Origin of the sequence: Mycobacteroides sp. PCS013, assembly GCF_049532645.1 — a bacterium.
Lineage (GTDB): Bacteria > Actinomycetota > Actinomycetes > Mycobacteriales > Mycobacteriaceae > Mycobacterium > Mycobacterium gwanakae.
Genome location: NZ_CP150131.1, coordinates 228,419 through 284,896 on the forward strand (window position 1 = coordinate 228,419; position 56,478 = coordinate 284,896).

General features: G+C 64.8%; 57 protein-coding genes and 1 tRNA gene (2 of these 58 only partly in view). 31 read left to right on the plus strand and 27 right to left on the minus strand.

The window, feature by feature from the left end; translation table 11 throughout:
• Both RHO23_RS01120 and RHO23_RS01125 read right to left on the minus strand, forming a co-directional pair.
• Positions 1-124 carry the beginning of a hypothetical protein gene (locus tag RHO23_RS01120; RefSeq protein ID WP_064407948.1) on the minus strand. It extends 716 nt beyond the left edge of the window, so 124 of the gene's 840 nt are visible here — the first part of the coding sequence; it begins with the start codon at positions 122-124; its stop codon lies off the left edge, out of view.
• A 43-nt stretch (positions 125-167) separates the two neighbouring features.
• Positions 168-458, minus strand: a complete 291-nt coding sequence (locus tag RHO23_RS01125; protein ID WP_057963757.1) for a chorismate mutase — start codon at positions 456-458, stop codon at positions 168-170.
• 361 nt (positions 459-819) lie between these two features.
• On the opposite strand from RHO23_RS01125, the gene pcrA reads away from it, so the two are divergent.
• Positions 820-3,174, plus strand: coding sequence for a DNA helicase PcrA (gene pcrA, locus RHO23_RS01130; protein WP_196327683.1), 2,355 nt, complete (start codon positions 820-822; stop codon positions 3,172-3,174).
• A 57-nt stretch (positions 3,175-3,231) separates the two neighbouring features.
• Here pcrA and RHO23_RS01135 read toward each other — a convergent pair whose 3' ends face one another.
• A complete protein-coding gene (locus tag RHO23_RS01135) occupies positions 3,232-4,278 on the minus strand; it encodes a M23 family metallopeptidase (protein WP_057963759.1) in 1,047 nt (348 codons plus the stop codon).
• A 422-nt stretch (positions 4,279-4,700) separates the two neighbouring features.
• Here RHO23_RS01135 and sucC point away from each other — a divergent pair, with 422 nt between their 5' ends.
• The 3 genes from sucC to RHO23_RS01150 all read left to right on the plus strand — a co-directional run bounded on the left by sucC (position 4,701) and on the right by RHO23_RS01150 (position 7,675).
• Entirely contained in the window at positions 4,701-5,864 is a 1,164-nt protein-coding gene (gene sucC, locus RHO23_RS01140) for an ADP-forming succinate--CoA ligase subunit beta (protein ID WP_030094507.1), read from the plus strand.
• Between the two features lie 14 nt (positions 5,865-5,878).
• Complete coding sequence (gene sucD, locus RHO23_RS01145; protein ID WP_030094508.1) at positions 5,879-6,781, plus strand: succinate--CoA ligase subunit alpha; 903 nt, start codon at positions 5,879-5,881, stop codon at positions 6,779-6,781.
• A gap of 291 nt (positions 6,782-7,072) precedes the next feature.
• A complete protein-coding gene (locus RHO23_RS01150) occupies positions 7,073-7,675 on the plus strand; it encodes a hypothetical protein (RefSeq protein ID WP_064407949.1) in 603 nt (200 codons plus the stop codon).
• On the opposite strand, the gene RHO23_RS01155 is transcribed toward RHO23_RS01150, so the two are convergent.
• Positions 7,672-8,520: an LLM class F420-dependent oxidoreductase gene (locus RHO23_RS01155; RefSeq protein ID WP_064407950.1), complete on the minus strand. Its 849-nt coding sequence runs from the start codon at positions 8,518-8,520 to the stop codon at positions 7,672-7,674. The two genes, RHO23_RS01150 and RHO23_RS01155, sit on opposite strands and share 4 nt — an antisense overlap.
• 119 nt (positions 8,521-8,639) lie before the next feature.
• On the opposite strand from RHO23_RS01155, the gene sfnG reads away from it, so the two are divergent.
• From sfnG to RHO23_RS01190, 7 genes are all read left to right on the plus strand, one after another.
• Entirely contained in the window at positions 8,640-9,761 is a 1,122-nt protein-coding gene (gene sfnG, locus RHO23_RS01160; RefSeq protein ID WP_057963762.1) for a dimethylsulfone monooxygenase SfnG, read from the plus strand.
• Positions 9,762-9,876: 115 nt separating this feature from the next.
• Complete coding sequence (locus RHO23_RS01165) at positions 9,877-10,890, plus strand: DUF5336 domain-containing protein (RefSeq protein WP_064407951.1); 1,014 nt, start codon at positions 9,877-9,879, stop codon at positions 10,888-10,890.
• Between the two features lie 27 nt (positions 10,891-10,917).
• Positions 10,918-12,249, plus strand: a complete 1,332-nt coding sequence (locus RHO23_RS01170; protein ID WP_423488569.1) for a DUF6350 family protein — start codon at positions 10,918-10,920, stop codon at positions 12,247-12,249.
• Positions 12,246-12,944: a phosphoribosylglycinamide formyltransferase gene (gene purN / locus RHO23_RS01175; protein WP_423488570.1), complete on the plus strand. Its 699-nt coding sequence runs from the start codon at positions 12,246-12,248 to the stop codon at positions 12,942-12,944. The genes RHO23_RS01170 and purN overlap by 4 nt, the downstream gene beginning before the upstream one ends.
• A complete protein-coding gene (gene purH, locus RHO23_RS01180; protein ID WP_423488571.1) occupies positions 12,941-14,494 on the plus strand; it encodes a bifunctional phosphoribosylaminoimidazolecarboxamide formyltransferase/IMP cyclohydrolase in 1,554 nt (517 codons plus the stop codon). The genes purN and purH overlap by 4 nt, the downstream gene beginning before the upstream one ends.
• Before the next feature lie 22 nt (positions 14,495-14,516).
• Positions 14,517-16,364 (plus strand): ABC transporter ATP-binding protein/permease, encoded by a 1,848-nt coding sequence (locus RHO23_RS01185; RefSeq protein ID WP_423488572.1) that lies wholly within the window; start codon positions 14,517-14,519, stop codon positions 16,362-16,364.
• 309 nt (positions 16,365-16,673) lie between these two features.
• Positions 16,674-17,909, plus strand: a complete 1,236-nt coding sequence (locus RHO23_RS01190; protein ID WP_070942791.1) for a hypothetical protein — start codon at positions 16,674-16,676, stop codon at positions 17,907-17,909.
• Here the strand turns inward: RHO23_RS01190 and RHO23_RS01195 are convergent.
• From RHO23_RS01195 to RHO23_RS01225, 7 genes are all read right to left on the minus strand, one after another.
• On the minus strand, positions 17,863-18,465 hold the full coding sequence (locus RHO23_RS01195; protein WP_030094518.1) for a DUF1707 SHOCT-like domain-containing protein: 603 nt from the start codon (positions 18,463-18,465) through the stop codon (positions 17,863-17,865). The genes RHO23_RS01190 and RHO23_RS01195 overlap by 47 nt on opposite strands.
• A gap of 86 nt (positions 18,466-18,551) precedes the next feature.
• The gene (locus tag RHO23_RS01200) at positions 18,552-19,337 is read right to left on the minus strand and encodes an enoyl-CoA hydratase family protein (RefSeq protein WP_030094519.1); all 786 of its coding nucleotides are present in this window, start codon (positions 19,335-19,337) and stop codon (positions 18,552-18,554) included.
• Positions 19,338-19,350: 13 nt separating this feature from the next.
• Positions 19,351-20,520, minus strand: a complete 1,170-nt coding sequence (locus RHO23_RS01205) for an acyl-CoA dehydrogenase family protein (RefSeq protein ID WP_070942790.1) — start codon at positions 20,518-20,520, stop codon at positions 19,351-19,353.
• On the minus strand, positions 20,517-22,526 hold the full coding sequence (locus RHO23_RS01210) for an acetyl/propionyl/methylcrotonyl-CoA carboxylase subunit alpha (RefSeq protein WP_070942789.1): 2,010 nt from the start codon (positions 22,524-22,526) through the stop codon (positions 20,517-20,519). Before RHO23_RS01210 ends, RHO23_RS01205 begins: the two co-directional genes overlap by 4 nt.
• A gap of 13 nt (positions 22,527-22,539) precedes the next feature.
• Entirely contained in the window at positions 22,540-24,135 is a 1,596-nt protein-coding gene (locus tag RHO23_RS01215; protein WP_070942788.1) for an acyl-CoA carboxylase subunit beta, read from the minus strand.
• Complete coding sequence (locus tag RHO23_RS01220; RefSeq protein WP_070942787.1) at positions 24,132-25,280, minus strand: acyl-CoA dehydrogenase family protein; 1,149 nt, start codon at positions 25,278-25,280, stop codon at positions 24,132-24,134. Before RHO23_RS01220 ends, RHO23_RS01215 begins: the two co-directional genes overlap by 4 nt.
• Entirely contained in the window at positions 25,280-26,998 is a 1,719-nt protein-coding gene (locus tag RHO23_RS01225) for an acyclic terpene utilization AtuA family protein (RefSeq protein ID WP_044104193.1), read from the minus strand. The genes RHO23_RS01220 and RHO23_RS01225 overlap by 1 nt, the downstream gene beginning before the upstream one ends.
• A 313-nt stretch (positions 26,999-27,311) precedes the next feature.
• On the opposite strand from RHO23_RS01225, the gene rpmF reads away from it, so the two are divergent.
• From rpmF to RHO23_RS01265, 8 genes are all read left to right on the plus strand, one after another.
• On the plus strand, positions 27,312-27,485 hold the full coding sequence (rpmF, locus tag RHO23_RS01230; RefSeq protein WP_005063395.1) for a 50S ribosomal protein L32: 174 nt from the start codon (positions 27,312-27,314) through the stop codon (positions 27,483-27,485).
• Between the two features lie 67 nt (positions 27,486-27,552).
• Positions 27,553-28,239 carry a response regulator transcription factor gene (locus tag RHO23_RS01235; RefSeq protein WP_030094525.1) on the plus strand — a complete coding sequence of 229 codons (687 nt, stop codon included), beginning with the start codon at positions 27,553-27,555 and terminating at the stop codon, positions 28,237-28,239.
• Between the two features lie 20 nt (positions 28,240-28,259).
• On the plus strand, positions 28,260-29,795 hold the full coding sequence (locus tag RHO23_RS01240; protein ID WP_030094526.1) for a HAMP domain-containing sensor histidine kinase: 1,536 nt from the start codon (positions 28,260-28,262) through the stop codon (positions 29,793-29,795).
• Positions 29,796-29,836: 41 nt separating this feature from the next.
• Positions 29,837-31,138 carry a S1C family serine protease gene (locus RHO23_RS01245; RefSeq protein ID WP_030094527.1) on the plus strand — a complete coding sequence of 434 codons (1,302 nt, stop codon included), beginning with the start codon at positions 29,837-29,839 and terminating at the stop codon, positions 31,136-31,138.
• Positions 31,135-31,671 (plus strand): MogA/MoaB family molybdenum cofactor biosynthesis protein, encoded by a 537-nt coding sequence (locus RHO23_RS01250; protein WP_070943063.1) that lies wholly within the window; start codon positions 31,135-31,137, stop codon positions 31,669-31,671. Before RHO23_RS01245 ends, RHO23_RS01250 begins: the two co-directional genes overlap by 4 nt.
• Before the next feature lie 4 nt (positions 31,672-31,675).
• Positions 31,676-31,879: a hypothetical protein gene (locus RHO23_RS01255; protein ID WP_081343488.1), complete on the plus strand. Its 204-nt coding sequence runs from the start codon at positions 31,676-31,678 to the stop codon at positions 31,877-31,879.
• 369 nt (positions 31,880-32,248) lie between these two features.
• Positions 32,249-32,854 carry an MspA family porin gene (locus RHO23_RS01260; RefSeq protein ID WP_371258715.1) on the plus strand — a complete coding sequence of 202 codons (606 nt, stop codon included), beginning with the start codon at positions 32,249-32,251 and terminating at the stop codon, positions 32,852-32,854.
• Positions 32,855-33,411: 557 nt separating this feature from the next.
• Positions 33,412-34,041, plus strand: a complete 630-nt coding sequence (locus RHO23_RS01265; RefSeq protein ID WP_064410165.1) for an MspA family porin — start codon at positions 33,412-33,414, stop codon at positions 34,039-34,041.
• Positions 34,042-34,067: 26 nt separating this feature from the next.
• Here RHO23_RS01265 and mscL read toward each other — a convergent pair whose 3' ends face one another.
• The 4 genes from mscL to RHO23_RS01285 form a co-directional block, all read right to left on the minus strand.
• Positions 34,068-34,463, minus strand: coding sequence for a large-conductance mechanosensitive channel protein MscL (gene mscL / locus RHO23_RS01270; protein WP_423488573.1), 396 nt, complete (start codon positions 34,461-34,463; stop codon positions 34,068-34,070).
• Positions 34,464-34,472: 9 nt separating this feature from the next.
• Positions 34,473-35,147 carry an SAF domain-containing protein gene (locus tag RHO23_RS01275; RefSeq protein ID WP_423488574.1) on the minus strand — a complete coding sequence of 225 codons (675 nt, stop codon included), beginning with the start codon at positions 35,145-35,147 and terminating at the stop codon, positions 34,473-34,475.
• Positions 35,148-35,211: 64 nt separating this feature from the next.
• Positions 35,212-35,538: an FmdB family zinc ribbon protein gene (locus tag RHO23_RS01280; protein WP_423488575.1), complete on the minus strand. Its 327-nt coding sequence runs from the start codon at positions 35,536-35,538 to the stop codon at positions 35,212-35,214.
• A gap of 90 nt (positions 35,539-35,628) precedes the next feature.
• Positions 35,629-36,153, minus strand: a complete 525-nt coding sequence (locus RHO23_RS01285) for a 5-formyltetrahydrofolate cyclo-ligase (protein WP_423488576.1) — start codon at positions 36,151-36,153, stop codon at positions 35,629-35,631.
• 134 nt (positions 36,154-36,287) lie between these two features.
• On the opposite strand from RHO23_RS01285, the gene RHO23_RS01290 reads away from it, so the two are divergent.
• The 3 genes from RHO23_RS01290 to RHO23_RS01300 are packed head-to-tail and all read left to right on the plus strand — an operon-like array spanning position 36,288 to position 39,195.
• Positions 36,288-37,217, plus strand: coding sequence for a UTP--glucose-1-phosphate uridylyltransferase (locus RHO23_RS01290; protein ID WP_030094535.1), 930 nt, complete (start codon positions 36,288-36,290; stop codon positions 37,215-37,217).
• A gap of 23 nt (positions 37,218-37,240) precedes the next feature.
• The gene (gene glp, locus RHO23_RS01295; RefSeq protein WP_030094536.1) at positions 37,241-38,545 is read left to right on the plus strand and encodes a gephyrin-like molybdotransferase Glp; all 1,305 of its coding nucleotides are present in this window, start codon (positions 37,241-37,243) and stop codon (positions 38,543-38,545) included.
• Complete coding sequence (locus tag RHO23_RS01300) at positions 38,542-39,195, plus strand: GNAT family N-acetyltransferase (RefSeq protein ID WP_044104202.1); 654 nt, start codon at positions 38,542-38,544, stop codon at positions 39,193-39,195. Before glp ends, RHO23_RS01300 begins: the two co-directional genes overlap by 4 nt.
• Positions 39,196-39,219: 24 nt before the next feature.
• Here RHO23_RS01300 and RHO23_RS01305 read toward each other — a convergent pair whose 3' ends face one another.
• Positions 39,220-40,113, minus strand: a complete 894-nt coding sequence (locus RHO23_RS01305; RefSeq protein WP_423488577.1) for a DUF559 domain-containing protein — start codon at positions 40,111-40,113, stop codon at positions 39,220-39,222.
• A 272-nt stretch (positions 40,114-40,385) separates the two neighbouring features.
• Here RHO23_RS01305 and glpR point away from each other — a divergent pair, with 272 nt between their 5' ends.
• Positions 40,386-41,387 (plus strand): gephyrin-like molybdotransferase receptor GlpR, encoded by a 1,002-nt coding sequence (gene glpR, locus RHO23_RS01310; protein ID WP_423488578.1) that lies wholly within the window; start codon positions 40,386-40,388, stop codon positions 41,385-41,387.
• Between the two features lie 84 nt (positions 41,388-41,471).
• Positions 41,472-41,547 (plus strand) — tRNA-Ala (locus RHO23_RS01315).
• 30 nt (positions 41,548-41,577) lie between these two features.
• On the opposite strand, the gene RHO23_RS01320 is transcribed toward RHO23_RS01315, so the two are convergent.
• Genes RHO23_RS01320 through RHO23_RS01330 form a run of 3 tightly spaced genes read right to left on the minus strand, consistent with a single transcriptional unit; the run spans position 41,578 to position 42,906 of the window.
• A complete protein-coding gene (locus RHO23_RS01320; protein ID WP_030094540.1) occupies positions 41,578-41,802 on the minus strand; it encodes a hypothetical protein in 225 nt (74 codons plus the stop codon).
• A 56-nt stretch (positions 41,803-41,858) separates the two neighbouring features.
• Entirely contained in the window at positions 41,859-42,134 is a 276-nt protein-coding gene (locus RHO23_RS01325) for a hypothetical protein (protein ID WP_030094541.1), read from the minus strand.
• A gap of 16 nt (positions 42,135-42,150) precedes the next feature.
• Entirely contained in the window at positions 42,151-42,906 is a 756-nt protein-coding gene (locus RHO23_RS01330) for an AraC family transcriptional regulator (RefSeq protein ID WP_423488579.1), read from the minus strand.
• An 88-nt stretch (positions 42,907-42,994) separates the two neighbouring features.
• Here RHO23_RS01330 and RHO23_RS01335 point away from each other — a divergent pair, with 88 nt between their 5' ends.
• The 4 genes from RHO23_RS01335 (at position 42,995) to RHO23_RS01350 (ending at position 46,263) form a co-directional block, all read left to right on the plus strand.
• A complete protein-coding gene (locus tag RHO23_RS01335) occupies positions 42,995-43,804 on the plus strand; it encodes a sulfite exporter TauE/SafE family protein (protein ID WP_423489143.1) in 810 nt (269 codons plus the stop codon).
• A gap of 51 nt (positions 43,805-43,855) precedes the next feature.
• Positions 43,856-44,488, plus strand: coding sequence for a sensor domain-containing protein (locus RHO23_RS01340; protein WP_101312637.1), 633 nt, complete (start codon positions 43,856-43,858; stop codon positions 44,486-44,488).
• Positions 44,489-44,517: 29 nt separating this feature from the next.
• On the plus strand, positions 44,518-45,279 hold the full coding sequence (locus RHO23_RS01345; RefSeq protein ID WP_064407965.1) for a DUF1295 domain-containing protein: 762 nt from the start codon (positions 44,518-44,520) through the stop codon (positions 45,277-45,279).
• Positions 45,280-45,369: 90 nt separating this feature from the next.
• Positions 45,370-46,263 (plus strand): metal-dependent hydrolase, encoded by an 894-nt coding sequence (locus RHO23_RS01350; RefSeq protein WP_064410168.1) that lies wholly within the window; start codon positions 45,370-45,372, stop codon positions 46,261-46,263.
• 53 nt (positions 46,264-46,316) lie between these two features.
• On the opposite strand, the gene RHO23_RS01355 is transcribed toward RHO23_RS01350, so the two are convergent.
• On the minus strand, positions 46,317-46,628 hold the full coding sequence (locus tag RHO23_RS01355; protein WP_057963775.1) for a hypothetical protein: 312 nt from the start codon (positions 46,626-46,628) through the stop codon (positions 46,317-46,319).
• Positions 46,629-46,897: 269 nt separating this feature from the next.
• Entirely contained in the window at positions 46,898-47,212 is a 315-nt protein-coding gene (locus RHO23_RS01360; RefSeq protein WP_057963776.1) for a hypothetical protein, read from the minus strand.
• Between the two features lie 96 nt (positions 47,213-47,308).
• Between RHO23_RS01360 and RHO23_RS01365 the strand changes: the two genes are divergently transcribed.
• Complete coding sequence (locus RHO23_RS01365; protein ID WP_064407966.1) at positions 47,309-47,995, plus strand: DUF5642 family protein; 687 nt, start codon at positions 47,309-47,311, stop codon at positions 47,993-47,995.
• Here RHO23_RS01365 and RHO23_RS01370 read toward each other — a convergent pair.
• Entirely contained in the window at positions 47,992-48,603 is a 612-nt protein-coding gene (locus tag RHO23_RS01370; protein WP_030094550.1) for an alpha-ketoglutarate-dependent dioxygenase AlkB family protein, read from the minus strand. The genes RHO23_RS01365 and RHO23_RS01370 overlap by 4 nt on opposite strands.
• 53 nt (positions 48,604-48,656) lie before the next feature.
• Here RHO23_RS01370 and arcA point away from each other — a divergent pair, with 53 nt between their 5' ends.
• On the plus strand, positions 48,657-49,871 hold the full coding sequence (gene arcA, locus RHO23_RS01375) for an arginine deiminase (protein WP_101312640.1): 1,215 nt from the start codon (positions 48,657-48,659) through the stop codon (positions 49,869-49,871).
• A gap of 13 nt (positions 49,872-49,884) precedes the next feature.
• On the opposite strand, the gene RHO23_RS01380 is transcribed toward arcA, so the two are convergent.
• Positions 49,885-51,438: a dolichyl-phosphate-mannose--protein mannosyltransferase gene (locus RHO23_RS01380; RefSeq protein WP_423488580.1), complete on the minus strand. Its 1,554-nt coding sequence runs from the start codon at positions 51,436-51,438 to the stop codon at positions 49,885-49,887.
• Between the two features lie 86 nt (positions 51,439-51,524).
• On the opposite strand from RHO23_RS01380, the gene rsmI reads away from it, so the two are divergent.
• Positions 51,525-52,358 (plus strand): 16S rRNA (cytidine(1402)-2'-O)-methyltransferase, encoded by an 834-nt coding sequence (gene rsmI / locus RHO23_RS01385; RefSeq protein ID WP_057963779.1) that lies wholly within the window; start codon positions 51,525-51,527, stop codon positions 52,356-52,358.
• Here rsmI and RHO23_RS01390 read toward each other — a convergent pair.
• The 4 genes in view from RHO23_RS01390 to RHO23_RS01405 are tightly spaced (at most 41 nt apart) and all read right to left on the minus strand, a layout consistent with a single transcriptional unit that may run on beyond the window.
• Positions 52,342-53,607 carry an aminodeoxychorismate synthase component I gene (locus RHO23_RS01390; protein ID WP_423488581.1) on the minus strand — a complete coding sequence of 422 codons (1,266 nt, stop codon included), beginning with the start codon at positions 53,605-53,607 and terminating at the stop codon, positions 52,342-52,344. The genes rsmI and RHO23_RS01390 overlap by 17 nt on opposite strands.
• Positions 53,608-53,611: 4 nt before the next feature.
• Entirely contained in the window at positions 53,612-54,430 is an 819-nt protein-coding gene (locus RHO23_RS01395) for a GNAT family N-acetyltransferase (RefSeq protein ID WP_064407969.1), read from the minus strand.
• Positions 54,431-54,471: 41 nt separating this feature from the next.
• Positions 54,472-55,377, minus strand: coding sequence for an RNA polymerase sigma-70 factor (locus RHO23_RS01400; RefSeq protein ID WP_030094556.1), 906 nt, complete (start codon positions 55,375-55,377; stop codon positions 54,472-54,474).
• 2 nt (positions 55,378-55,379) lie between these two features.
• Positions 55,380-56,478 carry the 3' portion of an NAD(P)/FAD-dependent oxidoreductase gene (locus RHO23_RS01405; RefSeq protein WP_423488582.1) on the minus strand. It continues 59 nt past the right edge of the window, so the window shows 1,099 of its 1,158 coding nt (coding positions 60-1,158); its start codon lies beyond the right edge, outside the window — the gene reads right to left on this strand; its stop codon occupies positions 55,380-55,382.

Consider the following 56,478-nt stretch of genomic DNA (forward strand, 5'->3'; position numbering starts at 1 on the left):
CCAGCTCATAGTCCACCGGCTCACGGTCTGCATCCCCGGTCGTGCCGTCCTCTGGGATGGGCTTGTCCGCGGCGACGTCGTCCGCGGCATCAGGCTTGCCCGCACCCTTGTCTTGGTCGCTCAACGGATCCCTCCCTCATCGCCGATCCCCGCCGGGATGCGCCGGATCAGTGTCCCAATCTGCCGCGACCCAGACGCAGCAGCAGCATGGCCAGAGTATGGCCTTCCTGGCCCAGTTCGCTGAAGCGCTCAAGAACCTTCATCTCGCGGCTGTGCACAAGGCGCGGGCCACCCGACGCCATCCGGGCCTTGCCGATTTCGCGGGAGACCTCGGTGCGGCGCTTGATCGCGGCGAGGATCTCCGCGTCGAGCCGGTCGATCTCCTTGCGCAGCTCATCGATGTCCGGCACGGACTCGGCAGCGTTGTTGGCGGCGTTCTCGGTCATTTGAGTAGTCATTCTGTCTCACACTTTCTCTTGGAGCGGTTCGATCCGCAATGCCGCCCCGGAATCCGGCCTCACAAGAGAGGAGCCCCGTAGTCCGGTAGCGGACTGCGGGGCTCGTGAATCGGCTAGACCACGGGCACCGGAGTCCGGTACCCGTAAAAAAATCGCTCGTGGTGGTCAAGCACATCAAAGAGTGTAGCTGACATGCGACGAACGCCGATGCGAAGAGCATCAGGCCAAGATTGTCCCTCGTCAGCGGTAAGTTAGATCGGTCATGGCTACACCTGATTCTCTTCGCTCCAGCGGTTCATCGGCCCTTCCCGAGCCCGCGCTCTTCGACATGCCCAGCGACTCGAGCTCGCACAGCGACGCCTTGCTCGACGGCCTGAACCCGCAGCAGCGGGCCGCCGTCGCACACCAGGGGTCGCCGCTGCTGATCGTCGCCGGCGCCGGGTCCGGGAAGACCGCGGTGTTGACCCGTCGCATCGCTTACCTCCTGGCCGAGCGCGACGTGAGCCCAGGTCAGATCCTGGCCATCACCTTCACCAACAAGGCCGCCGCCGAGATGCGCGAGCGCGTGGCGAACCTCGTGGGCCGACGTGCCAACTCCATGTGGGTCTCGACCTTCCACTCCAGTTGCGTGCGCATCCTGCGGAACCAGGCTTCTCTGCTGCCCGGACTGAACTCCAACTTCTCGATCTACGACTCCGATGACTCCCGGCGACTGCTGCAGATGATCGGGCGCGATATGAGCCTGGACATCAAGCGCTACTCACCACGGCTGCTGGCCACCGCCATCTCCAACCTGAAGAACGAGCTCATCTCACCGGAGCAGGCGGTGGCCAACCTCAGCATCGACGACGATGCCGGTGAGCTGCGCCGAATCGTCGCCGACGTGTACGGCGAATATCAGCGGCGCCTGCGTGCGGCCAATGCCCTGGACTTCGACGACCTCATCGGTGAAACCGTGGCCGTGCTGCAGCAGTTCCCGCAGATCGCGCAGTTCTACCGCCGCAAGTTCCGGCACATCCTGGTTGACGAGTACCAGGACACCAACCATGCCCAGTACGTGTTGGTCCGCGAACTAGTGGGTGCTCACGTGGACCGCACGGTTGATCCGGACAGCCCGGAACCGGCGGAGCTGTGCGTGGTGGGCGACGCCGACCAGTCCATCTACGCGTTCCGCGGTGCCACGATTCGCAACATCGAGGAATTCGAGCGCGACTACCCCAACGCGAAAACCATTCTGCTGGAACAGAACTATCGATCCACGCAGAACATATTGAGTGCCGCCAACGCTGTTATCGCCAAGAACACCAACCGCAGAGAGAAGCGGTTGTGGACTGATTCGGGTGAGGGCGAGCTGATCGTGGGCTACGTCGCGGACAACGAACACGACGAGGCGTCGTTCATCGCCCGGGAGATCGACGGACTTTTCGATCGCAGCGACGCCAACTACGGCGACGTCGCGGTGTTCTATCGCACCAACAACAACTCCCGGTCGCTTGAAGAGATTTTCATTCGAACCGGCATTCCGTACAAAGTCGTTGGGGGAGTGCGGTTCTACGAGCGTAAGGAAATCCGCGACATCGTCGCGTACCTACGAGTGCTGACCAATCCGGGTGATGCGGTGAGCCTGCGGAGAATCCTCAATACCCCGCGCCGGGGTATCGGTGACCGGGCCGAGGCGTGCGTGGCCGTGCACGCCGAAACCGCGGGCATTGGTTTCGGAGAAGCGCTCGCAGACGCCGCGGCAGGCAAGGTTGCGATGCTGAACTCTCGCTCCGAGAAGGCAATTGCCGCCTTCATGGACATGCTCGACGAGATTCGCGCCACGTTACGCACTGACCCGGGGGCATTGCCCGATATCGGCGATGTGGTTGACGCCGTGCTCAACCACACCGGATATCGATATGAGTTGGAGAACAGCAGCGACCCGCAAGAGTTGGCGCGACTCGACAACCTCAATGAATTGGTCAGTGTTGCACACGAATTCAGTGCTGATGCGGCCAACGCCCAGGCGGCCGGTGAGGATCTGCCGGTCGACGACGAGGATGTCGGCGCGCCCCCGGGAAGCCTGGAGGCGTTCCTGGAACGGGTATCGCTGGTGGCCGATGCCGACGAGCTGCCCGAATCCACCGCCGGTGTGGTCACGATGATGACCCTGCACACGGCCAAGGGGCTGGAGTTCCCGGTGGTCTTCGTGACCGGCTGGGAAGACGGCATGTTCCCGCACATGCGTGCCCTGGGAGATCCTGTGGAGCTGGCCGAGGAACGCAGGCTTGCCTACGTCGGGATCACGCGCGCCCGCCAGCGTCTGTATCTGAGCCGGGCCAAGGTGCGTTCATCGTGGGGGCAGCCCATGATGAACCCGGAATCGCGCTTCCTGCAAGAGATTCCACAAGACCTGATCGACTGGCGGCGCACCGACCCGCTGCCTGGCCGTATCGCGACGGGCTCCGGAAGCTACGGCGGCGGTGGCTACGGGTCCAGCGGATCGCGCGGAGGATTTGGCGGTGGCGGCGGTTCGTTGGGCGCTCCCTCCAAGAAGCGCACCAAGCCGCTGCTGGTGCTGGAGCCCGGCGATCGCGTGAGTCATGACAAGTATGGGCTGGGCAAGGTCATGGAGGTCACCGGTGTCGGCGAGAGTGCCACATCGCTTATCGACTTCGGCAGTGACGGACGTGTGAAGCTGATGCACAACTTCGCGCCCGTCCAGAAGCTCTAGAACAAAAAACACCGGGCGTGAGCCTCGATGCTCACACCCGGTGTTGAAAGCTGTGTATCAGTCGCCGAAGCGGCTGAAGGTGATGCCCTTGTTGGCCAGCCAGCCCTGCGGGTCGATGCGCTGCGAACCACCCAGTAGCACTTCGAAATGCAGGTGCGGGCCGGTGGAGTTACCGCGGTTACCGATGGTGGCGATGCGATCGCCCGCCATCACGCGCTGACCCACCGATACTTCCCACGTGTTGATGTGGCCGTACAGGGTCACGGTGCCGTCCGAGTGGCGGATCTTGACCCAGGCGCCGTAACCGGCGGTCGGGCCCGTCGCGATGACGACGCCGTCGGCCGCGGCCACGATCGGCGTGCCGATGCTGTTGGCGATATCGATGCCACCGTGTAGCGCACCCCAGCGGTATCCGAAGCCGGAGGTGAAGGTTCCGTTGGTCGGCATCACGAAGCGCGGAGCCAGCAGACGCTTCTCGCGGTCCGCCCGCTCGGAAGCGAAGGCGGTGGCCTTCGCCAGCTGCTCATCGGTGACCGAGGCGTCGGTGGCCAGCGGAGCGGAGATTAACTGCGGTCCGTGGGCGGCCATCACCGCTGCGGAGCTACCCAGCGCAAGGCTGTGGTGATCAGCGGCCGTCGCGGCATCGTGCTCGCTGAGCGCGGTATATCCGGCGGCGGCAGCGGCACCGGCGGCCATGGCCGCCAGGGCGATGCGTGTCTTGCCTACCTGACCAATTTCGCGGCGGCGGTGCACGCCTCCGCTGCTGATCCGGGGCAGCTTGTCGGTGGGAGTGTCACGGGGGTCTCTGGTGCGTGCCGCGGAGGCGGCGAACCAGTCCGCGGTGGCCTCGATGGAGGCGCGAATCCGATCGGACTCGTCGGTGTCTTCTTCCCAGTCCTGCTCGATCTGATCGAGAGCGGTCTGTTGCTCGGCCTCGGCGCCCTCTTCTGGGGCGTCCTCGTAGACGTCGTAGTCCTCGAGCTCTGGGCGCTCTAGCGCGTCACTCAGGCCGAACTCGTCGATCGGCACGATGTTGGTGATCTCGTTCTCGGTCGGTGCCGTGCTCCGACCACCACGCGTGCGTGTCGTTCGATGCTGTGTCAAAACCCTGCCAGTCTTCCGTTCGGCGTCACGACCTAGCGTGACCAAAACGTGATCTAACCCAAGAGAAGGTAACGGTTGGGCAAGGGGAGTCGCAACTCAATGCGTGGAAACGCATATAAATGTGACTTGTGTCACGAAGTCGCTGATAGGGCTCCCGAGCCCGGGCATCGTTGCCGAATCTCGCCGGGGCTACCTCACCACAGATCACGGCCGTATGGCGACCCCTTGTGACCGAACTGAAACCGGTTACAGATGCGTTCGAGTCCTGCCAGCGGGTGGCCAGCGGGTGAATTCTGCGGGTGACCAGGTGGTGAATTCGGCCACTTACTCAGAAGTAGTGAGGGGCCTCGCTGTGGCCTTGGCTACAGTCCCTAGTGCAATAGTGCCGACCCGACGTTCGACGAGGAAGATGGGCTAGCTAGATGGATTTATTCGAGTACCAGGCCAAGGAGCTGTTCGCTAAGCACAACGTGCCGACGACGCCGGGCCGGGTTACCACCACCGCCGAGGATGCCAAGGCGATCGCCGAGGAAATCGGCAAGCCAGTGATGATCAAGGCACAGGTCAAGGTCGGTGGACGTGGCAAGGCCGGTGGCGTGAAGTACGCCGCCACTCCTGATGACGCTTTCACTCACGCAGAGAACATCCTGGGCCTGGACATCAAGGGCCACATCGTCAAGAAGATCCTCGTCGCCGAGGCCAGCGATATCGCCGAGGAGTACTACATCTCCTTCTTGCTGGATCGCGCTAACCGCACCTACCTGGCTATGTGCTCGGTCGAGGGTGGCGTGGAAATCGAAGTGACCGCCGAGGAGAACCCCGACGCGCTGGCCAAGGTGCCGGTCGACGCGGTCAAGGGCGTTGACTTGGCTCTGGCGCGCGAGATCGCCGAGAAGGGCAAGCTGCCCGCCGAGGTGCTGGACTCCGCCGCGGTGACCATCCAGAAGCTCTGGGAAGTGTTCGTCGGTGAGGACGCCACCCTGGTGGAGGTCAACCCGCTGGTGCGCACCCCCGACAACCAGATCCTGGCGCTGGACGGCAAGGTGACCCTGGACGGCAACGCCGACTTCCGTCAGCCCGGCCACGCCGAGTTCGAGGACAAGGACGCCACCGATCCGCTGGAGCTCAAGGCCAAGGAGCACGACCTCAACTACGTCAAGCTTGACGGCCAGGTCGGCATCATCGGCAACGGCGCGGGTCTGGTCATGTCCACCCTGGACGTGGTCGCCTATGCCGGTGAGAACCACAACGGCGTGAAGCCTGCCAACTTCCTGGACATCGGCGGTGGCGCCTCGGCCGAGGTGATGGCCGCCGGTCTCGACGTCATCCTGGGCGACTCGCAGGTCAAGAGCGTCTTCGTGAACGTGTTCGGTGGCATCACCGCATGCGATGCGGTTGCCAACGGCATCGTCGGAGCCCTCAAGACCCTCGGTGACACGGCCAGCAAGCCGCTGGTGGTCCGTCTCGACGGCAACAAGGTCGAAGAAGGACGGGCGATCCTGGCCGAGTTCAATCATCCGCTGGTTATCCAGGCCGAGACCATGGACGCCGGTGCCGACAAGGCCGCCGAGCTGGCGAGCAAGTAAGGGAGCTTGAATCAATGTCCATTTTCCTGAACAAAGAATCCAAGGTCATCGTCCAGGGCATCACCGGCGGTGAGGGCACCAAGCACACCGCGCTGATGCTCAAGGCCGGTACCCAGGTCGTGGGTGGCGTCAACGCCCGCAAGGCCGGAACCACCGTGTCGCACAAGGACGCCGACGGCAACGATGTCGAGCTGCCGGTGTTCGGCAGTGTGGCCGAGGCCATCAAGGAGACCGGCGCCGACGTGTCGATCGCCTTCGTGCCGCCCGCGTTCTCCAAGGACGCGATCATTGAGGCCATCGACGCCGAGATCCCGCTGCTGGTTGTCATCACCGAGGGAATCCCGGTGCAGGACAGCGCATATGCGTGGGCCTACAACGTCGAGAAGGGCAACAAGACCCGCATCATCGGGCCCAACTGCCCCGGCATCATTACCCCCGGCGAGGCCCTGGTGGGTATCACCCCCAACAACATCACCGGCACCGGTCCGGTCGGTCTGGTGTCCAAGTCCGGCACCCTGACCTACCAGATGATGTATGAGCTGCGCGATTTCGGTTTCTCGACCGCTATCGGCATCGGCGGCGACCCGGTCATCGGCACCACCCACATCGACGCCATCGAGGCGTTCGAGAAGGACCCGGAGACCAAGATCATCGTCATGATCGGTGAGATCGGTGGCGACGCCGAGGAGCGCGCGGCCGACTACATCAAGGCCAACGTGTCCAAGCCGGTCGTCGGCTACGTCGCGGGCTTCACTGCCCCCGAGGGCAAGACCATGGGGCACGCCGGCGCCATCGTGTCCGGCAGCTCGGGTACCGCCCAGGCCAAGAAGGAGGCCCTTGAGGCCGCCGGTGTGAAGGTCGGCAAGACGCCGTCCGAGACCGCCAAGCTGGCTCGCGAGATCCTGCAGAGCCTGTAACGGCTTCTTACGCAAGGGCCCCGACCGGATTTCCGGTTGGGGCCCTTGTCGTTTCGCCGAGCGTATACCTGGTGCAGCTGATTCAGGCCTGGGCGCCGCGTACGGTATGCGCTCGCGCTCGGCCTGTCCTTGGTGAAATTTGGTCCGCGGCAGGGTAATTCGCCCCTCTGAAGACACTGAATCTCCTGGCAGGCGATATTCGGTTTCATTCAATGAGATTGTGTGACTTACGCATGAACAATCGGATGAGGCTGCCTGTGAACCGCTGATCAGCGGCTATCTTCTCGATTCGTGGACCTCTCGTTCGACACATCCGGACTGGTGCCGAGTGAGGATGGTTGGTACGACCCGGCGACGGGCGATCAGTTCTGGGTCTCCCACTCGCGCGGCGCTTACCTGTCGGTGCCACTGGACGATCTGAACGCCGTGCGCCGCGCGCTTGTCGAGGCGGTGCTCAAACGCCGTGCGGGTGTGATCGAGGCGTACATCGTCGGCGTCGATACGTTGCCCGGCCTGCTCTATGTGGTGAAGGTTCCGAAAACCGATGCCCAGCAGGGGCTCACCTTCATGGCCTCGATAGTTGTTCCGCGCGCGCATTCGTATGCGATGGTCTGCGGGGCATTTGCGGAGGGGCCGGTGACCGGGGTGCGCGAGGCGGCCGTGCTCGAGGAGCTGTTGGCGGCCGGTGGTCCGTCGTCGAAAATGTGGCCGCCGCATCCCTACGCACCCGATCTGGAGCCGGGCATTCCGTACAACATCGCCGACGAAATACGTTGGGACATCAGGTTCCCTGACCATCCACTGTCGCGCCTGCGGCGATGGGTGGCAAGGGTGACACCAACCATCAGCGTGGAGCAGAAGTTCGCCGCGCTGCCGCCGTTCTCGGTGCCTTAGGCGAATGCGGCCAGTTTCCCGGACAACCGCTCGATGTACGCCCGCACTTCTTCCTCGGAGCGGTCGGGCATCCCGAAGATCGCCTCGGTGACACCCAGCTCGCGCCAGGCGGCGAGTTGTTCGGGGTCCGGCTTGCCTGCCAGTACGTAGATCAGCGGGTCGCCTTCACGGCCTGCCGCCGCCCATTCCGCCTTGAGTGCCACGATCTTGCCGGTGATGTCCTCGTCGCGCGGGGTGGACATCCAGCCATCGGCATTCTTGGCGATCCACTTGAAATTCTTCTCGGTGCCGCCCGCGCCGACGATCACCGGCACATGCTTCTGCACAGTCTTGGGCCAGGCCCAGCTGGGGCCGAAATTAACGAATTCGCCTGAGTAGCTGGCTTCTTCGTTTTCCCACAGCTTGCGCATTGCCTCGATGTACTCGCGCAGCATGGTGCGGCGCCGCCCCGCGGGAACGTTGTGGTCGGCCAGCTCGTCGGTGTTCCAGCCGTATCCGACACCGACGGTGACCCGGCCACCGCTCATGTGGTCAAGGGTGGCAATCGATTTGGCAAGGGTGATGGGATCGTGCTCGACGGGGATCGCGACTGCGGTGGCGAGCCGGATCTTCGTCGTCACCGCACACGCGGCGCCGAGGGACACCCAGGGGTCCAGGGTGCGCATGTAGCGGTCGTCGGGTAGTTCCGCGCCGCCGGTGCCGGGGTGGGCGGCCTCGCGCTTAACGGGGATGTGCGTGTGCTCGGGCACGTAGAAGGTGCTGAACCCGCCGTCCTCGGCGGCCTTGGCGGCGATGTCCGGCGAGATGCCGCGGTCACTGGTGAACAGAACGAGGCCGTAGTCCATCCACCAATTAGAACGTGTTCCAGTTTTGTTGTCGAGGGTGGGGCCCAAATGGTGCGGGGAACGGATCACGGTGAGTAAGACGGATGACCGCCCGCGGGGTTCGCTGTTTGCATGACTCCGTGACGACCGAACGGATATCTGACCACGTCAAATTCGCGTACTGGGTCCCCAATGTCAGCGGTGGCCTGGTCACCAGCACCATCGAGCAGCGCACCGACTGGGGTTACGACTACAACGTCACCTTGGCGCGCACGGCCGAGAACAACGGCTTCGAGTACGCGCTCACCCAGGTGCGGTATGAGGCCAGCTATGGCGCCGAATACCAACACGAGTCCACCAGCTTCTCTCTTGCTCTGCTGCTGGCCACCGAGCGCCTCAAGGTGATCGCCGCCGTCCACCCCGGGCTCTGGCAGCCGGGCGTGCTCGCCAAGCTGGGCGCAACCGCCGACCACCTTTCCGGCGGTCGCTTCGCCGTCAACGTGGTCTCCGGATGGTTCAAGGACGAGTTCACTCACCTGGGTGAACCGTGGCTGGAGCACGACGAGAGGTACCGCCGAAGTGGCGAGTTCCTCCAGGTGCTGCGCAAGATCTGGACCGAGGATGACGTCGACTTCCGGGGCGATTTCTATCGGATCCACGACTTCACGCTGAAGCCCAAGCCGCTTCACACGCCCGAGCTGTTCCAGGGAGGCAACTCCACGGCCGCGCGGCGCAACGGCGGCCTCTACTCCGACTGGTACTTCTCCAACGGCAAGGACTTCGCGGGCATCACCGATCAGATCGTGGAGGTCCGCGACCACGCCCGCACCGTCGGTCGCGAGGTCAGCGTCGGGCTCAACGGTTTCATCATCGCCAGAGACACCGAGGCCGAAGCGCGCGAGGTCCTGCGGGAGATCGTCGCGAAGGCCAATCGCCCCGCCGTCGAGGGCTTCCGTGCGGCCGTTCAGCAGGCAGGCTCGGCCACCGGCGACAAGAAGGGCATGTGGGCGGACTCCTCGTTCGAGGATCTGGTGCAGTACAACGACGGATTCCGGACCCAGCTCATCGGCACCCCGGAACAGATCGCTGAGCGGATCGTCGCCTACCGCCGCCGGGGTGTGGACCTGATCCTGGGCGGCTTCCTGCACTTCCAGGAGGAGATCGAATACTTCGGCGCCAAGGTGCTGCCACTGGTCCGCGAGATCGAGGCAGCCGATGCTCAGGAAACCCACAGCGAATATCGCGTACCGGTTTTGAGCTAACCGATGTGCCTCGGCCTTGTCTCGGCTTGTCCTTGCCCCGGCCGGGGCAACGGTGCAGTAGCGTGGAGGCGATCCACCCCGAGACCACGACCGAAACCGTGATGTAGGAGATGTAATGACGTATTCGACCGGTGGGCCCGGATACCAGCCCGCGCAGCCGTCCAATCCGTACGGCACCCCGTCCTTTGTGGCCGAGCCCAACACGGGCGCGCTAGGGGTTTACCTGCCCGGTGGTGTCCTGGTGCTGAGCCTGATCGGCTTCATTGCCGGCTTCGGGCCGTTCTACACCGGGAAGGCCAGCTCGGGGACGTCGGGAAGCTTCGGCGGATTCGACCTCCTGGCTCTGTCGCCGGTCTTCGGCTTCGCTCAGTTCGCGCTACTGCTCGCCGGTCTGACCGCGGGAGTCTCGCTCCTCTCCGGCAAGGACGACAAGCAGGCGCCCGTCGCCATCCTGTCGATCGTGGGATTCCTCTTTGTCCTTGGCGGTCTGTTCGGCAATCCGTTCGCGGCCGCCTTCGGTGAGGTCGGTATCGGGTGGGGCCTGATCACGCTCGCCGTGGTGTCCGGCCTGCAGGCCGCGGCCGCCGTCTATGCCCTGCTCAGCGAGGTCGGCGTGGTGAAGGCCAAGACTGCTTCGCCCGCGACCAATCCGTTCGGTAGCCAGTACCAGCCGCAGCAGAGCCAGTACTACACCCCGGCGCAGCAGCAGCCCCAGCAGCAACTGCCCAAGCAGGGGCAGGGCTACGGCCAGGCCGGTGCTCAGGGGTACGGCCAGCAGCAGAGCTACGGCCAGCAGCCCGCCCCGAGCTACGGCCAGGCCGGTGCTCAGGGATACGGCCAGCAGCAGCCCGCGCCTGCCGCCCCGCCGTCGTACGGTGGCTACGGTCAGCAGCAGCCGCAGTCTGCGCCCCCGACCCCGCCGCAGGGCTTCAGCAGCTCCGGCTTCACTCCGCCGTCAGCGCAGCCGACCCAGCAGGCCGGATCCTCGCAGCCGACCCAGCAGTACCCGACCTTCGGTGGTGCCAGTGGTCAGGCTCCCGGAGGCGAGCAGGGCGGTGCGGGCGCTAGCAGTGGTTCGTCCTCCGCCAGCGGTGACGATCTGTTCGGCACCTCGCGTCCTTCCAATTAAGACTGTGTTTACTGCCGTGATCGGCGCGTGAATCAAACCTCGCGCGCCAATCCCGCACAGGCTCGCGCACTGCTGACGGTTGCCTTTGGCCCGTCAGCAGTTGCGTTGGTCATCATTGCGGCAATCGTCTTGGTGCAGTTGGTAATTGCCAACAGCGACATGACCGGGACGTTCGGTGCGGTGGCCAGCATGTGGCTGGGCACCCACCTGGTACCCATCTCGATCGGTGGGCGAGTCATCGAGGTGCTGCCGCTGTTGCCGACGGCGGCGATGGTTTGGGGCGTTGCCCGAACGGTCGCCTCGACGATCGCACCCACAGCTTCCTGGTACGTGATCCGGTGGGTGATCGCCTCGGCACTGGCCGGTCCGCTCTTGATGACGGCGATATCGCTGGCGATCATTCACGACGCATCGACGGTGCTGACGCAGCTGCAATCACCGAATGCCTTGCGCGCATTCGGTTCTGTCCTGGGAGTCCACGCCGCCGGTGCGATTGCCGGCGTATTGCTGCGAGTCGGCAGGCGGCTCGCGGCGCTCCTGCAGCTGCCGTCATGGCCCATGGACGCGGTCCGTGGCGCTGTCGCCGGGGTGCTCGCACTCTTCGGACTGTCCGCGGCGGTGACCGCGGGTTCTTTGGTGGTCCACTGGGCGACGATGGACCAGCTGTACTCGGTCACCAACGATTTTGTGGGTCAGCTGAGCCTGACCCTGTTGGCGATCCTCTACGCGCCCAACGTCATTCTGGGTGCCTGCGCACTGGCGGTCGGATCAAGCGCGAACGTGGGTACCGCGGCCTTTAGCGCGTTCGCCGTTTTCGGTGGACAGCTGCCGGCGGTGCCGATCCTGGCAGCGGTCCCCACGCCACCTCTTGGTCCCGCGTGGGTGGCCCTGATGATCATCGGTGCGGTGTCCGGGGTGGCTGTCGGTCAGCAATGCGCGCGCCGACCCGTTCCGTGGCCGACGGCGATCCACAAGGTGGTCGCGGCGGCATTGCTCGCGGCAACATTCCTGGCGATCGTCGGAAAGCTCGCCGGCGGGCAGCTGGGGAACTTCGGACGCCTGGGGATCGATCAGGGCACGTTCGGCCCTGGGGTGTTCTTCTGGTTCCTGGTCATCGGCCTGTTGACGGTGTTCATGCTGGGCGGAGCCACTCGTCTTCCGGCTAAGGCACGGCCAGAGCCAGAGCCAGAGCCGGAGTCGGAGCCCGAACCGGAACCGGAAACGGAGCTAGAGCCCGAACCGGTGCCTGAGCCGGAACCCGAATCCGAGCCGGAGGTGGAGGCCGAACCGGACCCGGAGGCCCAGGCCCAACCTCAAGCCGAGACTGACTCCAGCGACCCTCCGGAACAGGCCAAGTGACCAGTCCGGCTACGCTCAGCGGCGTGTCGGTGTCGGATTCTCCTCGTGCGGGTGGCTCTTCGGAGCCCACGTCGCCCGTTGAGATCGCCCCATCTGCCCCGGCACGCGTCGTGGTCCTGGCCTCCGGCACCGGAAGCCTGCTGCGCTCCCTGCTTGACGCGGCTACGAATGACTTCCCGGCCCGGATCGTCGCCGTAGGCACCGACCGGCAATGCGCGGCCGTCGATATCGCCACCGGCGCGCAGCTGCCCAGCTACACCGTGCGGCTCTCCGACTACGACTCCCGTGAAGAATGGGATGCCGCCATCACCGACGCCACGGCCGCTCACCGGCCCGATCTGGTGGTCTCGGCCGGATTCATGAAGATACTTGGGTCACGGTTTCTTTCGCAGTTCTTGGGGCGGGTCATTAACACCCATCCCGCGCTGTTGCCGTCGTTCCCCGGCGCGCATGCCGTCCCCGACGCTCTGGCGCATGGGGTCAAGGTCACCGGTTGCACGGTGCATCTGGTCGATGACGGGATGGACACCGGGCCGATCCTTGCCCAGCAGGCTGTCGCCGTGCACGGGGATGACGACGAGGCCAGCCTGCATGAACGTATCAAGGTAGTGGAACGCACGCTGCTGGTAGATGTGCTGGCCGCGGTGGCCACCAGAGGTTTGATTTGGAACGGAAGAAGGGCCTCCATCAAGTGAGTACGCAGCGACCCGTACAGCGGGCATTGATCAGTGTCTACGACAAGACCGGACTGGAAGAGCTCGCCAGCGGGCTGCACGCCGCCGGTGTGGAACTGGTATCCACCGGATCTACCGCGAAAACCATTGCTGCCGCGTCAATTCCAGTGACACCTGTGGAAGAGGTCACCGGGTTTCCGGAGGTGCTGGATGGCCGGGTGAAGACCTTGCATCCGCATGTGCACGCCGGCGTCTTGGCCGACACCCGCCGCGAGGAGCACCTGACCCAACTCGAGGAGCTGGGCGTCAAGGGCTTCGAGCTGGTGGTCGTCAACCTGTACCCGTTCGCCGCCACAGTGGCCTCGGGCGCCTCCGAGGACGAATGCGTCGAACAAATCGACATCGGTGGCCCCTCGATGGTGCGTGCCGCCGCCAAAAACCACCCGAGCGTGGCGGTGGTCGTGGACCCCGCCTCATACGGTGCGGTCCTGGCTGCGGTCGATGCCGGGGGATTCACCCTGGAGGCGCGGAAGACTCTGGCAGCCAAGGCATTCCGACACACCGCCGAGTATGACGTGGCGGTCGCCGGCTGGCTGTCATCCGTGGCGGAGCCCGAGGGTGCCGAGTTGCCCTCATGGATCGGCGGCACGTGGACTCGTTCGGCGGTGCTGCGTTACGGGGAGAACCCGCACCAGCAGGCGGCCCTGTACACCGGTGCCGCGGGGCGTGGTCTGGCGCAGGCGGAGCAGCTGCACGGAAAAGAGATGTCGTACAACAACTACACGGATGCCGATGCTGCCTGGCGCGCCGCGTGGGACCAGGACAAGGCCTGCGCCGCCATCATCAAGCACGCCAATCCGTGCGGTATCGCGGTATCGGACATCTCGATCGCCGATGCGCATCTCAAGGCACACGAATGCGATCCACTGAGTGCCTTCGGCGGCGTCATCGCGGTCAACCGCGAGGTGAGCGTGGAGATGGCCGAGCGGGTCGCCGATATTTTCACCGAGGTGATTGTGGCCCCGGGTTACGAGGACGGCGCCGTGGAGGTGCTGAGCCGCAAGAAGAACGTGCGTCTGCTGCGCGCGACGCCGCCCCAGTCCGGGTACACCGAATGGCGACAGATCAGCGGTGGCCTGCTCGTGCAGGAGCGCGACGCGCTCGACGCCGCGGGTGACGATCCGGCCAACTGGACATTGGTGGCCGGTACCGCTGTGGATGAGGACACGTTGGCGGACTTGGCGTTTGCCTGGAAGGTGGGGCGGGCCGTCAAGTCCAACGCGATCGTCGTGGCCTCCGGCGGTGCCACCATCGGTGTCGGAATGGGACAGGTCAACCGGGTAGACGCCGCCAAGCTGGCGGTGTCTCGTGGCGGGGATCGCGTCTCCGGTGCGGTAGCGGCCTCGGACGCCTTCTTCCCGTTCCCGGATGGCCTGGAGGTGCTGACGCAGGCCGGAGTTCGAGCGATCGTGCATCCGGGCGGTTCCATGCGCGACGAGTTGGTGACCGATGCTGCTAAGGCTGCCGGAATCACGTTGTACACCACTGGAGCACGTCACTTCGCCCATTAGGGCGCAACGATAGGGAGAGCCGATGGTTCAGCCCAGTTTGGATTGGCCGGGCGAGCCATTGCGCTCTCTGGTGTGGACGCTGCAAGCCTGGGCGGTCACCATGGTGGTATTCCTTGCGGTGGCTTTCGCTATCGCCCGGTTTACCCAATGGGGGCAGCAATTCTGGCGAGTCAACGCGCCCTTCTTCCGGGGGCGTGACAGTTGGCGCACGTGGGCATTGCTGGCATTCATCATGTGGCACACGGTGTACATGGCACGCGTGACGGTGATCTTCACGTACCAGTACAAGGACCTGATGAATGCGCTGCAGGTTGGCTCGGAGGCGCTTGTCACCCACAACCCGGCTCTACTGGCCGACGCGCGGCAGGCGTTCTTCACCTCGTTCGCGATCAGCGGCATTCTCGTGGTGCTCACGGTCACCTACACGGTGGTGGATTTCTTCCTGCGCAGAGTGTTCGCCATCCGGTGGCGGGTGTGGCTCAACACGCGGCTCGTCGACGACTGGATGAGCAAGGACGCCTTCTACCGCAACCGTTTTCTGGATGTTCCGGTGGAGAACCCCGACCAGCGGATCCAGATCGACATTGAGACGCACACCACCAAATCGGTGGATCTGACGCTCGGTGCGGTGAATAAGACACTGCTGATCGTCATGTTCACCGGGGTGCTGTGGCAGCTCTCGGGTCCACTGTTGTTGTGGGGAATCGAGATCCCCCGAGCCATGGTCTTCATCGCGTTCGTGTTCTCGATCACGGTGACCGTCATCGCATTCTGGATCGGCCGTCCACTGGTGCGGCTGAACTTCTTGAACGAACGGTTCAGCGCGAGCTTCCGGTACGCGCTGGTGCGGCTGCGCGACAGCTCCGAACGGGTGGCCTTCTACCGGGGCGGCGAACGTGAACGCCGGCTACTGCATTCACGTTTCGGTGAGATCATCGCCAACATGTGGCGCATCGTGTACGCCCAGCTGCGCCTCAACGGATGGAACCGCGGTATCGGCGACGTGACCACCGGCATGATCCCGTACATCGTGCAGGCGCCTCGATTCTTCACCGGCCAGATCAAAGTCGGTGACCTGCTGCAGACCGTCGCCGCATTCGGAAACGTCTGCGGCGCAATGTCCTTCTTCCGCGACAGTTATGACGAATTCACCGTCTACCGGGCCGCGCTCCTGCGTATCGATCAGATGCTCGACAGCGATCATCGTGCACGCGAACTGCCACGGATCAATGTGGCCGGCGCCGACGACGCCCTGATACTCACCGATGTCCAGGTCCGCGATCTGCAGGGGCTGGACATGATCGCGGACCTCAACCTCACGCTGACCGCAGGTGACAGTGTCGTGGTCAAGGGCCCGTCGGGCTGTGGGAAGACCACCTTGCTGCGCAGCCTGGCGCAGCTGTGGCCACAGGCCTCCGGACTGGTCGAGCGCCCCGACGGGTGGGCGACCCTGTTCCTGCCGCAGCTGCCGTACCTGCCGTTGGGCAACCTGCGCGCAACGGTGGTGTATCCGCTTCCCGTGGAAGATGTTACGGACGAGGAGCTCAAGCAGGCGCTGCGCGATGTCTCGCTCGGGCATCTGACCGAGCGGCTGGATCAGGAAGCCGACTGGGCCGCCGTGCTCTCGCTGGGGGAGCAGCAGCGGGTGTCCTTCGTCAGGGTGCTGCTGGTGCGTCCCACGGTGGTGTTCCTCGACGAGTCGACCTCGGCTCTGGACGAGGGGCTGGAGGATGCGATGTATGCGCTGGTGCGAGAACGGCTACCCGACTGTGTGGTTGTCAGCGTGGGGCACAGGTCGACGATCGACCGTCACCACCGGTCGCGGTTGCAGCTGACCGGCAGCGGCGCATGGGAGCTCTCGCCGGTGTGAATCGAGCCGGGCGGGAACTTTCGGTCACGACCGCGCGACTGATCTAGTGACGGCGTCTGTGGGCTGGGCGTACGTCCACCGCGGTGGCTCCACGCGACGGATGCCAGCACGGTGCCTGTGATGAGTTCGGCAGTTAACCGTTCGAAGGAAAGGAACCGCCATGCGCGAAATCGCTGTTGAGATCGTTGTCGAGGACGAAGAGATCGTTGCCACAACGGAAATGGTTGCCAGCCACTAAGAGTGGACGCCGGGCGTGCATGGTCGTCCCCCCGGCTGTGCACGCCCGGACGCAGCCATGGAGGCGAAATAGTGTTCGTCGAAGACTCTCGCTGGCGTCAGTTTGTCCGGGAGTGGGCCCCCGGGTATGAGGAAACGGTCTTCCTTCCCGGATTGGTTACAGACCCGAGTGTGATCAGCGGCCGGATCGCCGCGGCGGTGGCTACGGCGACCGCCGCAGGTGGAAAAGGGTTGCGAATACGCGGATTCCGGGGCAGTGAATTCGACTTCAAGCTCACCGAGCGGCTTGCGCGCACCGCACTGCAAGGCGCGCAGCCGTTGACCGAATGGCTCGCCGAGAATGCCGGCGACCGTCCGGCATGCGTCGCCATCAACGACGTCTCCTCATGGGATCTGGGGCTTGGCGCGTTCGCTCAGGCCTTGGTGCGCAGCCTTGTTCCGGGACGAGATCTGGTGTCCGGTGCCGATATCTACACGTTTATCGCCGATGTGGAGTGGACTCCCTTCGGGATACACAAGGATGACGAGCCATCGCTGATCTTCCATCTGGGCCCCGGTGTGAAGGAACTCTGGGTGTGGCCCGCCGATGGAATCGACCACCACCAGTTGTTCGAGAACCCGTCGTTGGGCAAGGTCTCGTTTGACTTCGACCGACTGCTGCCCGGAGCGCACCGCTACACCCTGACTCCGGGTGACTTCATATGCATTCCCCGGGGGCGCTATCACCTGTTCCGCAATGCCGGCCCTTCTGTCTTCCTGGGGGTTACACTCTTCCCGCCCAACATCCGGAAGTCGTTCTCGGACTGGATGATCGACCATCTCGGCGCGCGGCTGGACGCAGCACACGAGCCGCGCAGCTTCGATGACCTCCGCCGGCTGGTGCTCAACACGCTCGGCGACCCCGAAGCGATGTCGGGGCTGGCGACAACCATGGAACTGGCGGCGGCCAAACAGCGCACCGCCGGGTATCTGCGGCCCCCTAAGGTGGCGGCCTTGCGCATCGGCGATGCTCCTGCGGGTGTCCCGCTCGGCTGGGCCTACCCCGCGGTGGTGCAATCAATCGTCGGTGCGGATCGGACTCATCTGGTGGCCCGTGGCCGGGACATAGCGTTCGGCGGCGCGGTGAATCTTGACGGACTCCTAGCGCTGTCCGGCGAGTTCACCCTGGATGATCTTGATGCCGTCCTGGCATCAGAACTGGATGTGGATCGGCGCCGTCAGATTGTGAATACGCTGTGGCGCTTCGGTGCTTTCGACGCTGTCAGCGCTCTTCCATCGACTCGCGCCGCTTGCGCCGCTTCCGCTTGACGTTTACCCCGCCCCACAGTGAGAACCCCTTGACCGTCACATGTGGTGCGCCCTGTACCCCGGTGCCGCTTGCGGAGTGATCGAAGCCACCCATCACGGCGACGCCCCGGACATCCACATTGACCTCTGGTGGCAGGAGGATCGTCTGGCCACCCATGATGGAGAACGAGCGGATCTCGACCTCGTTGGAAGTGAAGTCGGCGTAACGCAGGTCCAGCACGCCGCCACCCCACAGCGCGAATGAAGTGAGCTTGCCGGGCACGTTCCAGCGGCCCCGTCGTTCAAATCCACTCATGATCGCCATCAGCACCGTTGATGGTGCTGGCTTGCTGTCTTTACCTCGAACCTGGGCGGTAGCGACAGCGGGCAGGTCGGCGCTGAGCTGATCAAGTTCACCGTATGTGTTTGCCGAGTACACCTTGGTGAGGCGCTCCTCGAATTCGGAGAGCTCCAGCCGCCCTTGCGCCGCTGCGTCGGATAACAGCTGCGCGACACGCATGCGATCGGCGTCTGCGGCCCGCATCGATGCGGTAACCCGCTCAGGGAGGTTGCTCATCACCGCCGAGCCTACGACGAACGGCGCTTAAAGGCACGCGGTTCATTCGTGTTGCTCAGCGCACTACACGCGTAGTGCCGACTGGTTCACACTTGCCAGGCGGGAGGACGCTTTTGGAGGAACGACAACATGCCCTCTTGCGCCTCCGGCGAGACGAACAGACGCGCCGACGTTTCCGTCAACTCGACTGCACGCGCATCGAAATCGGCGAGGATCGGCGCGGTGGTGAGCTTCTTGGACTCAGCCAGCCCCTGCGGTGAACCGAGCGCGATGTCATCGACCAACGACGTCACCGCGGCCTCGACTGCTTCGGAGCTGTCGACGGACTTTGTCACCAACCCGATCTCCGCGGCCACCCGTGCGTCGAACTTCTCGCCGGTGACGAAGTAGCGCGCGGCGGCCCGGCCGGTGAGCCGCGGCAGCAGCGTCAACGAGATGATCGAGGGCGCCACGCCGATGCGTGCCTCGGTCAGTGCGAAGGTGCTGTCGGGTCCCGCCACCGCGATATCGGCGGCACCGACGAGGCCGAAGCCACCTGCTCGCACATGGCCGTTGACGGCGATGACGACCGGTAGCGGCAACTCCAGGATGTCGCGCAGCAGTGCGGTGAGTTGGCCCGCCCGGTCCTTGGCGACATCCTGGGGATCGGATGATGCCGCTGAGCTCTCCGACAGATCGGCGCCCGCGCAGAACGTGTTACCGGTGTGGGTGAGCACCACGGCACGCACCGTTTTATCGGCGGCGGCCCGCTGCAGTCCCTCCCGCAATTGCCGCACCAAGCCGCTGGACAACGCGTTGCGGTTATGCGGTGAGTCGAGCGTCAGGCGGGCGGCGCGACCGTCCACCTCGTACTGGACGAGAGTGTCACTCATGGGGTGTCTCCTTTTAGTACGAGCGGGGCAGGCCGAGCGATGTCTGCGCGACGAAGTTGAGGATCATCTCCCGGCTCACCGGGGCAATACGCCCGAAGCGTGACAGGTTCAACAGCGGCGCCACGGCGTATTCAGAGGTCAATCCGTTGCCGCCCAAGGACTGCACAGCCCGGTCGGCGGCCCGGCAGGCCACGTCCGCCGCGGCGTACTTGGCCATGTTGGCCGCCTCCGCTGCGCCCCAGTCGTCGCCGTGGTCGTACAGGGTGGCGGCCTTCTGCATCATGAGCTTGGCCAGCTCCAGCTCTACCTTGATCTCGGCGAGCGGGTGCGCAATGGCCTGGTGTGCGCCGATCGGTGTCTTCCACACCTGGCGCGTCTTGACGTAGTCGGTGGCCTTGCTCAGCGCGAGCCGGGTGAGGCCAACCCCGCTGGCGGCGCCCATGATTCGCTCGGGATTCAAACCAGCGAACAGCTGCATCAGCGCGGCATCCTCGGAGCCGACGAGCGCATTACCCGGCACGCGCACATCGTCGAGGAACACCTGGAACTGCCGTTCCGGGAGCGTGAGCTCCATATCGATGGGTGTGTACTCGAATCCCTTGGTGTCGGTAGGCACCACGAACAGCGCCGGCTTGAGCTTGCCGGTCTTGGCCTCCTCGGTGCGCGCCACCACCAGCACGGCGTTGGCCTGGTCGACGCCGGAGATGAAGACCTTGCGCCCGTTGAGAATCCAGTCGCCACCGTCGCGCTTGGCGGTGGTGATGATGTTGTGGGAGTTCGAGCCGGCGTCGGGTTCGGTGATGGCGAACGCCATGGTGAAGGTGCCGTCGGCCATCGAGGGCAGCCAGTTCTTTTTCTGTTCATCGGTGCCGTAGCGGGCGATGATGGTGGCATTGATGGCGGGGGAGACGACCATCATCAGTAGCGGACACCCGGCCGCCGACAGTTCCTCGAACACGAGCCCAAGCTCGTACATGCCGGCGCCGCCGCCGCCGTACTCCTCCGGAATGTTCACTCCCAGGAAGCCGAGCTTTCCTGCCTCATCCCACAGCTCGTTCAGGTGTGCGTGGGTCTTGGACTTCTCCAGGTAGTACTCGTGGCCGTAGCTGCCGGCGAGCGCGGCCACCGCCTGGCGCAGCGCCTTGCGCTCTTCGGACTCTACGTACGGATTGGTCTGCGTCATGTGGGCTCTCCTTCGGTGTTGGCCTCCGCGGCCAACTGGGCTAGTACGGTGCCGAGCTCGACCTGTTGTCCCGGTTCGACATTGAGGATCTCTAGAACGCCGTCGGCGGGGGCGACGATGGTGTGCTCCATCTTCATGGCCTCCAGCCAGACAATGGGTGTACCCGCGGTGACGGTGTCTCCCACCGCGGCACCCACCCGCAGCACCACTCCCGGCATCGGCGCGATGAGCGAGCCCGCCGCCACCTCGGTGCTGGGGTCGGTGAATCGGGGCACCACCGCCAGTGCCACCGGACCGAGTGGGGAGTCGACGTCCACGGTCGCCCCGTAGAAGGACACGTCGAATCCACGGCGGACGCCGTCAATGACGAGTGCCACATGATCCGGTGTCGCCGAGACCAAATCAATGGATGGCCAGTCGCCATCCAGCTCCAGGCCGGACCGGGTCAGGCGGTACCGCACCGAGATGACGCTCTCGCCGACCGCGAATTCCTTGGTCTGGAAGCCGGACGCCAGATTGCGCCAGCCGCTTGGAAGGGCCGCGCAGGCTACCGCCGAGGCCCGGTTCGCGGCCGCGTCGGCAAGTGCCGCGGCAAGCGCCGAGTACTGGTGCGCCGCCTCATCAGCCAGCGGTTTGGCAAGGATGTCCAGGCCGTGCTTGTTCAGGAATGACGTGTCGGTGTCACCGGCGAGGAACGCGGGGTGACGCAACACGTTGACCAACAGATCACGGTTGGTGGTCAGCCCGTGTATCCGGGCGCGTTCCAGCGTCGAGGCCAGCAGCCGGGCGGCCTCGGTGCGCGTCGGCGCCACCGTGATGACCTTCGCAAGCATCGGGTCGTAGTGCACCGACACCACGCTGCCGTCGACAATGGTCGAGTCCAAGCGGATCCCGTTGCGCCCCGGATGTCCAGGCAGCTGGAATTCCGCACTGGCCCCGGGTATGTCGAAGCGCCGCACGGTGCCGCTTTGCGGTTGCCACTCGGCGGCCGGATTCTCCGCATACAGCCGCGCCTCGATCGAATGACCTTGGATCGCAGGAGGTTCCGGATCGAGCCGTCCGCCTTCGGACACCTGAATCTGCAACAGCACCAAGTCCAGACCGGTGGTGCACTCGGTCACCGGGTGCTCCACCTGCAGGCGGGTGTTCATCTCGAGGAAGAAGAACTCGCCGTCTTCGGTGGCCAGGAATTCCATGGTGCCCGCGCCCACATAACCGATTGTCGCCGCGGCGGTACGTGACGCCTCGAAGAGCCGCTCGCGCATGCCGTCGATTCGGGTCACCAAGGGCGAGGGTGCTTCCTCGATGACCTTCTGGTGACGGCGCTGGATTGAGCACTCGCGCTCACCCACGGCCCACACCGTGCCGTGGCTGTCGGCCATCACCTGTACTTCGATGTGCCGGCCGGTGCCCAGGTAGCGCTCGCAGAAGACCGTCGGGTCCCCGAATGCGGATTGGGCTTCCCGTTGTGCGGCAGCGATTTCAGCGGGAAGTTTGTCGAGATCTGACACGATCCGCATACCACGGCCACCGCCACCGGCGGAGGCCTTGACGAGCACCGGAAGCTGATCGGCGGTGACGGTGTCGGGGTCGAGCTGGCCCAGCACCGGCACGCCGGCGGCTTCCATGAGTTTCTTGGACTCGATCTTCGAGCCCATCGACTCGATTGCCGTGACCGGCGGGCCGATCCAGGTAAGGCCGGCGTCCGCCACCGCACGAGCGAAATCGGCATTCTCGGAGAGGAATCCGTAACCGGGGTGGATCGCGTCGGCGCCGGTGGCCTTGGCCGCGGCGATGATGAGCTCACCGCGCAGGTAGGTCTCGGCGCTGGAGGTGCCGGGTAGGTGCACCGCGGCATCGGCCTCGGACACATGTGGGCTGTCGGCATCGGCGTCCGAATAGACGGCGACAGTTCCGAGCCCAAGCTTGCGGCAGGTGGCGAAGACGCGGCGGGCGATCTCACCGCGGTTGGCGACCAGAACAGAGGTGATCGAAGGCGTAGTCATGTGTTCCAAACCCTCACATCCGGAAGACGCCGAAGTTCGACGTCCCCTCGATCGGTCCATTGGCAATGGCGGACAGGCACATACCGAGCACCGCCCGGGTATCGCGGGGGTCGATGACCCCGTCGTCATACAGGCGTCCGGACATGAACATGGGCAGCGACTCTGCCTCGATCTGTGCCTCGATGGCAGCCCGCATGGCGGCGTCCGCGTCCTCGTTGACGGCCTGGCCGCGTGCCGCCGCGGCGGCACGGCTCACGATGGAGATGACGCCGGCCAGCTGGGTGCCGCCCATGACCGCGGATTTCGCACTGGGCCAGGCGAACAAGAACCGCGGGTCATATGCGCGGCCGCACATGCCGTAATGCCCGGCGCCATAGGAGGCCCCGACGATCAGGGACAGATGCGGCACCGTCGAGTTCGACACGGCGTTGATCATCATCGACCCGTGCTTGATCATGCCGCCCTCTTCGTACTCCTTACCCACCATGTATCCGGTGGTGTTGTGTACGAAGAGAAGTGGCGTGTTGGTCTGGTTGGCCAGCTGGATGAACTGAGTGGCCTTCTGCGCTTCCTCGCTGAACAGCACGCCGCGCGCATTGGCGAGGATGCCGATCGGGTACCCGTGCAGCCGGGCCCAGCCGGTGACCAATGAGGAGCCGTATTGCTCCTTGAACTCGTCGAACTCCGAACCGTCGACGATCCGCGCGATGACCTCACGCGGATCGAACGGGATGCGCAGGTCCCCGGGGACGATGCCGAGTAGCTCCTCCTGGTCTGCGAGGGGTTCGATGACCGCCGCGGGCTTGGGGCCCTTCTTGACCCAGTTCAGGCGCGCGACGATCTGCCGTCCGAGCCGTACGGCGTCCTGTTCATCGGCTGCCAGGTAGTCGCCCAAACCGGAAACGCGGGAGTGCATTTCGGCGCCGCCGAGCGATTCATCGTCGGACTCCTCGCCGGTCGCCATCTTGACTAGCGGCGGACCCGCCAGGAACACCTTGGAGCGTTCCTTGATCATCACGACATGGTCCGACATGCCGGGAATGTAGGCGCCACCGGCGGTCGAGTTGCCGAACACCAGAGCGATCGTCGGGATGCCCGCGGCCGAGAGCCGAGTGAGGTCGCGGAACATCTGTCCGCCGGGAACGAATACTTCCTTCTGCGTGGGCAGATCCGCACCACCGGATTCCACCAGTGAGATCACGGGCAAGCGATTCTTGAAGGCAATATCGTTGGCCCGCAGTACCTTACGCAGTGTCCAGGGGTTGCTGGTACCACCCTTGACGGTGGGGTCGTTGGCCACGATCATGCATTCGACACCCTCGACCACGCCGATGCCGGTGACCAGTGAGGCCCCGACGGTGAAGTCGCTGCCCCAGGCCGCGAGCGGACACAGCTCCAGGAACGGGGAGTCCGGGTCGATGAGCAGCTCGATGCGCTCACGTGCCAGCAGCTTGCCGCGTTCGTGATGGCGGGCAACGTATTTGTCGCCGCCACCGGCGAGTGCCTTCGCGGTTTCGGCATTGACCTCGGCCAGCTTGGTCGCCATGGCCGCTGCCGCGTCGACGTATTCGGGAGAGTTGGTGTTGACGGCGGTACGCAGGATTGTCACGACTGGAACCCCAGGAGCTTGGCCGCCAGGGAAGTGAGGATTTCGGTAGTGCCGCCACCGATCCCGATGATCCGCATGTCGCGGTACTGCCGTTCGATCTCGCTCTCGGTCATATAGCCCATGCCTCCGAACAACTGAACGCCTTGGTTGGCCACCCACTCGCCGGCTTCGACGGCAGTGTTCTTGGCGAAACAGACTTCGGCGATGAGGTTGGTTTCACCGGCAATCGCACGGTCGACCAACGCGTGGGTGTACACCCGCGCCACATCGACGCGGCGTGCCATCTCCGCGAGGGTGTTCTGCACGGATTGACGGGAGATGAGGGGGCGCCCGAAGGTCTCCCTGTTCCTGCACCATTCCACGGTCAGGTCCAGGCAGCGTTGCGCACTCGAATATGCCTGGGCGGCAAGGCCGATTCGCTCGGATACGAAGGCGCCGGCGATCTGCGCGAAGCCGGTGTTCTCGCCACCCACCAGATTCTCGGCGGGTACCCGCACATCGGTGAAGGACAACTCGGCGGTATCCGAAGAGCGCCAGCCCATCTTGTCGAGCTTGCGGGCGACCTCGAACCCCGGCGTGTCCTTGTCGATCAGCAGCAGCGAGACTCCGGCCGCTCCCGGTCCGCCGGTTCGGACCGCGGTCACCACGTAGTCGGCGCGCACGCCGGAGGTGATGAAGGTCTTGGCGCCGTTGACGATGTAGTGATCGCCGTCTTTTTTGGCCGAGGTGGTCAGATGCCCGACATCGGAACCACCGCCGGGCTCGGTGATGGCCAGCGATCCGATGAGATCACCGGCCAGGGTGGGCTTGACGTACTTGTCGATGAGGCGCCGATCGCCGGAGGCGATGATGTGCGGTGTGGAGATGCCGCAGGTGAACAGGGAAGCGAACACGCCGCCGGGCACACCGGCATAGTGCAGTTCCTCGCACACGATCACCGGATCGATGGCATCTCCGCCGCCACCGCCGACCTCCTCGGGCGCACCCGGACCGAGCAGACCCAGATCGCCGGCCTTGCGGTGCAATTCACGAGGAAGCAGGCCGTCGCGTTCCCATTCGTTGACATGCGGCAGGATCTCGCGCTCGGCGAAGTCACGTACGGTCTCCCGAAGCGCCTTGCGCTCCGGGGTGTTCCACTGGGCCACTAGATTGTCTCCTTCAGGAGGGATTCGGGGACGTCGATCTCACGGGAACGCAGCCATTCGCCAATTCCCTTGGCCTGTGGGTCAAACCGGGCCTGATAGGCCACACCCTTGCCGAGGATGTCCTGGATGACGAAGTTCACGGCCCGCAGCTTGGGCAACAGGTAGCGCGCCACCTCCAACTGCTCGGTTTCCGGCAGCAGCTCACGCAGCGCGTCGATGGTCAGGGCGTGCGCAAGCCAGCGGTATTCCTCATCGGTGCGCACCCAGACGCCGACGTTGGCGCTGCCGCCCTTGTCGCCGCTGCGAGCACCCGCGAGCGTTCCCAGTGGGATTCGGCGTACCGGCCCGGCCGGAAGCGGTTCGGGCAGCGCCGCTGCCGGGGCGTCGGCGAGGGGCAGCGTCTGGGAGGCCTGTGCGATATCGATACGCGAGCCATCGGCCAGCACGGCCACATGCGGAACCTTCTCCGCGGGGACGTATCCCGGAGTGAACACGCCGTACGGCTCGCCGTCCTTGGGAGGCGTGGTGACGTGGAAGCCGGGGTAACTCGCCAGGGCCAGCTCCACCGCGGCGTTGGAGAACTGTCGCCCTACCTTGTTCGGGTCGGAGTCGCGCACCATCACGTGCAGCAGGGCGCTGGCCGCCTGTTCGGTGTCGGCATTCGGATGATCGGTGCGGCCCAGCGTCCATTGGATGTCCTGCGGGGCTCCCGCGGGGGAAGACAGGGCGGACTCCAACTGCTTGCGGGTCAGATCCGCCTTGGCGTCGATATCGAGTCCGGTGAGCACGAACGTCATCTGATTGCGGAAGCCACCCAAGGCGTTCAGCGACACCTTCAGGTCCGGTGGTGGTGCCTCGCCCGTCACACCGGAGACCCGCACCCGGTCGGGGCCCTCCTGGGTCAGCTCGATGCTGTCGATCCGGGTGGTGACATCAGGGTTGGCGTACCGCGCTCCGGTGATCTCATAGAGCAGCTGTGCGGTGACGGTGCCCACGCTGACCGCGCCGCCGGTACCCGTGTGCTTCGTGATGACAGACGAACCGTCCTCATGTACCTCGGCCAGCGGGAACCCGGCACGCGAAAGGTCGGGGATCTCGGTGAAGAAGGCGTAGTTGCCTCCGGTGGCCTGGGTGCCGCACTCGATGATGTGCCCGGCCGCGACCGCACCGGCGAGCTTGTCGTAGTCGTCGCGGCGCCACCCGAAGTGTGCGGCGGCAGGGCCGACGATCACGGAGGCGTCGGTGACCCGGCCGGTGACCACGATGTCGGCCCCGGAATTGAGGCATTCCACGATGCCCCAGGCGCCGAGATAGGCATTGGCGGTGAGCGGTGACCCCAGTCCGAGCTCTGCGGCACGGGGCAGGAGATCGTCGCCCTCGACATGTGCGACGTTGGCCGCGATTCCCAGTTTTTCCGCGAGTGCGCGGATGGCCTCCGCCAGACCCGCGGGGTTCAGGCCGCCGGCGTTGGCGACGATCTTCACGCCCTTGTCCTGGGCCAGGCCCAGGCACTGCTCGAGCTGGCGCAGGAACGTCTTGGCGTAGCCGCGTTCGGGGGCCTTGGCGCGGTCGCGCCCGAGGATGAGCATCGTCAGCTCGGCCAGATAGTCGCCGGTCAGGTAGTCGAGTTCACCGCCGGTGAGCATCTCGTGCATGGCCGATATTCGGTCACCGTAAAAGCCTGAACAGTTCCCAATTCGTACCGGCGCAGTGGTCACGGTGGTCCTCTCGAGGTCGGCATCGACTGCTCGTGCGCTGCCAAATTACCCCACGCACTAAAACGTCAATCTAGCGGTCCAACCAAGTGGTTGGCCGAGCCCAGGTGATGGCGTCGACACGCCGTCTTATGGTGTGAAAATGCAATACGAATCCGCCGCGATACGGCGTGTCGGCGCGGATTGATCCGAGCAAATTTGCAGCTCATGTCCGCCACCGGCTATCGTGTGGTGATTGTCGCTCGCTGCGCCCGACATGTTGGCGCGGCGCGGGCGAATGACACAGAAACCTGAGAAATAAGGAGAGGGCGCGACCATGGCCGTCCCCAAGCGGAGAATGTCCCGCTCCAACACCCGTAGCCGGCGTTCGCAGTGGAAGGCCACTGCCACTGAGCTGGTCAATGTCACTGTCGGCGGACAGAACCACAAGGTTCCCCGTCGCCTGCTCAAGGCTGCCCGCCTCGGGCTCATCGATCTCGACCGTCGCTGAACGACGCGAGACCTGATTCTCAGGCTTCCTCAGTAATATCTCAGCCGCACGGTTAACACTGGTACCTGTGCGAATTCTTGTAGTCGATGATGACCGCGCTGTACGCGAGTCGTTGAGACGGTCTCTGTCCTTCAATGGGTACTCGGTGGATCTGGCCGAGGACGGCGTCGATGCGCTGAATGTCATCGCGGCCGACCGGCCGGATGCGCTGGTGCTCGACGTGATGATGCCCAAGCTCGACGGACTCGAGGTATGCCGTCGCCTGCGCAGCACCGGAGATGATCTGCCGATCCTGGTGCTCACCGCACGAGACTCGGTCTCCGAGCGCGTGGCGGGTCTGGATGCGGGCGCCGACGATTACCTCCCCAAGCCTTTCGCGCTTGAGGAACTCCTGGCCCGGATGCGGGCGCTGCTGCGCCGGACCACCGTCGACGAGTCGGCGGACGCTGCCACGCTGAGCTTCGGTGATCTCACGCTCGATCCGGTCACCCGCGAGGTTTACCGGGGCACTCGGTCGATCAGCCTGACCCGTACCGAATTCGCACTGCTGGAAATGCTCATGACGAACCCCCGGCGGGTGCTCACGCGCAGCCGCATCCTCGAAGAGGTGTGGGGATTCGACTTCCCGACGTCCGGTAATGCACTTGAGGTGTATGTCGGTTATCTGCGGCGCAAGACCGAAGCCGAGGGGGAGCTCAGGCTCATCCACACCGTTCGCGGTGTCGGCTACGTGCTGCGGGAGACCCCTCCGTAATCCCTATGGCGACACTACGGATGCGCAGACCGACGTCTGCACTGTTCTCTCCACTACGGGCAACCAGCTCATCGGTATCGCTGCGCTGGCGCGTGATGCTGCTCGCGATGTCGATGGTGGCGATGGTCGTGGTGCTGATGGCCGTGGCCTCATACCTGTTGGTATCCACGGCGTTGTATCGCGATGTCGACAAGCAGCTCAACGATCGCGCCAATCTGCTCATCGGCAGTGGGCTGCTGTCGGTGGACCCCCGTCGCGCCATCGAAGGCACCGCGTACTCCGCCGATGTCAACGCCAAGCTGATCTTTCCGGGGCTCATCACGTTCTCGGCGACACAGCAGGGACAGATCATTCCCTATGGCGCTCCCGAGCAGGCGGTCACCCGCGGCGAGCTCGAGCAGTCGCTGCGCACCGTCAATCATCAACGCGTGCTTGCACTTAGGCTCGACAATGGCAGCACGCTGATCATGGCGAAATCGCTCGACCCCACCGATACCGTGCTGCGGCGACTGGGCTGGGTGCTGCTGATTGTCGGCGGCGTAGGCGTGGCGGTGGCGGCCGCCGCCGGAGCCGTGGTGGCCGGCACCGGGTTGCGGCCGGTGGCCAGACTCACCGATGCCGCCGAACGCGTGGCCCGAACCGATGATCTGCGGCCCATTGCCGTCACTGGCAGCGACGAATTAGCGCGGCTCACAATCAGTTTCAACACCATGTTGCGTGCCCTGGCCGAGTCTCGAGACCGCCAGGCACGTCTGGTGACCGACGCGGGCCACGAGTTGCGTACCCCGCTGACTTCGTTGCGCACCAATACCGAGCTGCTGATGGCCGCCATGCAACCGGGTGCTCCCCGTCTACCCGACGAGGAAATGGAAGCGCTGCAACTCGATGTGATCGCCCAGATCGAGGAATTGTCCACATTGGTGGGCGATTTGGTCGATCTGGCCCGTGGTGACGGTGCCGACATCGTGCATGAGCCGGTAGACCTGGTCGAGGTGGTCGAGGGCACTTTGGAACGAGTCCGCCGCCGTCGCAACGACATCGAGTTCGACGTCGTCATGCAGCCGTGGCAGGTCTACGGAGACGCGGCAGGACTGTCGCGCGCGGTTCTCAACCTGCTTGACAACGCGGCGAAGTGGAGCCCATCGGGTACCACGGTATCGGTGCGGCTGGCCCAGGTGGACGCCGCGCACGCCGAGCTGGTGATCTCCGATCGTGGGCCCGGGATTCCGCCCGCCGAACGGGATCTGGTCTTCGAGCGGTTCTACCGGGCCACCCCGGCCCGGGGAATGCCGGGATCGGGTTTGGGGTTGGCCATCGTGAAGCAAGTTGTGCTCAAACATGGTGGCGCGATCAAGGTCGAGGAGACGGAACCCGGTGCGGTGGTCGACGGCAGTCCAGCCCCGGGCACGTCGATGCACGTGCTTCTTCCAGGCCGTCCCGGACCCGTCGGGCACCCCGACGGGGGTGACACCGCCGGGCGCCGGAAGTCTGCGCCAAACGCGAGGGAGATCTCAGTGGATTCTCAGTCCGCTCCGGCAGCGTGGCACCCGAGCTAGTCGATCGTGAACGCCTATGAAGGACGGGTGAGGAAGTACCTATGACCAACGACCCCCACGGCAATTGGGCCTACCGGCCGTCCGGTCACTACTCCGGGCAACAAGCGCCGACGCATCATGCGCAGTCCGGCCACCACTATCAGGGCCAGGCATACGGATACTCACAGCAGCAGCCGCCGAACCAGCAGCGTCCCCCTCAGCCGCAGAATCAGGCCCCCCGGGGGAAGCGCAGTGGCGGGCTCGTGGTGGGTGCGACCGTCCTGGCTCTGGTCTCCGGTGGGCTGGGCGGAACTGTGGGTGCCGTCGTCGCCGACCGCCAACACAAGGCGCCCGTCGTCACCAGCGGCAGCACCGGCTTGACTCCTATTGCTCCGGGCCGTCAGCCCGCCGCGCAACAGGTGTCCGCGCTGCCCGCGGGATCGGTGGAACAGGTTGCGGCCAAGGTGCTTCCGAGTGTCGTCAAGCTCGAAACAATCATGGGTCGTTCGAGTGAAGAGGGATCAGGGGTCATCCTCTCCGCCGACGGTTTGGTGCTTACCAACGCACACGTCGTTCAGGCTGCGGGTGAACCCGGCGCCAAGACCACCGCCACCATCGCGGGCGGCAAGAACTCGCCCTTCACCGTGGTGGGGATCGATCCCGCCACCGACATCGCCGTGATCCGAATCACCGGCGCGTCGGGCCTGACGCCCGTCGCGCTCGGCTCCTCCGCGAATCTTGTTGTGGGGCAGTCGGTTGTCGCGATCGGTTCTCCGTTGGGTCTGGACGGCACGGTGACCACGGGCATCGTCAGCTCGCTGAACCGCCCGGTGTTCACCGCGGGACAGGCGGGTAATCAGGACACCGTGCTGGACGCCATCCAGACCGATGCCGCCATCAACCCGGGTAACTCCGGTGGTGCGCTGGTCAACCTGAACGGTGAGCTGGTGGGCATCAACTCCGCCATCGCGACCATGGGTGGAGATTCCAGCGGCGAGACACAAGGTGGATCCATCGGCCTGGGCTTTGCGATTCCGGTCGACCAAGCCAAGCGGGTCGCCGATCAGCTGATCGCCAACGGCCACGCCACCCACGCTTCTCTGGGAGTTCGGGTTGGTAATGAGAAGGAGATCCAGGGCGCCAAGATCGTCGAGGTGGTCGCCGGTGGTGCCGCCGAGAAGGCTGGAGTGCCGAACGGGTCGGTGGTCACGAAGGTGGACAACCGCCCGGTGAACAGCGCCGACGGGCTCGTGGCCGCCGTGCGTTCCAAGGCGCCGGGAGACAAGGTGACGCTGACGTACACCGATGGCAACGGCGGACCGGAGAAGACCGTGGATGTGACATTGGGTGAGGTCGCCCGATGACTCAGATGTCCCTGCGAGCCGTTACGGTTGCTTCCATGACAGAGCTTGAGGTGCTACCGGTGGGGCGATCTCTGGTCGTCATCGTCAACGACAGAACGGCCCACGGCGACCAGGACACCAGTGGTCCGCTGGTCACCGAGTTGCTCTCGGAGGCCGGAATCGTGGTCGACGGTGTGGTGGCGGTCGAGGGAGACCTGACCGAGATTCAGAACGCGGTCAACACCGCGGTCATCGGCGGTGTGGATCTCGTGGTGACCGTGGGTGGAACCGGCGTCACGCCGCGCGACGTGACCCCCGAGGCCACTCAGCCATTGCTCGACCGTGAGCTGCTCGGCATCGCCGAGGCCATCCGGTCATCGGGGCTTGCGGCAGGTGTCACCGAGGCTGGTCTGTCACGCGGCGTGGCGGGTATCTCGGGAAGCACCCTGGTGGTCAACATTGCGGGAACGCGAGCTGCGGTGCGCGATGGAATGGCCACGGTGACACCGATGGCGATTCAGATCATCGAGCAGCTATCGAGTCTGGAGATCTGATCGGGTGACAACGCCCGAGGGCCCTGATTGTGACCTTCGCCACAAAAGTGGCGAAGGGGGAACAACGGTCAGCAATGCGGACATCGACAGGATCTTCGGCCAGGCGATGCCGTCTTTGGGCCCAGATGAACGCGATGTGAACGATTCGCGCGGCTTGCACGAAAGTGATCGGTGGTTGCGCGATAACGTGCCGCCCCATCACGGCTAAGGAATTCCCGCATATCGAGCGCGTAAATCCGGCAGGTCGCGAAGCCTGGATACCCATTCGGGGTGTCGGTTCCCCCGCTGTGTCTGGGCGTTTCCCAGCAAATTGCTCGTTCACCCAATTGTTAACCCGGGGATGTCTTGGGTTCGGCTAACTTCGGCTTCACGTACGTGCCCAGAGTTGGGTGAGTCCACCGCGAACAGAACTCGTGTTCAGATTGCCGCGTGGTCACCGTGCCGATATCGTCCTTCTGTCCGTCGCTTAGGAAATTCTCATGTTCGCCATGAGTGGACTGATAGGAAAAGAATGAAGCTGTTGAGCAAGGTATCGGGCTGGGCCCGCCACGGTCTGTTGGCGGTTGGCGCCCTAGTCATGACTCTTGTTGCTCTCTTTGCGACGGCGGCGACGGCGCATGCGGGTCTGGACGATGAGCTGACCCTGGTTGATGGCAAGGGCCGGACACTGCGGATTCAGCAGTGGGACACGTTCTTGAATGGTGTGTTTCCGCTCGACCGCAACCGCCTGACCCGTGAGTGGTTTCATTCGGGCCGCGCGGTCTATGAGGTGACGGGCCCGGGAGCAGACGCGTTCGAGGGCACCCTGGAGCTGGGTTATCAGGTGGGTTACCCCTGGTCGCTGGGTGTGGGGCTGAACTTCAACTACACGACCCCCAATACCTCGATTCTTTACGGTATTCCGAACGCCTTCGGCGGCAACCCGGAAGCCTCCTACATTCAGACCACCAACCTGCTGCCTTCGGCGGGTATCAACGTTGACCTAGGTAACGGACCCGGTATCCAGGAAGTGGCGACGTTCTCTGTGGCGATCGCCGGCCCCAAGGGCGCCGTCGCGGTATCGAACGCCCACGGCACGGTGACCGGTGCGGCCGGTGGTGTGCTGCTGCGTCCCTACGCCCGGTTGATCAGTAGCGCCGGTGACAGCGTCACCACCTACGGCGAAACCTGGGACATGAAGTAGCGAGCTTTCGCTGACTTCTGGGCACCAGGCGTTTTCACGCAAGAATTCTTCGCGCAGGATGGGCGGCCTTGCCTAGGGCGAGGTCGCCCATCGTGCGGTCAAGGGAGTTCCGAGGCCAGGCGGAGTGCCCCTGCCGCTCCAGGGGATGGCTGCGCTTGGCGGCTGACTTCTCCCTCTAGGTCGCGTGGTGCAGCGGTGTGACGGGGCGGGGGTGCTGCTGCGTCCTCATGCCCGGCATTGACTCCGCGGATGACGGTGTCGCCACTCGGGGCGAAACCTGGGGCATGAAGTAATTGCCATTACTCAATAGGTGCGTCGCGGCAGGATGCTGCGCAGTTAAGAACGGCGCGTAATCACAGAATCTGTGCATCGGCTGTGAGTTAGCTTGCCGGAAACATTCGGGAAACTCGTAGGGATGATTTGGCCGTTACGTTTGGCCCGCTTGGGCAACAATGTGGTCCTGGCGAAATAGGCATTGTCCAGGCGTGTATCCGCCCGAGTATTGAGGGAGCTAAATGAGAACAGGTGGCATCTGGCAGGTCATGCACAACACCCTCATGCGATTGATACTCGCGGTGGCTGGCGTGGTGGGACTAGCAGTTATCGGGACGGCGACGGCGCATGCGGGTTTGGACGATGAGCTGACCCTGGTTGATGGCAAGGGCCGGATGCTGCGGATTCAGCAGTGGGACACGTTCTTGAATGGTGTGTTTCCGTTGGACCGCAACCGCCTGACCCGTGAGTGGTTTCATTCGGGCCGCGCCGCGTATGAGGTGACGGGCGACGGTTCTGACGCGTTCGAGGGCACCCTGGAGCTGGGTTATCAGGTGGGTTACCCCTGGTCGCTGGGCGTGGGGCTGAACTTCAACTACACGACCCCCAATACCTCGATTCTTTACGGTATTCCGAACGCCTTCGGCGGCGGCCCGGAAGCCTCCTACATTCAGACCACCAACCTGCTGCCCTCGGCGGGTATCAACGTTGACCTGGGCAACGGCCCCGGTATCCAGGAAGTGGCGACGTTCTCTGTGGCGATCGCCGGCCCCAAGGGTGCGGTTGCGGTCAGTAATGCCCATGGCACGGTGACCGGTGCGGCCGGTGGTGTGCTGCTGCGCCCCTACGCCCGCTTGATCAGTAGCGCCGGTGACAGCGTCACCACCTACGGCGAGACCTGGGACATGAAGTAATTGCCCTGGCGGGCCGGGCAGAAGAGTTAGGACGTCTTCTTCTGCTCGGCCAGCAGGTCGCGGATCTCGACGAGCAATTCGGCCTCGGTTTGAGCGGCAGGCTCTTCACCCGACTTGGCCAACCGCTCCTTGATCGTGTTGTACGGCAGCACCACCAGGAAGTAGACGACCGCCGCAATCAGGATGAAGTTGATGGTGGCGGTGATCAGGACGTTGAAGTCCAGATATTGGCCGCCGCCAATCCCCACCTTGAGCGCAGGTTGATCCGAATCGGGGCCGGTGCCTATCCGATTGATCAGCGGCTGGATGACGGCGTCGCTGAACTTGGTGACTAATGCGGTGAAGGCCGCGCCGATGACCACAGCGACCGCGAGGTCAATGACGTTGCCGCGCAGCAGAAAATCTCTGAATCCCTTGAGCATGGTCTGACACTAACGCAAGGTCAGCGTTATCGCTTGGACTAACGCGGTTGCGGCGACACGATTTGCCTGCTGCGGCGGCAATGCGACCATTACCACCCGCTGCGTCCCAACGCCTTTGGTTGAGGGTTTCGGCGACACCAGCACCACCACGGCGCCGGTGGCCAGCACGGCGGGTTCCGGTGGCGCGGTATCCGGTGCGCCGGGTCCACGATCGGCCACAGTAAGGATGTCGACGATATCTCCGGTGCGGATCATGTCGACGGTGGCAGCATCGCTCAGCGGCACCGGGACGATGCGCGCGTCCTTGCCGGCGGCCGACTCTGCCAATCGCGAGCCCAACACGCGTAAATCGGTCAGCATTTCCCCTCGGCGAACCGGCCCGGCGAGCGTCGCACCCACAATGGTTCGCGCATTGGTGCTGACCCCGTCCGGAAGGATTGTCGAGGAACGCTTTTCGAGTCGTACGTCATCGCCGGTGAGGATCGTGCCGGGATGCAGGTCATGGACGGCGATCATCACCCCGACACGATCGTTGGCCGGATCGGGGCGAAATGCCAGCACGGCCGCGAACAGCACCAGGATCGCCGCCGCGATGCGCCGAGCCAATGCTGAGCGTGCCCAATCGGGGCGGAGTGCCGCCGATACGCGCTGCAGCACGGTGGGATCGAGAGGCGAGCGGGCCATGCCCTCACGCTAGGACGACGCGCAGCCCCACGTCAGCAGGCAATGTGCCGCTGTGGATAACTCGTCAGCTGGCGGCAGCGGATGCGGTGGCGGTGGATGTCGAGCTGGAGGAACTCGAAGCACTCGACGTCGATGAGCTACTCGCCGAGGACTCGGAGGACTTGGATTCACTCTTGCTGCCGGAATCGCCCTTCGAGGCGGCGTCCACGCTGCCCGAGCGGCTATCGGTGCGGTAGAAGCCGCTGCCCTTAAACACGATGCCCACCGAGTTGAACAGCTTGCGCAGCTTGCCCGAGCACTTCTGGCACACGGTCAGGGCATCGTCGGTGAACGCCTGGACGATGTCGAACTTGTCGCCGCAGTCGGCACACGCATAGGAATAGGTGGGCATGAGGGGTCCTCCAGGAACTGGCAAGCCATGAAACGCCACTAGCACTCTACCGTTTGGAGTGCTAGGTCCGCCACTGGGCGACCTGGGGATTCAGCCGAGTGTGACCAATCCGTCTGCCGTCAACGCCTGGGTCACCGGTACATCGTGCGGACCGGCCGGAATGTCATCGAGTATCTCGCCGACATAGAGGGGTGCGATCAACGCCACCGAGGCTGCGGCGAACCGCAGTGATCGGTCATAAAAGCCCGCGCCACGGCCCAGCCGGTTTCCCCGTCTGTCCACCGCGAGTGCCGGGACGAACACCAGCTCGGCGTCGGCAAGGGCGGCGGGACCGAACACCGGCGGCGCCGGTTCCCGCAGCCCGAAAGGTGCGTCCATGAGCTCGCCGGGTCGATACTGACCCCAGCTCAGCGATGTTGGGGTCCCCGTCGCGTCATGACGTGCGACGGGTAGCAGAACCTGGACACCGCGGGTGGCCAGGGCATCGAGCATCTCCACTGTCCCGGGCTCGGATCCCACCGGCAGGTAGGCGGCGACCACCGAGAGCCCCGAAGCCGCGGCCGCGACATGCGCGGCGAGCGCGGCGTTCTGTTTTTCGCGATCGGTAGGCGACATCGCCCGTCGTGCCTGCACAATCTGTTGCCGCAGGACGTCCTTGATGTTCTCTGGGGTGTTCTGGGGAGAGCCGATTCCGTGACGGTACCGCCTTACCCACGCAATCCTGTGGTCAGTGGTTAGGGTGAGTGGCTATGACGGCCCCTGACGTGTCCATCCCGCGCACCGCCGTGGTGCCCGCCGCAGGTCTGGGCACCCGGTTTCTGCCGGCCACCAAGACTGTGCCCAAGGAACTACTCCCGGTGGTCGACACCCCGGGTATCGAGCTGGTGGCGGAGGAGGCGGCCGAGGCCGGTGCTGAACGCCTGGTGATCGTCACCTCGGAGGGCAAGGACGGCGTCGTCGCGCATTTCGTCGAGGACTTGGTGCTGGAGGGCACGCTCGAGGACCGCGGTAAGCACGCCATGCTTGAGAAGGTGCGCCGCGCACCCGGACTCATCAAAGTGCAATCGGTGGTCCAGGCCGAGCCGCTTGGCCTCGGGCATGCGGTGGGCTGTGTGGAGCCGGTCCTTGACGACGACGAAGACGCCGTTGCGGTGCTGCTGCCCGATGACCTGGTGTGGCCGCGGGGCGTATTGGAGACCATGGCCAAGGTGCGGGCCAAGCGCGGCGGCTCGGTGCTCTGCGCCATCGAGGTCAAGCCCGAGGAGATCAGTTCCTATGGTGCGTTCGACGTCGAGATCGTGCCCGATGCTGCCAACCCAAATGTGTTGCGCGTCAAGGGAATGGTCGAAAAGCCTAAGGCCGAGGACGCGCCGTCGAACTATGCCGCGGCCGGGCGGTATCTGCTGGATCGGGTGATCTTCGATGCGCTCAAGCGGATTCCACGGGGTGCGGGCGGCGAGCTACAGCTCACCGACGCCATCGCCTTGCTGATCGACGAGGGACATCCGGTGCATGTCGTCGTGCATCGCGGATCCCGACACGACCTGGGAAATCCTGGCGGCTATCTCAAGGCTGCTGTTGACTTTGCGTTGGACCGCGACGACTACGGTCCGGGCTTGCGGCAGTGGTTGGTCGAGCGGCTGGGTCTGGGACCTGCCACGCTGCCTGATTCCGAGTAACGCTCAAGAAGAGAAGGGCACCAGTGCGTTCGGTCGAGGAGCAGCAGGCCAAAGTGACGGCGGCTGCGGTTGCGCCGCGCCCGGTTCGGGTGGCGATCGCCGAAGCCCAGGGTTTGTTGTGCGCCGAGGAAGTGGTGACCGCTCGGCCGCTACCCGGGTTTGACCAGGCCGCCATCGACGGATACGCCGTGCGCAGCGTGGATGTGCAGGCTGCCGGTGGTGTGGTGCGTGTGATCAGCCCGGGTGAAGGCGCCCCGGATGAGGAAGATGACCTCGAGGAATCCAGCGGCGAGATCGGAACGGTCGAGTTGCCCGTGGTCGGGACGGTGCGGGTAGGGGAGCGCACCCCCACCCGGCTGCAGCCCCGGCAGGCCGTGCGGGTGCAGACCGGTGCCCCGATGCCGACATTGGCCGATGCGGTGCTGCCGTTGCGCTGGTCCGAGGGTGGTGAGTCGCGGGTCAAGGTGCTGCGCGCGGTGCGTTCGGGTGACTATGTGCGGCGCACCGGTGATGACGTGCAACCCGGTGATGTCGCGGTCCGTGCGGGCACGATCATCGGCGCCGCGCAGGTGGGGCTGTTGGCCGCGGTGGGGCGTGATCGGGTGCTGGTGCATCCGCGTCCTCGGCTGTCGGTGATCAGCGTGGGTGGCGAGCTTGTCGACGTCGACCGCACGCCCGGCAACGGCCAGGTATATGACGTGAACTCCTATGCGCTGGCGGCCGCTGCCCGCGATGCCGGTGCCGATGTGAACCGGGTGGGCATCGTCAGCGCGGAGCCTGCCGCATTCCGCGAGGTGCTCGAGGGTCAGCTGAACCGGGCAGAGGTTGTCGTCGTCTCCGGTGCCGTCGGCGGTGCCGCCGCGGAGGGGATTCGTGAGGCGCTGTCGGCGCTGGGCGATATGGAGGTCGGGCGCATCGCGATGCATCCGGGTTCGGTGCAGGGCTTCGGTCAGCTGGGCCGTGACGCGGTGCCGACCTTCCTGCTGCCGGCGAACCCGGTGGGCGCCCTGGTGGTGTTCGAAGTGATGGTGCGGCCGCTGATTCGCCTTGCCCTGGGGCGCAGGCACGCGCAGCGCCGAATTGTCCAGGCGCGCACAGTTTCTCCTATTACCTCTATCGCCGGGCGCAAGGGTTTTCTGCGTGGCCAGCTGATGCGTGATCAGGACACCGGTGAGTATCTGGTGCAGATCCTGGGCGCGCCGGGTGCGTCCTCGCATCTTCTCGCCACGCTTGCGGAGGCCAATTGCCTCGTGATCGTGCCCGCCGAGGTGGAACAGGTTCGTACCGGGGAGATCGTCGAGGTCGCGTTCCTGGCGCAGCGCGGATGAGCGTCTGGCGTCAAGAGAGTGCACATCCCGGTTGGCCGATGCCGCTGGGAAAACTGCGCGTGCCCGCGGGAGTGGTGTCGGTGCGGCCCATCCGGTTGCGAGACGGGATGGCGTGGAGCCGGGCACGGCTGGCCGACCAGACACATCTCCAACCGTGGGAACCGTCCTCGGAGGTCGACTGGATGGCGCGGCACGGCGTGTCTTCCTGGCCCGCGTTGTGTTCGGGTCTGCGGGCCGAGGCGCGTAAGGGGCGGATGATTCCGTGCGCGATCGAGCTGAACGGGAATTTCGTCGGGCAGCTGACGATCGGCAATATCGCGCATGGCGCGCTGCGCTCGGCGTGGATCGGGTACTGGGTGGTCAGCACGGTTACCCGGCAAGGGGTGGCAACCGCGGCGCTCGCGCTGGGGCTCGATCACTGTTTCGGGCCGGTCACCCTGCATCGGGTGGAGGCAACGGTGCGGCCCGAGAACGGGGCCAGCCGCGCGGTGTTGTCCAAGGTCGGTTTCCGTGAGGAAGGTCTGCTCAAGCGGTATCTCGACGTCGATGGTGCCTGGCGTGACCATCTGTTGGTGGCGATGACGGTCGAGGAAGTGCGTGGGTCGGTGGCCGCGATGCTGGTGCGATCCGGAAACGCCGCCTGGGCCTGAACTCGTTCTTCCTGAGTCTGCGTCTCACGACGCTTTCGGGGGAAAAACCGTCGTGAGACGCAGACTCGCCATCTGACGTGCTTCGTCGACGCGGCTGACGATCGTGCCGGGGCGGTGCCGAAGCAGTTCAGAAGTCACCCGGATGATCGTCCAGCCTTCATCCGTGAGTGCTGCGGCACGGTCGATGTCCCGGGAACGTTGGCGTGGGTCTGTCCAATGCTGCGCGCCATCGAACTCGACTCCTACTTTCGCGTCCTCCCACCCCATGTCCACGCGTGCGACGAAGTCACCGAATCTGTCGAGCACTCGTATCTGCGTCTGAGGTTTGGGGAATCCGCTGCGGACCAGGAGCAGGCGAGTGCGGGTTTCCTGTGGTGACTCGGCTCCTGCGTCGACGAGTTCAAGCACTTCGCGTAGGCGCACGACGCCGCGGACGCCGGGATGGCCGGCCAGCACCGCGTGAACCTCGGGAGTCGTCAGGCCGGTCGCGTTCATCAGGGCATCGATTCTCTCCACGGCGTGGCCGAGGGGCAGCCGCCGCCCGAGGTCGAACGCCGTACGTGCGGGCGTCGTGGCATTCGTGCCGTGGACCTCGGTGATTTCGTTGGCGAGTAACGAATCCTGGTGGACTGTCAATCCGGACGGTGTCCGGTAGTTGTCAAAGACGAGTTCAGCTGGTCGATCGCCGTCTATCCATTTCGCACCGTGTAGTGCAGATGCCGACAGTCCGGCGACAATGCCCTGGCGTCGCGACCAGTACCAGGCCGCGACGGCTCGTTCGGTCGCCGAGAGCCGCGCATCTCTTGGCACGAATACGCCGGGGTACAGCTGCCGATACAACCGGCGCATCCGGCGTTCGGAGATCGCACCGGATGCGAGTACGTCCGCTGAGCGGAATGGCCACGGAATGTCCCCCATGGCGCGCAGCGTCCCACCGCGCTCCGACACCCCCGTAGCGAGTCTGCGTCTCGCGACGCTTTCGGGGGAAAAACCGTCGTGAGGCGCAGGCTCGCGAGATATTACTGAGACTGATGTGACTATTGGGGCCTGTGATGCTTGCCCCTGTAGAATTACAGGTGTGTAATTGGTATCGGCGCGCCTCATAACGTGCGCAGATCGCCAACCTAGCCTTGACCTGAGGCTTAAGGCGCAGAGGCACACCTGACGCGCACAGAAAGGAGCAGGCCGAAATGCCGAGCATCCCCCAATCGGTGTTGTGGATCGGACTGGTCGTGCTGTGGCTGTTCGTCCTGGTGCCGATGCTGATCAACAAGCGTGACGTGGTGAAGCGCACGAGCGACGTCGCCCTCGCCACCCGGGTTCTCAACGGGAAGGCCGCCAAGCTGCTGCGCCGCACCGGCCCTGCCGCCGGTCACCGTAGTGACCCCGACTTCCGTCGCGAGGACATCGACGAACTCGACGACGAGGACGAAGACTCGACCGGCGTCATCGCCAGCGAGCCCACCGAACAAGACAAGGACGCCGCGCAGGCCGTCAAGGCCATGGCCGTGCGCAAGGTTCGTCCCGAAAAGATCGAGACCGACGAGCCCGTAGACGTCGACGTCATCGACGAGGATGCGACCGCATTGCCGGCGGGCGAGGCCGCGTTGTCCGACGACCTCGAGGATCTGGAAGAGGCGCCCGTCGCCGAAACCGATTCGCGCAGCTATGAGTACGAGTACGTGGACGACACCTCGGGTCTGGCGATCCCTGCCGAGCCGGCACGGGAACGGCACCAGGCTCCGCCGGTGTACAGCTCCTCGCGTCGCCGCCGATTCGACCCCGACGTCATGGCCAAGGAGAACGCGCGCAAGTTCGCCTTCCGTAAGCGCGTGCTCATGGGTCTGGTCGCGGCAATGGTCATCGCCGGGGTAGTCGCGGCGACCGCGACCAGCACCGCGTGGTGGGCCTGCGGCGGTTTGGGTGTGGCGGCGGTGCTCTACCTGGGCTACCTGCGCCGTCAGACCCGCATCGAGGAGCAGCTGCGTCGTCGTCGCGCCGCGCGTTACCAGCGGGCGCGTGTGGTCGGCGTGGAGAACGTCGCGGACCGTGAGCTCGATGTGGTCCCGCAGCGGCTGCGCCGTCCGGGTGCCGCTGTCCTCGAAATCGATGACGAGGACCCGGTTTTCGAGCACCTGGATTACTACGACGAGCCACGGCAGTACCGTATGCCGCACGCTGTCGGTCAGTAGGCCGGGGCTGACGCTCTTCGCTCTTTACGGCTCATCGCACGATTCGGTCTGACGCGGGACCGGCTGGTAAGGTCTTAGCGTCTTGGGGCTATAGCGCAGTTGGTAGCGCGTCTCGTTCGCATCGAGAAGGTCAGGGGTTCGATTCCCCTTAGCTCCACCAAGAAAAACCCCCGGCTTGCCCGGGGGATTTTCATTTCTGTGGTTCGCCGGGCGATTCGGGCTCTTCCGTGGGCTTCGCGGCGCGGCCCGGATTGCCGATACGGCGGTTGAGCGCATACACAGGAGCCGCCGCGCGGGCCACCAACGGCGGAATCGCCTGTCGTGCCCTGCGGGTATTGAAGAGACCGGCGTTCATGCCGATACCGATAAAGGTCATCGCCACGATCGCTGCTATCCCGACGAACGTTGTCGTCATACGCCCCACAGTATCGTCAAGCGCTGACCTGTGCGTCGAGGCTGTGGCGTGGGCCGTCAGGACCGCGAGAGGCGCCGGGCGCCAAGCCAGCCGATCCCGGCGACCGCCGCCGGCACCCCGAACACCGCCAGCAACACGGGTAGTTCCTCGGCGACGCCGTACCCGGCCTCAAACACACCCACCCCCATGTTGAACACGGCAACGCCGGCCCAGGCAACCAGGAAGTGCGTGACGGCCGCCTGTATGCCGACCTTCTTGACCAGCGCACCGACGGCGAGAAACGCTAGTGCTGCGATAACTCCGACGATGATGATGATCGCGGTCCGGCTCATAGCTGTGAACTCTAGGTCATCGGATGCTGGACGGGGCAATGTCGAACGCGCGGGTGAAGGCGTAGGAGAACGCAGCGGGTGTGGCATAGCCGAGCCGCCCGGCAACCTGGGTCACCGACTGCTGCCGTAGCAGCGGAACCGCTGCGAGTAGTCGCGCCCGCACCCGCCACGCCGCCGGGCTCATCGCGACCTCATCGCGGAACCGGCGAGTCAGCGAGCGCTCGCTGGTGTTCAGCCGATGCGCCCATTGAGCATTGGAGACCGACACCTCCGGAGCATCGAGATACTCGTGACACAGCTGTGCCAGGTCGGGTGACCGCGGCACATCGACGTGCAACGGCAGCGCGGTGAAGGACGCCAGTTCATGCAGCAGGAGTGCGGTAAGTGCTCCGTCGCGCCCCGCGAGGTCGTAGTCGGCGGCCAGATCCGCTGCCGCGCACAGTAGTTCGTGCATCAATGGGCTGACGTCTACGACAACGCACGACGACGGCCACCACGGAACGGCCGACGGCTCGATGTAGAGGCTTCCGGTGCGTACCTCCAGCATCCGTACTCGATGACGCGTGCGCGCGGGGATCATGACCGCGCGACCGGTGGGCACTGTCCAGGTTCCGTCGTCGGTGTCCACGATCATCGTTCCGGTGGATCCGTAGAGGAACTGTGCGCGTCGGTGCTCATGCCAATCCAGCAGCTGCCCGTTGGTGTAGTCGGTGGCTATGGGCAGCACATCGCGGGGCAGATGGTCGACATCGGCGAGCGGTACGTTCCGCATCCCCACAGGGTATGGCTGAAATTCGAATGAATCGAGCTGGCATTCGATTGTCCGCAATCTCCCCGTCGGTTGGACTGACCTCATGGGCGTGATCGTGTTGGTGGTGATCGGGATTCTGGCGGGGCTCACCACGGTGCTGTTCGGTTTCGGCGGCGGATTCGTCACCGTTCCGGTGATCGTCTGGGCCGACAGTGCGCTCGCCGCGGGTGCCGCCGAGGTGGCGGTGGCGACCTCGGCAGTCGTCATGGTGGTGAACGCGGCCGCCGCCACCATGGCAACTCCGCGAGCCGTATTGGCGCACTTACGAAGTGCGGCAGCGCTCATCGCATTGCTGGGGTGCGGGGGCGTTCTCGGTGCGGAGCTGGCCAGGCTGGCGCCACCGCACCTCGCGATGTGGGGATTCGTGCTCTATCTCGCGGTGACGATCATCGATGTGCTGGCACGTCCCGGATTCCTGCGCCGCCCCACCATGATCGAGGGCTCCCTATCTGACTTCGCCATCTCCCCGCTACTGGGCGTGCCTATCGGTGCGGTCGCATCGTTTCTGGGAGTGGGCGGCAGCGTGATGACGGTTCCCTTGCTGCGCCGCAGCGGCCAGCCGATGAGTATGGCCACCGCACTGGCCAATCCGTTGACACTGGCGATCAGCGTGCCGGCATTGGCTGTCTTTCTCACCGGCACGTCAGCAGCAGCGGACGATCCGTACGTCATCGGCGCGGTGGATGTGCGATCTGCCGCTGCGCTTCTTATCGGAGCGCTGCCGATCGTGGTGTGGCTGCGGCGGCATCCCCCGCGGCTTTCTGATGTCGCGCACGCCTGGGTGTATGTCGCATTGCTCATCATTTCGGCCCTTGCGATGGTGCTCTCGCCGGGGGTCTTGTCGCCAGATTTCACCTGATAGACCCCGAACACCCAGGAATTTCCCAGGTTGAGAGTCCACAATTCTCAGATGGCGCGGACAGTATGGGTCGGATCGGGCCTCCTCGCACTCGTCGCGGTTGCCGGTTGCTCGCAGCCTGCGAGTCCGGTGGTGGAAACCTCCACGCCTGAGGTAACCGAACTCAAAGTCAGTGCCGCCGCCGCAGATTCGCTGTTCGCCGGGATCGATGTGGTCAAGTCGCTCGGCTTCCCGACGGCGGACACCACACATACCGACACGGCGCCGGTCTACGGGCCCGCCATCAACCCGTCGGACCCGTGCGGCGTGTTGCACGCGGCGTCGCAAGGCGACTTGGGCGACGGCTGGCAGGCGTTTCGCCAGCTGAATGTCGACAGCAGTGCGGACCCGCATCAGACACTGCGCGAGGCCATTGCGATTTATCCCGACAAGCCCGCCGCCCAAGCCGAATTCCGCCGCATCACAGAGGCTTTCAACACGTGCAAGGCGCATTCGCCCGGCGCGTACACGTTCGGCATGCGCAACCCGATCACGATCACCTGGGCCGACAACACCGGTGCCACGCACATCCACACCACGGGCAACGCGGTGTACGGGGTGACCTCGTCCGGAGCCACCGACAACGCTGAGGTCGCCGGTCAGGTTGCCAATCAGATGAAGACGAACATCATCGACCCTGCTTAGAACGAGCGTCTACTCGGTACTGTCCCGATGTGCTTACAGAGCTGTATCACGCTGCGGTCGTCTTCCTCGTGGTCCTGGCCATCGTCACCTTCGCCAGCGGCTTCTGGTTCACCAATCCCTACGGCCGGTTCGCCAAGCCTGACGAGAGGTTTACCGCACCCGCCAAGATCGGTTGGCTGATCTTTGAATGCCCGCAGTGGTGGGCGTTCACCGTCACCTTCTGGACCGTCGCGCACCACCACGGCGCACCGGCGCTCGTGCTGTATGCGTTGTGGCAGGGCCACTACCTGTACCGCGGACTGATCTATCCGCTCTCCCGTAAGGGCAGCGGAAAGCGATTCCCCTACAGCGGGATTGCCTTTGGCTTCGTCTTCAACGCGGTCAATGGTTTTGCCAACGGGTATGCGGTCGCCTTTGCCGCGCATCTGCAGAGTGCCGCCTGGTTCACCGACCCCCGGTTCATTCTCGGAGTCGTTGTGGCCCTCGGTGGCTGGTTGGTGAACTTCCAGGCCGACCGCATCCTCATCAACCTGCGAGCCGATGGTTTCGATGGATACCGCATTCCGTATGGCGGTGCGTTCAGGTGGGTGTCGGCGGCCAACTATTTCGGCGAGATCATCCTCTGGGCCGGTTGGGCATTGATGGCGTGGACGCTGCCCGGTCTGATCTTCGTGTTGTTCTCGATTGCCAATCTGCTGCCGCGGGCGCTCTCGATCCATCGGTGGTACCGCGAAACATTCCCTGACGAGTACCCGCGCGAGCGCAAGGCGATCGTTCCGGGGCTGCTGTAGGGACCTAAGCCACCAACTTTTACGCACTACTTCAATACGTAAGCGATTCGTGTAACACTGAGTTACATGATCAAGGTGGAGGTGTGCGACATGGCTGCTCCGGTAACGGCCTCATACCCGAAGACTCGGCGCATCAGGTTTTGGTTTGGTGACCCGGTCCCGATGCGAAGGCACTTCGCCGACAACGACATCGCGTTGAGCCATGTACTGGCGGGTGCCTCCGCGGTGTTCCCGCCGGGGGAGGAGTTCTTCGTCCGATCCGTGCGCCGCTACGCCGACAGGATCACCGAGCCCACACTCAAAAAACGTGTCGCCGGATTCATCGGCCAAGAAGTCACCCACGGGCTGCACCATCGCGAGCTCAACGAGAAGCTCACGGAAATGGGCTACCGCAGCAAGATGGTCGAGACCATCGGGCGCCGATCAGGCAAGGTCGAAGACCTGGTCGACAAGTACCTACCCAACATGGACCGCCTCAAATACATCCGGTTGACCATGCTGGCCGCGACCGCGGCACTCGAGCACTACACCGCGGTTCTGGCAGAGCGTCTGCTGGAAAGCGGCGACCTGCAGGCCATGGTGACCGATGACGAGGTGCGAAACCTGTTGTACTGGCACGCCATCGAGGAGCTCGAGCACAAATCGGTCGCCTTCGACGTCTACCGCGCGGTCGGTGGGCCGGAATGGCTGCGACGTGCGGTGATGGCCGTCATCTGGACCGGTACGGTGCCATTCGCCACCGCGGGCTCCTGGTTCTCCATAGCGTGGAGCGACCCGGATGGTCGGCGTCAACCGGGCCGCGTGCTGCGCGAGACGGTCGGGTTGATCCGCGGACCTCTGTTGAACGACGGGATGATCGGCCGGTTGGCCGTCTACATGAAGAAGGACTTCCATCCCGACGATCTCGACACCGAAGTGCTCCTGGAGCAGTGGCGGGCCGAACTGTTCGGTGCCGAGGGCACGCTGGTCGATCATTTGAAGTAGAGACAACAATGGCCCGGGCTTGTGGCCCGGGCCATTGTCAGGTGTCTGCTGTGTCAGCAGCTCAGCGCGACATGCGCGACCTTGCGATCGACAGTCGGCACGGTGGTGGGGTTGTTACGCACATCCCGGGCCGGCTGAACATTGTTCACCGGCGACTCCTGCGTGACAGACGCCACGGTGCACTTGCTCAGGTCCGCAGCGCCGGTCTTGGAGACGATCACTCGGTACCCATTGGTCTTGAGGTCATTGATGACAGCGCTGGCATCGCCCGATCCCGATGGTCCGGCGAGCGCGACACTTGCCGATCCCAGCGACGCCCCGATGACGCCAACTGCGGCAATACCTGCAAATAACAATCTCTTCACGATTTCACTCCTCTCGCCTCACTCCTCGTGGCATCGCTGTTACGGAAATGTGTCCGCATACCACACGAATGCCCGATCCCCGACTCGCCAAATCATCAACGCTCGTGAATCTGACCAGTCCAACGCACTAATACCCAGATTGATTCCCAATCGGGGAAATTAACGTCAAATTCACATTCTCGTCTGCGCCCGCTCTCAGGCGCCGCGCGTATCGGCCCGCGGGGCGTGCAACACCCAGCGAACTGGCAAATCTGGTTAGGTTAGGCTAACTAGACGTTGCAGTTAAGGGAGATGTACACCAATTTGTGATCGAGTACGCGGACCGGCAGCACCAGCCACTTGCCGCTGGGCATCCACGTCCGCTGATACTCGGTGCGGTAGACGTCCTGCCCATTGCGGATGTTGGACACCGTGCACTTATTGGTGGGGGCTGAGCCGTTTCGGTCGATGATGACCTGGTAGCCCTGCGACTGGTACTGGTTGATGACCGATTGCGCGTCATCGGCGAGCGCTGTCCCGGTAGTGAGAGCCATCAACGCGCCGACACCGAGTGCCGCAGTCGTTAGGCGAGCCGCCGTCTTCATCTCATACCGTCCTCACAGGTGTTAACTCTTGGCCACACAGACATTGTTCCCTATAGGTGCCATCGATTTTTGGGCCCGAATCGATACAGTGGCCGGGTGTTGAAGCCGGTGACCGTCAAGAGCTGGGGAATCTGGGCCACCTGCGCGCTGGCGCTCGTTGTGCCGGGCTGCGGCCGAACCGTCCAGAACCCCGTCAATCACAACGTGAAGATCGGAAACATCGCCTCACTGAAGAGCCAGTTCGGACCGGAGTTCGTCGTCAAGACTATGGAACCGGCGGGGATGGACCCCAAGCTGCTCTCCCCGGTGCCACTGCCCCAGGGGATGACGGTGGATCCGCCCGGCTGCGCCAAGTACAGCGGCGGTAGCGCCGTACCCGCCGGGCTCAAGGGGAACATGGCCGCGCTCACCGCCACGGGCGCCGGAAATCAGTACGTGGCGGTCGCGGTGGAAACCTCGCAGGAGGTCCCCTTCGATCCGGCGGTGTCGGCGGAATGCAAGAAGGTCGGCTTCCGCGGTAATGGGATCGCCGGGCAGACCGAGGTGATCGATGCACCCGCTATCGAGGGTGCGCGCACCCTCGCGATGAAGCGGGACGTGCTCAGCGGAACCTCGGGCAGGGCCGTGGGCCAAGAGGTGCTGAACTACTCGGCATATCTCGGTCGCTACATGGTGGTCGTCACGGTCAGCCCGGTTGCGGTCGGCAAGGTGCCGCCCGCGTTGCCCGACGGCAAGCGCGCATCGGATCTACTGGTCAAGGCAGTGGCCGCCGTCCGTTCTTAACGCACATCGCGGGGCCGGTACTGCAAGCTGATCCGCGGACCCACAGGCTTGGACGTCTTGGGGATCGCGTGTTCCCAGGTTCGTTGGCAGGTACCGCCCATCACCAAAAGGTCGCCATGGCCCACATGGATGCGAATCGATTCGCCCCCGAGTCGTGGCCGCAACGCGAAAGTGCGTGTCGCGCCGATGCTTACGATCGCGACCATGGTGTCTTCGCGTAGCCCGCGCCCGATGGTGTCACCGTGCCAGGCGACGCTGTCGGTGCCGTCCCGGTACTGGCACAGGCCCACCGTGGTGAATGGTTCGCCGAGCTCGGCGGTGTACTCGCTATTGAGGCGGTCGCAGATCGCCTCCAGCACCGGATGCGGTGGCGGGCCCGCGGTCAGATCATGGAAGCTGACCAGCCGGGGGACGTCGAGGGTGCGGTCATACATGCGGCGGCGCTCGGCGCGCCACGGTACCTGCGCCAACAGCTGACCCATGAGATTGTCGGCACGTCCAAGCCATTCATGGTGTACCTCAAGCCAAGCGCCGCCTGCCAACTCGCGGCGCGGGACCGGTGGGGCGCCGAACAGGGATGCCTGCACAGCGTGTGGAGAGGCTGTCACACCTTCATGGTATCGCACACATGTTCGATTGCGCGGCAAGCTAGCGTCTTCTCATGACGGATGCGCCAGTGCTGGGTGCCAATTCAGAGGTGGGACGGCTGCGGGCGGTGGTGTTGCACCGGCCCGGTGACGAGCTCAAGCGGCTGACTCCGCGCAACAACGACCAACTGCTGTTCGATGGTCTGCCCTGGGTGGCGCGCGCTCAGGAGGAGCACGATGCCTTCGCCGAGGTGCTGCGCTCGCGGGGTGTCGAGGTGCTGCTGCTCTCCGAACTATTGCGTGAGGCGCTGGCCAGTGGCGCCGCCAGGGTGCAGGGCATATCGGCGGCGGTGAACGCACGCAGGTTGGGTTATGCGCTTGCGCAGGATCTTTCGGAATACCTGCGGTCGCTGGACGCGGCCGATCTTGCCTACGTGTTGATGTGTGGGATGACGTTCGACGAACTACCGGTGGGCGGCAAGGTGGCGCAGCCATCGTTGGTGCGCACCATGCACCACGGATCGGACTTCGTCATCGAACCCCTACCCAATCTGCTGTTCACGCGCGACTCGTCCTTCTGGATCGGGCGTAAGTTCGCGATCACCTCGCTGGCACTTCCGGCGCGCGTCCGCGAGACCTCGCTCACCGACCTGATCTATGCCCACCACCCGCGGTTCCTTGGGGTGCGGCGGGCCTATGAGTCGCATTCGGCTCCCGTCGAAGGCGGCGATGTGCTGCTGCTGGGGCCCGGGGTGGTGGCAGTCGGTGTGGGGGAGCGCACCACGCCCGCCGGTGCGGAAGCCCTGGCGCGCAGCCTGTTCGACGACGACCTGGCCCACACCGTGCTCGCGGTGCCCATCGCGCAGGAACGCGCGTCCATGCACCTGGACACCGTCTGCACGATGGTCGACACCGACGCCGTCGTGATGTATCCGGCGGTTCAGGATTCGCTGTCGGCGTTCACCATTCGTCGTAACGATGGTGGGGTCAGCATTTCGGGTTCGGCACCGTTCGTGGAGGCGGCGGCCGACGCGATGGGCATCGGGAAGCTGCGTGTCATCGATACCGGGCTGGATCCGGTGACCGCCGAACGCGAGCAGTGGGATGACGGGAACAACACCCTGGCCTTGGCTCCCGGTGTGGTTGTCGCCTACGAGCGCAATGTGGAGACCAATGCGCGCCTGGAGGAATCGGGTGTGGAGGTGCTTGCCATCTCGGCATCGGAGTTGGGCACGGGCCGGGGCGGACCCCGCTGCATGTCCTGTCCGATATCGCGCGATCTCCTCTAGCAGCCGAGACGGGCTAGCGCCAGCTGGGCAGCCACATCTCCATGTTCCACATGAACGGTGAGATGGCGGCGCCGGTGAGGATCGGATACAGCCACGCGAAGTTGGTGACCACTACCGCCAGATAGAACGTGGCGATGAACATTCGCAACGTTTTTCGTTCCGGATTGGCCACCGGCTTGCGCAGGAAATCGCCGATGATGAACGCGATCATCATCACCAAGAACGGCACCATCGGGGTGGCGTAGAAGAAGTACATCTGCCGGTCGATGTTGGCGAACCAGGGCAGCCATCCCGCGCAGTAGCCGACCAGTGCCGCCGCATAGCGCCAGTCGCGGCGGACCACCGTCGCCCAGGTGGCCCACAACAGCACTGGGACCGCCAGCCACCAGATGGCCGGGGTGCCGACCAACAGCACCGCGCGCACACACGAATTGGCGCCACAGCCGGGAATGTTCTTGTCTTCGATGGCGTAGAGCAATGGTCGCAGCGACATCGGCCACGTCCACGGCTTGGATTCCCACGGATGATGATTGCCGTTGGCGTTGGTGAGCGTCGAATGGAATGTGTAGACGCTGTGCGTGTAGTACCACAGCGAGCGCAGGGCATCGGGTACCCAACTGCCGACACCGATCTGACGGCCCTCGGCATGCCGATTGATAGCCGTCTCGGAGGCGAACCACGACCAGTACGAGGCCATGTACACGAGGAACGGAATGACTACCAGCGCATATAGAGCCGGCCCCAGATCGCGTACCCCGGCGCCCGCCCAGGGACGCTGCACGCCGTAGGCGCGCCGTGCCGCGATATCGAAGGCGATGCACAGCACTCCGAAGAATGCGATGAAGTACAGCCCTGACCACTTTGTGCCGCAGGCCAATCCGAGCAGGATTCCGGCACCGAAACGCCACCACCGCACGCCCAGACGCGGCCCCCACACGGTCTCGCCGATGCGCCCGTCGAGGTATGCGTTGTACAGCCGCTCCCGCACCTGATCACGGTCGACGATCAGCGCGCCGAAGGCGGCCACCACAAACAGTGCCTGATACACGTCGAGCAGTGCGGTGCGCGCGGTCACGAAGCTGACGCCGTCCGCGATCAGCAGCAGTCCCGCGATGGCGCCCATCAGGGTGGACCGGCCGATCCGCCGGGCGATCCGGGCAACCAGCAGCACCAGGATGGTGCCCGAGAGTGCGGCGGCGAACCGCCAGCCGAATGCGTTGTATCCGAAGAGCCATTCGCCGAGGGCGATCATCTGTTTGCCGATGGGCGGATGCACCACCAGCCCGTAGCCGGGATTGTCCTCGACGCCGTTGTTGGTGACCACCTGCCAGCCCTGTGGCACGTAGTGCTTCTCGTCGAAGACAGGGGTGCCGCGATCGGTGAGGGCGCCGAGATTGATGAATCGGGTGAGCGCTGCGATTGCCGTGATGACGGCGGTCATCACCCAGCCCTGGAACCGGTCGGTGGGCCCGAAATCCGCGGGCGGTATCCGGGGCCCCGGGGACTCGGTGCCGTCCGAGCTCCGAGACGTCTCCCCCGTAGGGGGCAGGGTTGCGGGCACGGTCACACGCTCGATCGTAAGGGAGGGCCCGGCCCGGGCCTGTTGGTGCGGCGGGCTGGAGCGAGAGCGACGAGGGGATTTAGTCTTGCGGGATGGGGAACTTGCTGCTGGCGGCGACACCGCTGGGGGAGCCCGGGGATGCCTCGCCCCGATTGCGTGAGGCGCTGGCCAAGACCGCGGTGGTGGCCGCCGAGGACACTCGTCGGGTCCGGGCGCTCGCCAAATCGCTGGATGTGCAGATCAGCGGCCAGATCATCAGTTTCTACGACCAGAACGAAGCCAGCCGCATCGAGCCGCTGCTGGCCGATCTGGAGGCCGGGTACGACGTGCTGGTGGTCACCGACGCGGGCATGCCCTCGATCAGTGATCCGGGGTATCGCTTGGTCGCCGCATGCGTGAAACAGGGGATACCGATCAAATGCCTACCCGGGCCGTCGGCGGTGACGACGGCATTGGCCGTCTCGGGGCTCCCGGTCGACCGTTTCTGTTTCGAGGGGTTCGCGCCGCGCAAGCAGGGGGCGCGGCGGCGTTGGCTTGCCGAGCTTTCGGCGGAACCCCGCACCTGTGTGTTCTTCGAGTCGCCGCGCAGGCTGGCCGAGACTCTGTCCGATGCGGTGGAGGTGCTGGGCCCCGAACGCCGTGCGGCGGTATGCCGCGAGCTGACCAAGACCCATGAAGAGGTGTTACGGGGCACCCTGCGTGAGTTGGCCGTCTGGGCCGAGGGCGAGGTGCTGGGGGAGATCACGGTGGTGCTCGACGGTGGTCGCCCCGCCGTCCCCGAAATCGACACTCTGGTGACCAGGGTGGAGGAGCTGATGGACGACGGCATGGGGTTACGTGAGTCGTGCGCGATGGCCATCGGGGAGTCCGGCGCGACGCTGTCCAGGCGCGACCTTTACGACGCGGTGGTCAAAGCGCGGGCTTGAGCCCGGGTGTGAGCAATGCGGTCGCGGTGAGCTCGACCGTGGCAGCGGCCTTGTGCAGACACTCCTGCCATTCGGCTTCGATATCGGAGTCTGCGGTGATACCGCCCCCGACGCCGAGTACGGCGGATCCGTCGGGTGCGATTTCCACGGTGCGAATCGCGACGTTGAGTTCCAGGCCGGCCACCGGCGACAGCATGCCGACGGTGCCGCAGTACACCCCGCGGTTATCCGATTCCCATTGGCGCAGTAGTTGGCGGGCACGGGTTTTCGGTGTTCCGGTCACCGAGGCGGGCGGGAATGCGGCCGCCAGCAGATCTGCCGCAGTGGCCTCCGTAGGTATCTGCGCGGCGACGGTGGACACCAGATGCCACACACCGGGTGCCGGGTGGACAGCGAGGAGTTCGGGAACGGTGACAGTGCCGGTGATCGCGATGCGCCCGAGGTCATTGCGCACCAAGTCGGTGATCATGATGTTCTCGGCGACGTCCTTCACCGAGTTCAGCAATGCGGCGGGGTCCTCGGTCGCCGCGAGGGTGCCCTTGATGGGGCTGGAACGTACATCAGATCCGTTGCGTTGCAAGAATAATTCGGGTGACAGCGAGGCCACGGCACCCCAGGCGCCCGATACGAAGGCGGCTCGGGCCGGCGCGGTCTGGGTGATCGCATCGGTGAAGAAGTCCACCGGATCTCCCGTCAATGCCCCACGGAATTGCGTGCACACGCAGGCCTGGTACACCTCCCCGGCTGCGATGGCCTCCAGGCAGCGGCCGACGGCGGTGCGATGACGCTCGCGATCGGGAGCTGCCCACTCGATGGACCACACCTCGGGATCGCGGGGATGGGTGAGCGCCTGGACTATCCACGCAGGGCATTCTTCGTCGAGAAGGCTTTCGTACCACCAGCATTCGTCATTATCGAGGCGCAATACAGCATCACTCCAGCCTCCGGCCGAAGCGGGGAGCCGTGGGGCCCGGGCGTCTGCGGTCAGGTCCGGATATGCCCGATAGCCGATCCAGCCGCCTCCCACCGCGCCCGGCGGAGCGGTGTTCACATGAGAAGTATTGCCACTGAACGCCTGTCGCGGCAGCACCGCACGGGCGGCGAGGGAGGGGGCGATGATCGCCCGTGAGTCGAACCAGCATCCGGTCAATGCGGCAGGTGCCGGGCGTCCCGTCTCGCGCGCGGCGACGGCAAGGGATCGCAGCACGGCTGGCGGTGCGCCGAGATCGCCGAGCTGCTGGACGCGCATGGGTCTAGTTTCGCAGACCCTTCACCAGGATCGCGCGGGTGTACAGCAGTGAGAAGCCCTGACGCTGGGTGTTCTGCTGAGATTTCGATCCGGGCTGTGTGGTGACCACAGCCAGATCCGCAGCGGCACTTGCGGCTTCGTGGAGCCGGGTGGTCAGCAGTGCTGACTGGATACCGCGCCGCCGATGTGGCGCGGCGGTCGCCGCGCCGTTGAGCTGGGCCACCCCGTCGAGGATGCGCATGCTTGCGCCGCCCGCCACAACGCCCTGCCGCAGGGCGATGTAGCGCCGCACACCCTCCGTCGTCGAGAGTGCATCGATCGCACGGGAGAGCACCTCGCGGGGAAATGATTCGTGGGAGGCCACGCCCTGGTCATCGGGGACCGCGAACCCCTCGACGATGACGTCGAGCCAGCTGGCCAGCTCATCGACCCCGCTGTGGCGCACCGTGATGTCATCCGGGAGCACCGGCGCGGGGATATCGCGCAGCGTCAGGCCCAGTACGTCCTCGAACGACACCAGCAGGTAACCGCGCCGGGTCAGCAGCTCGGCGACCGCCGGATCGGCCAGGCTCGAGACCTCGGCCTGCACCGGGGTGTCGTGGTCGGCGAACATCTGCTCGACGGCCTCAAGCTCGGATGCGGTGGGCACGCCACCCCACCCGAGTCCGGAGATTTTGTTCATCGGTGAATCGGGTCCGGCATAGGACGCGACGCCCCCGGCCAGTGGTATCACGACACCGTCGTCACATCGCGCGGTTCCCGCGGCAATCGTGTCGGCTTCGGCGCGCTCAATGCGCGCGGCGGTATCGATGTCACAGAACACGCCGGTGATTGTGTCTGACAACCCGCCGGGACCGCCACCGGTTATCTGCTGATGTGGCGCGCTGTTTCGGCGGTGGCCAGCTTGTCGGGATTGCGGATCGCGAAAACGTGCGCCACCTTGCCGTCCGTGATCGATACCGCCAGCACGGCGTCGAGGCGGCCTTCGCTGTAGATCAGCAGCGCGGGCGTGCTGTTGTACGTGCTCAGTTCCATGCGCACGTCGGGGAATGACGCGGCCGCCCGCGAAAGCCCGATGGCGACGCGCGCCACTCTGTCGGCCCCGTACACCGGCCGCCGCGCGGCACTGACCTTCCCGCCGCCGTCCGATGTCCACACCGCGTCGGGGGCGAGTATTTCCACCAGTGCGTCGACATCGCCGCCCGCGGCGGCCAGCAGGAACTTGGTGGTCAGTTCCTCGGTCTGCTGATCAGTAGGGGTGAACCGGCGCCGGCGCGACTGCACATGCTCGCGGGCGCGGTGCGCCATCTGGCGCACCGCGGACTCCGATTTGCATACCGTGGAGGCGATTTCGGCGTAGTCGAAGCCGAAGACCTCTCGCATGACAAACACGGCACGCTCATCCGGCGCCAGCGTTTCCAGCACCACCAGCATGGCCATGGACACCGACTCGGCCAGAACCACGTCGGTCGAGGCGTCGTCGGTGCTGCCCTCGAAGGTCACCCGCACCGGCTCCGGCAGCCATGGTCCGACGTACTCCTCGCGCCGACGGCTGTTGGCCCGCAAGGTGTTCAGTGATTGGCGGCTGACGATCTGCGCCAGATAGGCCTTGGTGTCGGTGACCGTGTTCAGGTCCACCTGCGCCCACCGCAGATAGCTCTCCTGCAGTACGTCGTCGGCTTCCGTTGCGGAACCCAGCATTTCGTATGCGATGGTGAACAGCAGCGGGCGCAGGTGGGTGAACAGCTCGGCATGGGCGGAGTCGGACACCGCTAGGCCTGCACCTTGAGGGCCTCGGCGCGCTTGCCGCCCTGGGGCCAGAAGTACCACGTGGGGTGCTTTGCGGCAGTTGCCAGGATGGAAAGCGTTCCGTTGCAAACCATTTCCTTGATGGCGGCGCCTGCACGCCCGCCCACATACAGCTTGCGGGGGGTGTCGTCGGTGTGGCCCAACTGGATGACGGCAGCGTTGCGCCCGATGCTGACATTCTGTCCGGTGAAGATTTGGCTCCGTGCCTCCGGCTGCAGACCATCGACCAGCGCCAACACCGTCTTGACGGCGCGGGCTGCCAGTGGCCCGGCGGCCTGGCAGCTCATCCGAAGCGGCACGCCTGAGGGGCTGGCGGCGTCCCCGGCCGCGATGACGCGCGGGTTGTCCACGCTGACCAGCGTTTCGTCGGTGAGCAGTCTGCCCAGGGCATCTGTGCTCAGGCCGCTGTCGGCGGCCAGCTGTGGCACCCCGAATCCCGCGGTCCACACCGTGAGCGCGGTCGGCAGCACGCGTCCGTCGGACAGCGTCACCGAATCCTCGTCCACCCGCACCACCGTGGCGGGCACCAACACGTCGACGCCCAGCTTGTCCAGTCGCTTGGCGGCCGCGCGTCGGGCCGGATCGCCGAGGGACGGCAACAGTTGTGTGCCGCAGATCAGCGTCACGCGGCGACCGACCTCGGCCAGTTCTCCGGCCAGCTCGACGCCGGTCAGGCCCGCGCCGACGACCACGATCGGCGCCTCCGGCCCCAGCCTCTCGTACCGGGCCCGTACCTGCTGGGCGTGTTCGAACTCGTTGATGGACAACGCATGTTCTGCCACACCGGGGATGTCGGGGGTTGTGGTGGTACTTCCGACGGCGTAGACGAGGTAGTCGTACGGCAGCACCGTGCCGGAGGCGAGCTCCAGCTTCTGGGCACCGGCATCGATATGGGTGACCTTGTCGACCACGAGGCGGATGGCCGGGTTGAGCAGGGTGTCGTAGTCGGCGGTCGCGGTGCTGCTTCCGGCGACCAGCTGATGCAGCCGGATTCGTTCGACGAAGTGCGGTCGGGGGTTGACGAGGGTCACGGTCAGGTTCTTGTTGGCGAGCAATTGGTTG

What these genes read in the sequence shown, in the direction of transcription:
- RHO23_RS01125 (WP_057963757.1), bottom strand. Translation starts at nt 458, where the DNA reads ATGACTACTCAAATGACCGAGAACGCCGCCAACAACGCTGCCGAGTCC.
- sucC (WP_030094507.1), top strand. Translation starts at nt 4,701, where the DNA reads ATGGATTTATTCGAGTACCAGGCCAAGGAGCTGTTCGCTAAGCACAAC.
- sucD (WP_030094508.1), top strand. Translation starts at nt 5,879, where the DNA reads ATGTCCATTTTCCTGAACAAAGAATCCAAGGTCATCGTCCAGGGCATC.
- RHO23_RS01155 (WP_064407950.1), bottom strand. Translation starts at nt 8,520, where the DNA reads ATGGACTACGGCCTCGTTCTGTTCACCAGTGACCGCGGCATCTCGCCG.
- RHO23_RS01165 (WP_064407951.1), top strand. Translation starts at nt 9,877, where the DNA reads ATGACGTATTCGACCGGTGGGCCCGGATACCAGCCCGCGCAGCCGTCC.
- RHO23_RS01185 (WP_423488572.1), top strand. Translation starts at nt 14,517, where the DNA reads ATGGTTCAGCCCAGTTTGGATTGGCCGGGCGAGCCATTGCGCTCTCTG.
- RHO23_RS01195 (WP_030094518.1), bottom strand. Translation starts at nt 18,465, where the DNA reads ATGAGCAACCTCCCTGAGCGGGTTACCGCATCGATGCGGGCCGCAGAC.
- RHO23_RS01200 (WP_030094519.1), bottom strand. Translation starts at nt 19,337, where the DNA reads ATGAGTGACACTCTCGTCCAGTACGAGGTGGACGGTCGCGCCGCCCGC.
- RHO23_RS01205 (WP_070942790.1), bottom strand. Translation starts at nt 20,520, where the DNA reads ATGACGCAGACCAATCCGTACGTAGAGTCCGAAGAGCGCAAGGCGCTG.
- RHO23_RS01210 (WP_070942789.1), bottom strand. Translation starts at nt 22,526, where the DNA reads ATGACTACGCCTTCGATCACCTCTGTTCTGGTCGCCAACCGCGGTGAG.
- rpmF (WP_005063395.1), top strand. Translation starts at nt 27,312, where the DNA reads ATGGCCGTCCCCAAGCGGAGAATGTCCCGCTCCAACACCCGTAGCCGG.
- RHO23_RS01240 (WP_030094526.1), top strand. Translation starts at nt 28,260, where the DNA reads ATGCGCAGACCGACGTCTGCACTGTTCTCTCCACTACGGGCAACCAGC.
- RHO23_RS01245 (WP_030094527.1), top strand. Translation starts at nt 29,837, where the DNA reads ATGACCAACGACCCCCACGGCAATTGGGCCTACCGGCCGTCCGGTCAC.
- RHO23_RS01250 (WP_070943063.1), top strand. Translation starts at nt 31,135, where the DNA reads ATGACTCAGATGTCCCTGCGAGCCGTTACGGTTGCTTCCATGACAGAG.
- RHO23_RS01260 (WP_371258715.1), top strand. Translation starts at nt 32,249, where the DNA reads ATGACTCTTGTTGCTCTCTTTGCGACGGCGGCGACGGCGCATGCGGGT.
- RHO23_RS01265 (WP_064410165.1), top strand. Translation starts at nt 33,412, where the DNA reads ATGCGATTGATACTCGCGGTGGCTGGCGTGGTGGGACTAGCAGTTATC.
- mscL (WP_423488573.1), bottom strand. Translation starts at nt 34,463, where the DNA reads ATGCTCAAGGGATTCAGAGATTTTCTGCTGCGCGGCAACGTCATTGAC.
- RHO23_RS01275 (WP_423488574.1), bottom strand. Translation starts at nt 35,147, where the DNA reads ATGGCCCGCTCGCCTCTCGATCCCACCGTGCTGCAGCGCGTATCGGCG.
- RHO23_RS01280 (WP_423488575.1), bottom strand. Translation starts at nt 35,538, where the DNA reads ATGCCCACCTATTCCTATGCGTGTGCCGACTGCGGCGACAAGTTCGAC.
- RHO23_RS01285 (WP_423488576.1), bottom strand. Translation starts at nt 36,153, where the DNA reads ATGTCGCCTACCGATCGCGAAAAACAGAACGCCGCGCTCGCCGCGCAT.
- RHO23_RS01290 (WP_030094535.1), top strand. Translation starts at nt 36,288, where the DNA reads ATGACGGCCCCTGACGTGTCCATCCCGCGCACCGCCGTGGTGCCCGCC.
- RHO23_RS01300 (WP_044104202.1), top strand. Translation starts at nt 38,542, where the DNA reads ATGAGCGTCTGGCGTCAAGAGAGTGCACATCCCGGTTGGCCGATGCCG.
- RHO23_RS01305 (WP_423488577.1), bottom strand. Translation starts at nt 40,113, where the DNA reads ATGGGGGACATTCCGTGGCCATTCCGCTCAGCGGACGTACTCGCATCC.
- glpR (WP_423488578.1), top strand. Translation starts at nt 40,386, where the DNA reads ATGCCGAGCATCCCCCAATCGGTGTTGTGGATCGGACTGGTCGTGCTG.
- RHO23_RS01320 (WP_030094540.1), bottom strand. Translation starts at nt 41,802, where the DNA reads ATGACGACAACGTTCGTCGGGATAGCAGCGATCGTGGCGATGACCTTT.
- RHO23_RS01325 (WP_030094541.1), bottom strand. Translation starts at nt 42,134, where the DNA reads ATGAGCCGGACCGCGATCATCATCATCGTCGGAGTTATCGCAGCACTA.
- RHO23_RS01330 (WP_423488579.1), bottom strand. Translation starts at nt 42,906, where the DNA reads ATGCGGAACGTACCGCTCGCCGATGTCGACCATCTGCCCCGCGATGTG.
- RHO23_RS01340 (WP_101312637.1), top strand. Translation starts at nt 43,856, where the DNA reads ATGGCGCGGACAGTATGGGTCGGATCGGGCCTCCTCGCACTCGTCGCG.
- RHO23_RS01350 (WP_064410168.1), top strand. Translation starts at nt 45,370, where the DNA reads ATGGCTGCTCCGGTAACGGCCTCATACCCGAAGACTCGGCGCATCAGG.
- RHO23_RS01360 (WP_057963776.1), bottom strand. Translation starts at nt 47,212, where the DNA reads ATGAAGACGGCGGCTCGCCTAACGACTGCGGCACTCGGTGTCGGCGCG.
- arcA (WP_101312640.1), top strand. Translation starts at nt 48,657, where the DNA reads ATGACGGATGCGCCAGTGCTGGGTGCCAATTCAGAGGTGGGACGGCTG.
- rsmI (WP_057963779.1), top strand. Translation starts at nt 51,525, where the DNA reads ATGGGGAACTTGCTGCTGGCGGCGACACCGCTGGGGGAGCCCGGGGAT.
- RHO23_RS01390 (WP_423488581.1), bottom strand. Translation starts at nt 53,607, where the DNA reads ATGCGCGTCCAGCAGCTCGGCGATCTCGGCGCACCGCCAGCCGTGCTG.